This window comes from Janthinobacterium sp. BJB446 (assembly GCF_002735655.1).
Lineage (GTDB): Bacteria > Pseudomonadota > Gammaproteobacteria > Burkholderiales > Burkholderiaceae_D > Janthinobacterium > Janthinobacterium lividum.
Window position 1 is genome coordinate 335201 of the sequence record NZ_PDZK01000003.1, and the last position, 57671, is coordinate 392871.

A 57671-nucleotide genomic window follows, 5' to 3' on the forward strand; every position below is an offset into this window, starting at 1 on the left:
GCGGCATGACCTTCTGGCTGCCGCTGCTGTTCTTCGGCTTCCTCGTCGTGCTGACCCTGTTCCGCTCGCGCGGCGGGCCGACGCGGCTGCAGCGCGGCAGCAACTGGTCCAGCGGCGCCACCGGCGTCGTGCTGGGCAGCATTTTGAGCCAAGCCCTGAACAACCGCAGCGGCGGCGGAGGCTTCGGCGGCGGTGGTGGTTTTGGCGGTGGCGGTGGCGGCGGTGGTTTCGGTGGCGGCGGCGGCGGTTTTGACGGCGGCGGCGCCTCGGGAGATTGGTAATGACGAAACAACTGACATTCGGACAGCGCTGCGGACGGGCCTTGAAACATTTGCGGGGCACGCCGGCGACGGCACGCCATGCCTTTCCGGAACGCACCCTGAAAGCCATCGAGACAGCGATTGCCGACGGTGAAGCGATGCACCAGGCGGAAGTGCGCCTGATCGTCGAAGCGGCCCTGACGCCGGGCATGGCTTACCAGGGCGTGAGCAACCGCGAACGGGCGCGCGAACTGTTTGCCCAGTATGGCGTGTGGGATACGGAAGACAACGTCGGCGTACTGATCTATATCAACCTGGCCGAGCACCAGGTCGATATCGTCGCCGACCGCAACGTGGGCCGGCGCGTCACGCCGGAACAATGGCAAGCCGTGTGCCGCACCATGACCAAAGGCTTCAAGGACGGCAATTACCACGACAGCACGCTGGATGCCTTGCAGCAGTTGAATACCTTGTTGCAAAGCCACTTCCCTGCCGATGGCACGCGCGGCAACCAGTTGCCAAACGAACCCATCCTCCTCTGATTCCCGCCCAGGGATTAAAATCTGCCCATTGCCGCGCGGGCCGGTGGCCCGGGCAGCGGCCCCTATTACCGCCGAGGAGCACACATGAGACTGATCAATAAAACCGCCATCGTCACGGGCGCCACGCAAGGCATCGGCCTGGCTTGCGCCACCCGCCTGATCGCCGAAGGGGCGCAGGTGATGCTGGTCGACATCAAGGAAGAAGGCGCGCAGGCGGCCGCCGCCCTCGGCCCGCAGGCGCGTTTCTTTTGCGCCGACGTCAGCCAGAAGGCGGACGTCGATGCCTTGCTGAAGGAAACCCTGGCCCAGTTCGGCCACATCGATATCCTCGTCAACAATGCGGGCGTCACGCACGCGGCCGATTTCCTCGACGTGTGCGAAGACGATTTCGACCGGGTCATGCGCATCAACCTGAAATCGATGTTCCTGTGCGGCCAGGCCGTGGCGCGCGAAATGGTCAAGCGCAATACTGGCTGCATCATCAACATGTCCAGCGTGAATGCGGAACTGGCGATCCCGAACCAGGTACCGTACGTGGTGTCGAAGGGCGCCATCAACCAGTTGACCAAGGTCATGGCCTTGAACCTGGCCTCGCATGGCGTGCGCGTGAACGGCATCGGGCCGGGCACCATCCTGACGGAACTGGCCAAGCAGGCAGTGCTGTCGAGCCCGGGGGCACGCCACACGATCCTGTCGCGCACGCCGCTGGGCCGCTGCGGCGAACCGGAAGAAGTGGCTGGCATCGCCGCCTTCCTGGCCAGCGACGACGCCACCTACATGACGGGCCAGACCATCTATGTCGATGGCGGGCGCATGGCGCTCAACTACACCGTGGCCGTGAAGGAATGAAGGCAGCGACAGGCAGAACTACAGGCAGTTATATCAAAAAACGATAATGGTTATCTGAAAAGACCATTAGACACATATCGTGCGACGCAGCATAATGCACCTGTCTCCACTATTCTCCTCCAAGAAAATAGTTTTAAGCCCGCTTTCACCAGCGGGCTTTTTTTTGCTATCACTGCTGAAACATGGCCATTCTTGCCATGACAGACGTTCTTCACTGTCCTTCTGCTCGCCGCAAAAAAATGTTGCGGCGTGTCATCAGCCCGTCATCTTCGCCCCCTATACTTGCTTCATCTGCTGTACAGGCAACCGATATGCCTGACTACAGACAGGTGTGCCGCGATGGCACACCACTCCCCTTTCATGACCGTGGCGGGCGCCGGCAAGGCGCGCGACATGGTGAGTACCGAGCAACTCTCAACTCTTGACCCATTTCATTTGGGTTTTTGGCCCGCCTCCCCGCGGGCCTTTTTTTGCCTGCACGACAAGCTCTTGCGCAAAAACACGGCGGCCCGCCTTGCCCATGATATTGTGACGACCTTTCCACCTGTCCTGACGCATCATGCCTGCACCACTGCTCGAACTCTGTTTTGCCGACCGCCACGAACGCCTGCGCTACCGCACCGCGCTGCTGCTGTATGTGCTGGTGATCCTGATCGGCGACATTCCTGGCGTGCGCGCAGATGTGGGCCAGTATGCGTCAGGCGGCGTGCTGCATTCCGTCGGCTATGGCGTGCTGGCCCTGATCCTGTTCAGCGGCACGGGCGGCGGCATGGCGCGCCGGGCGCTGCTGTCGGTGCTGATGGTGGCGGCCATGGGTGCGCTGGACGAATTCATCCAGAGTTTCCTGCCCTACCGCCGTGGCGCCGTCAGCGACTGGGTGGTCGATATCACGGCCGCCGTGGCGGTCTGCCTGCCGCTGTATTTCCTCTGGCCGAAAATGGTCGCCGCTGCCCTTGGCAAGGGCGTGCCGCGGCCCGAAGCCTGAACGGGGGGGGACTCGCGCCCGTCAGGCGCGGTCCGCTTCGCTATCTTGCAATTCCAGCCGCAACTGTCCCTGGCCGCGCGCGCTGCGCGTGCCCAGGCGGCGCATCAGGGCGCGCGCCTCGCGCCGGCTGCTGGCCCCCATGGCGCGTGCCGCATCGCGCTGCATGTCCAGCAACTGTTCCGAGCGCGCCAGCCGCACCAGGCCATGCAAGGCCTGGGCCAGGACATGGCGCGCGCGGGCATCGCGCGCGGTGCCGCCGACGGCCAGCACCAACTCATCGATCAGTTTTGCGGTAGGGCCAGATGACATTTTTTCTCCCGATTCAACAGTGAGGAAGCGTGCAGGCGCACGAAGTGGTAATTGCCAGCATCTTTTATACCAAGCACGGCAATTGGACTCTTGATCTAGCTCAATCGACAATGACGGGCGCCGAACATCCCTGCTCCGCCATGCTCTTACATGCAGCAATCGCGGCTATCCGCAATCACCGCGGGTGCCGATCCTGAGTGTGCGACCATGAGGAGACCAAGATGAGATCGAAAACAACCCTGCTGCTGACCGGCCTGACATGCGCCTTGCTGGCGGCCTGCCAGTCCACGGACAAAACCAGCCTGGCACGCAGCAATAGCGGCGAAACCTATGCCGCACCGGCCGGCACGACGCCGCCAAGCAGTACGGCCAGCACCACCAGCAGCACGGCCACCGATACCGGCAACGCCATGAGCAGCGACATGCGCAATGACGCGAACCAGTCCACCCTGAACATCAGCTCGGCCACGGTGCAGTCGATAGAAACCGTGCCGCGCAGCATGGACCAAGGCAGTGCCGACATGCAGGCGGGCACGTCGGGCACGGCCGGCAGCACCTCGGGGGCGGCGGGCAATATGCTGTATCGCGTCACCTTGCGCCTGGACGACGGCACGACGCGCACCTTTGTGCAAAATACCCAGCCCGCCTTCCAGATCGGCGAGCGGGTCAGCGTGCAAAAAGGCGTGATGCAGCGCTATTGATATGTACCGGCACTGGCCGATGCTGGTCGCAACTGACCGCATCAAGCCAGCGCCAGGGTCAACGGCCGGCTGCGCCCCTGCACCACGGCCGAAGGCCAGGCCGGATCGTGCGTCAGATTGTGCAAATGGCTGCCGTCGAGCAAAAACGTGTCTTCCACCGTGCTGCCGGGCAGGCTGGGGTGAAAGGCCAGCGCCATGCCCCGCTTGAGGATGATTTCCGTGTGCGCGCCGGCCGCCACTTCGGGCGCCAGGTAGCCATGGATACCGCCCTGCCGGCTGGTGCGCACCGTGTCGGGCTGGCCGGCATAGGCGTAGGCACTGTCGAGCGCGTGATACACCATGCTCAGCGCATGGCCCGTTTCGCAAGCGTCGAGCGCCACCGCTTCCAGCGCCAGCATGGCCGCATCGGCATCGTCCATGACCACCGCCGCGCCGTCGGCCCGATGCAGCGCCGGGCCGAATCGCCGTTGACGGCTGAGACTGGCACACAGGCCGAAACGCCGCGCGCACAAGGCCAGCACGGCTTGCTTGCCCAGCACCGCCTGAGCTGGCGGCGCGCGCCGATAACGGTGCTGGCGCTCCCCACCGCTGGCCAGCACGTACACGGCTTGCAAGCCGCGCAGCCACAGCGCGCGCGCACACGCGGCAGCCAGTTCCAGCTCGCTCCAGTCGGGGCGGGCCTGGCGCAGCGCATCCGCGGCCGCGCCAGCTGCCAGCAGCCCCACCTGCCGGTAGCGTAACTGCTCCGATTCCAGCAGCACCAGCCGCTCTTCGCGCAGGGCCACAGGCAGGCTGCGTTCGTGCAAGCCGGGCCGGTCGGACAGGACAGGCGCGCCGCCGGCCGCATGCTGCACGAAATGCTCGCGCAATTCATACAGCTGCGGCTGCATCCAGGGCGACACCTGCCACGTCCATGGCCCTCGCACTTCTTCCTCGCGCATGCGCATGGCTTCGGCTTCGTCCGTCAGGATGTAGGCGGCATCGCGCGTCACCAGCACTTCCGCGCAGCCGCACTCGGTCGTATGGCAATGGCTGTTCGATGCGCCCGCCGTGGCCCACGCAAACCAGTCCACGCCGCGCAGGCGCACGGCACCGGCACGCTGGTCTTCCAGCCAGCCCCGCATCTGCGCCAGCTTGTGCGCCACTTCCAGCTCCAGCGGCCAGTTCATGACCGCCCCTCGTGCGGGATGCGGCGCGGCGCCACCCCGCCTGGCACCAGCCGGGAATCCTGTTGTGCATGCATAGCTGCTCCCTTCCTACATGGAAACTTAAGACCGGCGCGCGCATAAAAAGTTCAGTGCCTGGCCTCGTCTCAGGCTTGCAGTCTATGACTTCCCGCTATTTTTGCAAGCGGCTATTTCGCCAGTTCAATCAACACGGCCGTGTACATCTGCAAGTTCAACAGCAACTGCTTTTCTGTGATGAACTCATGTTCGGAATGCCCCGTGTAGACCGTGTGCGGCATGGCCGGGCCAAAGCTCACGGCATTCGGGAACAGGCGCGAATTGGTGCCGCCGCCGATGGCCACCGGTTGCGGATTGGCGATGCCCGTGTAGTGTTCGAAGACGGACAACAAGGTGGGAATCTGCGGCGCCGCCGTCTGCAGCCACGGTTCACCGATCTGCACCTGCAGGGTAGCCGGCACGTGGCGCCGCGCCTTCCAGCCGTCGAACGCGGCCGTCACCTGCTGTTGCAGCACGGCCGTCGTCTTGCCTTGCGGACGGCGCAAATTGATAGTCAGCTCCAGCGCGCCACCGTTCTGCTTGAGCACGGTCGGCGCAACCGTCATCGGCCCCATGAAGCCGTCGCGGTAAGCGATCTGCCCAAAGCGTTCGCCGTAGATGCCCGTGCCCACCAGTTCATTCAGGAACGACAGCATGTCGGCCGCCTGCGTGCCCTGCCACGGCTGCACGGCCAGCGCGTCGGCCAGCATGCTGATGGCGTTGATGCCGTCTTCCGGTTTCGACGAATGGGCCGACACGCCCAGCGCCGTCACCGTCAAGGTGCCGCCATCGCGTGCATAGCTGTAGCGCACGCCCTGTTGCTGCTGCGCGCGGGCGCGGATGGCCGCTTCCAGCGCGGCTGGCGCGTGGTCGATCACGGCTTGTGCATCTTCCGGGATCTGACTGCCGAAAAAGCCGCCTGTCAGCTGCTTCAGCACAGGGCCCTTCCCCGCCGGCATGGCCGTGCGCGGCGGCAAGGTCAGCTTGATGGAACCGTAGCCCTTCTCGGCCGTCACCACCGGGTATTCCGCATCGATGGTGATGTTCACTTGCGGCGGCGTGTGGGTTTTCAGGAACTGTTTCAACGGTTCCCAGTCCGATTCCTCGGCCATGTAGACGTACAGCTCGATGCGCTTGCTCAGCGGCACCTGCTGGTCCTGGATAGCCTTCATCGCGTACAGGGCCGTGGCGATCGGGCCCTTGTCGTCTTCCGTGCCCCGTCCCAGCAGCTTGCCAGGTTCGCTGGTACGGTCCAGCTCGAACGGCGAGCGGGCCCACTTGGCGGGATTCACGGGCTGCACGTCGCCGTGCGTGATCACGCCCACGCGCTCGCTGCCGCTGCCCATGCCGATGATCACCACGTGGCCGTGATCCTGGAAATCGAATCCCAGGCGCTGCGCCTCGGCCGCCAGGTAGCGCTTGAAGCCCGTGTGCTGGGGATTCGCGGCAAACGGCACGGCCGGGTCTGCCACCGTGTTGAAACTGACCATCTTCGCCAGGCTGGCGATCAGCGGTTCGGGGTAAGTGGCCGCGTAGCGCGCCGTTTCCTGCGCCTGCAGGCTGATGGGCGCGGCGTGAACGGAGGGCTGCAGCAGCAGGCCAATCAGGGTCAGCAGGATGGGTTTCTTGAACATGGCGGGGCGCATAAAGTGGGGAGGCCCACTCTAGCATCGCCCGCACCGATTTCCAATCGATACGAGTTTTTTACCGATCAGTACGCAAATTCCCGATTCGCATTATCATGTGCACAGCCTGTCATCCCTGCCGCTTCCAAGGCCGACCCTATTGTCGTCAGGGGATAGACAAATCGTCCATTGTGATTTTCCACCACGTCCCGATATCGCTACCATGATTCCATTTTCCATACTCGACCTGGCCCCCATCGCCGAAGGCAGCGACGCCAGCCAGTCGTTCAAGAACACGCTCGACCTGGCGCAGCACGGCGAACGCTGGGGCTACAACCGCTACTGGCTGGCCGAACATCACGGCATGCCCGGCATCGCCAGCGCCGCCACGGCCGTCGTCATCGCCCATGTGGCGGCTGGCACGACAACCATCCGCGTGGGTGCCGGCGGCGTCATGCTGCCCAACCATTCTCCGCTGGTCATCGCGGAACAGTTCGGTACCCTGGAAGCGCTGCACCCGGGCCGCATCGACCTGGGCCTGGGCCGTGCGCCCGGCTCCGACCAGACGACGGCGCGCGCCCTGCGCCGCGACCTGCAGTCCGACGCGGAACAGTTTCCGCAAGACGTGCTGGAATTGATCGACTATATGTCCGACGAGCCGCGCCAGCGCGTGCTGGCCGTACCCGGCAAGGGCGCGAAAGTGCCCGTGTGGATACTCGGCTCGAGCCTGTTCGGCGCCCAGCTGGCCGCCCACCTGGGCTTGCCGTATGCATTCGCCTCGCACTTCGCGCCGCAGATGATGATGCAAGCCGTGGCGTATTACCGCGAACACTTCAAGCCGTCAAAACAATTGGCGAAACCATACGTGATGCTGGGCTTCAATGTGTTTGCCGCCGACACGGATGCCGAGGCGCACTTGCGCGCCACGTCGATGCAGCAAGCCTTCGTCAACCTGCGCACGGGCCGCCCGTCGCGCCTGCAGCCGCCCGTGCCCGGCTATCTGGAACAATTGGGCCCGCAGGAACGCGCCATGCTCGATTCCGTCCTGTCCTGCACGGCCATCGGCGCGCCGGACACCGTCAAGGCGAAGATGGCCGCCTTCATCGCTGAAACGGGCGCCGACGAGCTGATGATCACTTCGCAGATCTTCGAGCACCAGCACCGGCTGCGTTCGTATGAAATCACGGCGCAGGTGCATGCGGAGCTAGCGCGCGCACAGTAAGTTTTAAGTCTCCCCTGGTATATCCCCCTATACCCTTTTCCCGGCCATCGGCAACGATCGCCGGGATTTTTTTGCCTGCTGCGTTGCCTGCCGCCCCACCGCAAAATCGGCCGCGCCCGGCAAGAAATGCGCAGCCCCGCTATCATGCTCATCCAAAAGCATCACTCCAAGAAAGTTGTCTCGCATGAAATCTGCACCATCCACCGTCGACGCCAGCGCCCTGCTGACGTCGACCCGCATCCTGTTGTTCGCCCTGTCCGCCGGCGTGCTCGTCGCCAGCCTCTACTATGTGCAGCCGCTCACTTCCATGCTGGCCGCCTCGTTTGGCGTCAGCGTGCCGCAGGCGGGCTACCTGGTCACGGCCACGCAAATCGGCTATGTGCTGGGCATCGTGTTCCTGGTCCCCCTCAGCGACGTGCTGAACCGCCGCCAGTTGCTGACATGGATGCTGATCGCCAAGATCGGCGCCCTGCTGCTGGCCGCCACCAGCCAGAACATTATTATCTTTGCCATCGCCAGCGTCTTGATGGGGATCACGTCCAGCGCCTTGATGGTGGTCACGGCCATGGTGGCGTCGTATGCGCCCGACCACAGCCGGGGCCGCATGGTGGGCACCGTCATGACGGGCTTGTTGCTGGGGATTCTGCTGGCGCGTACCGTGTCCGGCACCGTGTCGCAGATCAGCGGCGGCTGGCGCACCGTCTACGTGCTGGCCGCCATCGTCGTGGCCGCCCTGCTCGTCATGCTGCGCCGCATCCTGCCGAACGAGGCGCCACGCGGCACGCTGCAATATGGCAAGCTGATGGCCTCGCTGGCCGACATCATCCGTGAGGAACCGTTGCTGCGCCAGCGCGCCCTGTTCTCGGGCCTGGGCCTGGGCACCTTCAGCGTGTTCTGGACGGGCCTGACCTTTTTGCTCAGCGGCGCGCCGTACCACTACTCGGAAATGCAGATCGGCCTGTTCGGCCTGGCCGGTGCCACGGGCGCCTTTGCCGCCAACACGGCGGGCCGCATGGCCGACCGCGGCTATGCGCGCCAGGCCACCTGGCTGCTGGCCGTGGCTTCGATTGCGGGCTGGGCATTGATCGGCTTTGGCGCCCATTCGCTGGTGCTGCTGCTGATCGGTATCGTCCTGCTGGACATGGGCGTGATGGGCTTGCAAGTGACGCACCAGTCCATCATCTATAAACTGGCGCCGCATGCGCGGGCGCGGGTCACCACCGTGTTCATCGCGGGCGGCTTCATCGGCGCGTCGGCAGGCTCGGCCCTGGCCAGCGCCAGCTTTGCCGCCGGCGGCTGGCCCGCCCTGTGCATGGTGGGCGGCGCCATGCCGCTGCTGATGCTAATTGTGTGGAGCAAGTACCGCCATACGCAGCGCCGGCTGGAACGGGCCGCCCAGGCATCTATCACGTAGCTCGAATTAACGGCGGCACGCCGCTTAATCCGACACTGATGCGCCAACTGTCGGATTACGCTCTTCGAGCTAATCCGACCTACGATCCTGAAAAAAACCGCTCGGCCGAGCGGTTTTTTTTCGTGCTTACTTCGCTGGCTCACGCGCCTTGCCAAACGCATCGCCCGCCTTCCACGCCGGCATCCTGGCCGCATTCGCCACGGCTTGCCCCAGGTTCAGGGTAAATTGCGCCTGCTGCGTCATGCCGGACAAATCCCAGCTTGCATCGTACTCATCGGTAACCTGATGGTAGCGGGGACCATACGCGGCCGCCTTGGCCTTCGACGCTGCCACGTCCTTGATGTACTCGCGTCCGCCATTGATGGAAAACGCGGGCACGCCCGCCTTGGCAAAGCTGAAATGGTCGCTGCGGAAATAGCCGCCGGCCAGGTCGGGACGGGCTGGCGCGATGTGCATGCCCATGTCTTTCGCCACCGTGGCGGCGATCTCGCCCAGCTCCGTGCGCTCGCTGCCCTGCGCGCCGATGTCATGCGTGGCACCGACAAAGTTCAGGCTGTCCAGGTTCAGCGCGGCGGCCGTCTTGTTCAAGGGCCACAAGGGGTCGGCCGCGTAGGCGGCGCTACCCAGCAAGCCCTGCTCTTCAGCCGCCACCCACAGGAATATCTGCGTGCGCTTCGCAGGCTTTTTCACGGCTTCCTGTGCCATGGCCAGCAAACCGGCCGTGCCGGAAGCGTTGTCGACGGCGCCGTTGTAGATGGTGTCGCCAGTATCCCCTTGCTTGCCCAGGTGGTCCCAGTGGCCACTGTAGATGACGGCTTCATCCTTCAATGCCGGGTCGGTGCCCGGCACCATGCCGGCGATATTGAATTGTTCCACCTTGCGCACGGCGGACTTCATTTCGCCGCTCAGCTTGGCATTCAAGGCGACGGCCTTGAAATCCTTGCTTTCCGCTTGCGCGCGCAAGGCGTCCAGGTCCTGTCCGCCAGCCGCGAACAGGCGGCGCGCCGCGTCTTCCGCGATCCAGCCCTGCAGCGGCGTGCCGGCCGTGCGGTCGGCCAACTGGAAACGCTCGCTGCCGCTCCAGCTGTTCTGCACCACGCTCCAGTCGTACGATGCGGACGGTTTTGTGTGGATCAGCAATACGCCAGCCGCGCCCTGGCGCTTGGCTTCCTCGAATTTGTAGGTCCAGCGGCCGTAATAGGTCAGCGCCTTGCCGGCAAAGCGGTTCGGCTCGGCACTAGTCGGTTGCGGGTCGTTGACCATCATGACGACGATCTTGTCTTTGACATCGGCGCCCTTGAAATCGTTCCAGCCCTCTTCCGGCGCCGTGATGCCATAGCCGACGAACACGAGCGGCGCATCGAAGGTGTGGGCGGCAACGGAGTCGCCCGTGGCCCAGACCCAGTCCGGGCCGAAAGCCAGCGGCACGGGGTTGCCGCCCGCCACGGCTTGCAGGCTGCTTTCCTGTGGCAAGGATTTCACGCCGGCGATCTGCACGCTTTGGCGGTAGCTGTTGCCGCGCACGGGTTGCAGTCCGGCCATCTGCGCCTGGGTTTCCAGGTAGGCCACCGTCAGGTCGGCGCCGCGCTGGCCCGTGCCCCGGCCTTCCAGCAAATCGTTGGACAGGAAGGCCAGGTGGGCGCGCAGCGGGGCTTCCTGCACCACGGGCAAGCCGTGCGCGGCAGGCGCGGCGGCGTGCGCGGAAAATGCCAGCGCCAGGCTGGAAGCGAGCGCCGTGACGGCCAGGGAAGAAAACAGCTTCTGCATAAGATCCTTTGGGTAAGAGGAGACATTCAGTCCGGCGGATGGCCGAGCCGGCGATTGTATGCCATAGGGAAAGATGCATCAAAATGCGGACGAAAAAAATCCCCGCGGCAAGGGCGGGGATTTTGCAGGGGAAACGTTCAGACCAGCAAGGCGGCCGCCAGGGATTCGATCTCTTCCGCCGATTCCTCGAGGATGGTGTGCAAGGTGCTGCCGCCGATGCCGAAGTCGATCTTCGCTGCAGCCTGGCGCCGCGCGGCGCTTTCCGGCGGGTGCAGGGGCGAGCCGACGGGCGACAGATCGTTGGCCAGCACCAGGGTCGCGCCCAGGGTGCGGGGCGGGAACGTGCTGCCGCCGTGCCACATGCCTTCCACGGCCTGCAAGACCATGTCCGGCACCTGCAACTGGCGCAGCACGCCGCGGCCGATCAGTTTTTCGCCGTATTCGATCCAGTCCTCCGTATTGTCGTCCAGCAAACCCGGATATTCCTCGGCGCGCGACAGCAGATAAAAGCCGCCCACTTCGTGCACGATGGCGGCGAACATGGCCGTTTCCACATCCACATGCGTGACTTTCTTGGCGATTACCTGGCTCAGCGCGGCCACGTGGGCCGTGTGTTCCCACAGCTTGGCCGCCTTGGCGCGCAATTGCGGGTCGGTAATCTGGCTGCCCAGCTGGCGCACGATGACGGATGCCACCATCGATTTCAGGGTGGCAAAGCCCAGGCGCGAGACGGCCGCGCGCACATTGGCGATTTCATTGCCGGAACGGTTGTAGGCGGCCGAGTTGGCCAATGCCACGACCCGCGCCGACAGCAACGGCTCGGCCATGACCATGCGGGCGGCCGCCTCGATATGGCAATCGGGGTCGTCCAGCGCTTCCTGCAGCTTCAAGGTGGCCTTGACGTTGGCGGGGAACGTCAGCTCGCCCTTGCTCGCTTGCAGCGCGATAATCTTGAATACTTCCAGTCTGTCCATGGGTCAATCTCCGGTACGGGCCTGTTCAGGCTCTGCTGTGTGGGTGGGCCAGGAATGCGCTCCCGGCCCGGCTCCCGTTTCCGGCAATATTACAGCAAGTTCAAACTCAAACCTATTACTTTCCGGAAACTTTTCCTGCCACGCCTTCGACAAAATAATCCATCTTAGTCAGCGCCGCATCGTCCAGCACGCCTTTGTCCAGGCGCACCTTGCCATCGTTATCCTTGATCGGCGCGCTGAAAGGATTGAGCTTGCCAGCTACCAAGTCTTTCTCGCGTGCCAATACAAACTGTTTCACGTCGGCCGGCACTGTGGCGTTGATGCCTTCCAGCTTGACCATGCCATCCTTGATGCCGCCCCAGGTGCTGCTGGACTTCCACGTGCCGTCCAGCACGGCTTGCGCCTGCTTCGTATAGTAGTCGCCCCAATGGTGGGTGACGGCAGCCAGCTGCGCCTTCGGCCCGTACTTTTTCATGTCCGAATGGTAGGCGATCGCGTACTTGCCCTTCTCTTCCGCCGCCTGCACCACGGCGGTCGAATCCGTGTGGTGGGTAACCACGTCGGCGCCCTGGCCGATCAGGGTGATGGCCGCGTCGCGTTCCTTGCCCGGATCGAACCAGCTATTCACCCACACCACTTTCACTTCCGCCTTCGGGTCGACGCTGCGCATGCCGCGCGTAAAAGCGTTAACCCCCTGCAACACTTCCGGGATCGGGAATGCCGCCACGTAGCCGGCCACATGGGTCTTGCTCATCTTGCCCGCCAGCACGCCGGCCAGGTAGCGGCCCTCGTAAAAACGGGCGTTGGTATTGGCCACGTTGACGGCCGTCTTGTAGCCCGTCAAATGAATGAACTTCACATTAGGAAATTGCTTCGCCACTTTCAAGGTGGGATTCATGTAGCCGAACGAGGTTGTGATGACGAGTTTGCTACCCGTTTGCGCCAGGTCGCGGATCACCCGTTCCGCATCGGCGCTCTCCGGCACGTTTTCCACGTACTTGGTGGTGATCTTGCCGCCCAGCGCCTTTTCCATTTCCTTGCGGGCCAGGTCATGCTGGGTGGTCCAGCCCGCGTCGCCGATGGGGCTGATATACACGAAGCCGACATTCAGCGGCGCGGTGGCGGGAGCGGCAGCCATGACGGGCATCAAAACGGCACTGCAAAGGGCGGCGCACAATAGTTTCTTGGACATGGTTTTCCTTGTGGTGAGTGATTAATTTCCGGGATTGAAATTTTTCCCCAGCGAAGCGGGCATGTTGAGCTTGATGTAATTGGCATTACTGGAGATCAAAACCAGCACGACGATGGCCGCCAGATACGGCAGCATCGACAGCAGTTGCGATGCAATCGGCACGCCCAGCGCCTGCGCGTGGAACGTCAGAATCGTGATGCCGCCAAACAGGTAGGCGCCGCCCACCACGCGCGCAGGGCGCCAGGTGGCAAACGTGGTCAGCGCCAGCGCGATCCAGCCCCGTCCCGCCACCATGCCCTCGACCCACAGCGGCGTGTAGACGAGCGACAAAAAGGCGCCGGCCAGGCCGCAGCAGGCGCCGCCGAACAGCACGGCCGCCAGGCGGATGCGGCGCACGGGGTAGCCGAGCGCATGCGCGGACGCGGGCGACTCGCCCACGGCGCGTAGCACCAGGCCCGCCCGCGTGCGGTACAGAAACCAGGCGATGGCCAGGCACAGCAGCAACGACAGATAGACCATCGGATGCTGGCGGAACAGGGCCGGGCCCAGCACGGGAATGTCTTCCAGGAAGGGGATGCCGAAGCGGCCATTCTGCAAGCTGTTGCCCACGTACTTCAAGCCGATGTACGTCGAGGCGCCCGCGCCGAACAGCGACAAGGCCAGGCCCGTCGCGTACTGGTTCGTGCCCAGCCATACGGTCAGCCAGGCAAAGAAGCCGGACAGCAGCATGCTGGCCCCCGCCCCCGCCAGAAAGCCCAGGGTCGGGCTGCCCGTGTTGACGGCCACGGCAAAACCCGTGATGGCCGAGACCAGCATCATGCCTTCCGCGCCCAGGTTGACCACGCCCGCCTTTTCATTCACCAATAAACCGAGCGCGGCCAGCATCAGCGGCGTGCCCGCATTGATGCTGGCCGCGACCAGCGGCGCGATGGTCAGCAGCAGGTTATCCATGTTTCCTCCAACGCAATTTGTATTGGATCAGCACATCGCAAGCGAGCAAGGCGAACAGCAAGATACCCTGAAACACACCCGTGATCGCACTGGGCAAGCCCAGGCGCGACTGCGCCAGTTCGCCGCCGATATAGAACAGGGCCATGACGAAGCTGGAGAAAATCACGCCTACCGGATGCAGGCGCCCGACAAAGGCGACGATGATGGCGGCAAAGCCGTAGCCGGGCGAGACCGTGGGCGTCAATTGCCCCATCGGCCCCAGCACTTCGCACGCACCCGCCAGGCCCGACAGGGCGCCGCAGATCAGCAGGGACGACCACAAGGTCTTGCGCGAGGAAAAGCCCGCATAGCGGGCGGCGGCAGGCGCCATGCCGCCCACGCGCAGGCGGAAACCCGCAATGCTTCTGGATAAGTACAGCCAGCCGCCCAGCGAGGCCAGCAAGGCAAACACGATGCCCACGTGCAAGCGCGTGTCGCTGATCACCATCGGCAACAGCAAGCCGTCCGACAGCAGTTTCGATTGGGGAAAGTTGAATCCTTCCGGGTCGCGCAGCACGCCATACACGAGATAGCTGAGCAGCAATTGGGCAATGTAGACCAGCATCAGCGAGACGAGGATTTCGCTGGCGTTGTAGCGGTCGCGCAGCCAGGCCACCAGCCCCGCCCACGCCATGCCGCCCGCCATGCCGGCCAGCAAGGAAACGCCGATGATGGCGGTACTGCCCACGCCATCGTCCAGATACAGGGCGGCCGCGCCGCCGCAGATGGCGCCCAGGGTCAGCTGTCCTTCCGCGCCGATGTTATAGATGTTGGCGCGAAAGCAGATGGCCAGGCCCACGGCGATCAGGAGCAAAGGCGCCACCTTGATGCCCAGCTCGGACCAGCCGTGCGCGTCGCGCAAGGGTTCCACAAAGAAGACGGCCAGTCCCGCCAGCGGATCGTGTCCCAGCGCAAGAAACAGCAGCGCGCCGCACAGCACGGTAAGCAGCACGGCCAGCACGGGCGACAGCCACGACATCAGCCGCGACGGAGAAGGACGGGCTTCCAGGCGCAAGGCGAACTTAGCCATGGATGGCCTCCTGCGGCCACAGCCCGCTCATCCATTGCCCCACGAGGCTCACGCTGGCCTCAGCCACGGCCAGGGACGGCGAAATCTTTCCTTTCGCCATCACCAGCAAGCGGTCGCTGATGTCGAACAATTCATCGAGCTCCTCCGACACGACCAGCAGCGCGCAGCCCGCGTCGCGCAAGGCCAGCAATTCGGCGCGGATTTGCGCGGCCGCGCCCACGTCCACGCCCCAGGTCGGCTGCGCCACCACCAGCACGGTGGGTTCGCGCATGACTTCGCGTCCGACTATGTATTTCTGCAAGTTGCCGCCCGACAGGCTGCGCGCCAGCGCCTGCGGCCCGCCCGCCTTCACCTGGAAGCGCGCGATGATGGCGGCCGCCCGCTGCGCAATGACCTTATGGCGCACGAAGCCGTGGCGGATGGTGGCGGGTGTCTGCAAACTCAGCAGCACGTTGTCGGCCAGCCCCATGTCGGGCACGGCGCCGCGCCCCAGCCTTTCCTCCGGCACGAAGCCGAAACCCAGGGCGCGCCGGCGTCCCGGCGGCAAGCGGCCCGCCGGCGTGCCGTTCAGGACGATGCTCCCGGCGGCTGCGCGCATGTCCTCGCCCGACAGGGCGGCGAGCAATTCCTGCTGGCCATTGCCGGACACGCCCGCGATGCCGACGATCTCTCCCGCGCGCACGTCGAAATTGATATCGATCAATTGCGTGGCGAACGGATGGCTCTTCGGCAAGTTCAAATTCTTGACGCTCAGCATGACGCTACCGGGCGTGCGCGCCACGCGCGTGACGGCGGGCGGCTCGGCGCCGATCATCATGCGCGACAGGCTGGCCGCCGACTCTTGCGAGGGGTCGCACATGCCCGCATTCTTGCCGGCGCGCACCACCGTGCACGTGTGGCACAGGGCGCGGATCTCGTCGAGCTTGTGGCTGATGTACAGGATGCTGCAGCCTTCGGCGGCCAGCTGGCGCAAGGTGGTAAACAGCTTTTCCACGGCGCCCGGCGTCAGCACGGAAGTCGGTTCGTCGAGGATCAGCAGTTGCGGCTTGGCCAGCAGTGCGCGCACGATTTCCACGCGCTGGCATTCGCCAACGGAAAGCGTGTGCACGTGGCGCTGCGGCTCCAGGTCCAGGCCGTACTGGCGCGCCGTCGCTTCGATGCGCTGCGCCAGCTCCGCCATGTTGGTGCCCGCGGGCAAACCGAGGGCGATGTTTTCCGTCACCGTCAAGGTGTCGAACAGGGAAAAATGCTGGAATACCATGGCGATGCCCAGCGCCCGCGCGGCCGACGGGTTGGCGATGTCCACTTCGCGGCCATTCCACAGGATGCGGCCGCCATCGGGCTGCACGGCGCCATAGATGATTTTCATCAAGGTTGATTTGCCGGCCCCGTTTTCGCCAAGCACGGCATGGATCTGTCCGGGCACGACGGTGAGACAGATGCCGTCATTGGCCACCACGGCCGGATAGCGCTTGCTGATATCGATGAGTTCCAGGCGTGCCGTCATTGTTTTTTTCGTGCCTCGCTGCGTGGTATGCGGGATGCCGATCGGTGGAAAAAATCAACACTCGGTCTCTATCGTATCGGCATCCGCGGCGCTTGGGGGGCGGGCGCGGCGGCGTGCATTTCTATTTCCACAAAAAAACAACACCTGTATACAATTTTGAAAAAAATTATCAGCTTTGCAGCGTCCGCCTTGCCCCGCAAGGACGAGAAGGTGCGATGATTATATTCAGGAACTGATAGTAAGTATGCGCACAAGACATATCGCCCGGCGCGGCGATGCTCGCATCATGGATTGAACGGCGCGCGTTATCCCATTGCAGCGCTACATGCAGACTACGCGTCCAGCCATCCCCAGTTCCCGTTTTCCCACACCGCCATCAGGAGCCGAAAGTGCCAAAAACCATACCGTGTCTGTTGCTCTGCCTCACTACCACCCTCGGCGTGGGCGCGACCGCCCAGGCTGCCGAATGGAGCGATACCGCGCTGAGCTGGCGCGCCGGCAATGATTACCGCGAGCCGTTCAATCCGGACGACATCAAGAAAAACATCTTTGCCATCACGCACGCCAGCGGCTACAAATACGGCAGCAATTTCGTCAACCTCGATTTCCTCATGTCCGACAGCAAGGACCCCGGCGCACTGGGTAAAACGTCGGGCGCACAGGAGGCGTACCTGGTCTACCGCAACACCATCGACATCGGCAAGGTGCGCGGCAGCGACATCAAGTTCGGCCCCGTGCGCGGCGTCGGCGTCACCCTGGGCTTCGACGTCAACACGAAAAATGACGTCGGCTACAACTCGCGCAAGCGCATGCTGGTGGCCGGCCCCACCCTGATGTGGGACGTGCCCGGCTTCTTCAATACCAGCCTGCTGTTGCTGCGCGAAAGCAACGCCCCCAGCGGCGCCTTCCCGCCCATCTCGCAGGTGACGGGCCGCTACACGTATAAAACGCACGCCATGCTGACGGGCGCCTGGGCCATCCCCCTGTCGCCGCTGTTCTCGTTCGAAGGTTTCTTCAACCTCATCGACTCGAAAGGCAAGGATGAAGTGGGGCGCGACACGGCGGTGGAAACGAATATCGACATGCAAGTAATGTACGACGTGGGCGCGGCCTTGGGCAGCGCCAAGAACACCTTCCGCGTGGGCATCGAATACCAGTACTGGAAGAACAAGTTCGGCAATTCGCCCGCCACCACGGGCAATGTGGGCCAGACGGCAAAGACGCCGATGATACGCGCGGAGTACCATTTCTAAAATTCATTGTTACGCATCAACACCCACGATCGCGCCTGATGCCAGCATGAAGCTTTCCCACTGGCGGAGAGCGCGACCGTGGAACAACTACTGCCATATTACGAGCGCGAGCTGGGCCTGTTCCGCCAGTACACGCGCGAGTTTTCCAGCCGCTACCCGAAGGCAGCCGGGCGACTGCTGATCGCCGGAGAAACCTGCGAAGACCCGCACATCGAGCGCCTGATCCAGTCCGTCGCCCTGCTCACGGCCAGGGTCGCCAAGCGCCTCGACGACGCCTATCCGCAATTTACCCATTCCCTGCTCGACACCTTGTACCCGCACTACCTGCGGCCGTTTCCCTCGTGCTCCATCGTGCGCATCGCCGCCGACGAAGCGCCGGGCGGCGGCCAGCTGGACCAGGTGGCGCATGTGGCGCGCGGCACGGTGCTGCGCTCGCAGCTGGTGCAGGGCGTGGCTTGCAAATTTACGAGCGCCTATGACGTGACCCTGGCGCCGCTGGTCATTTCTCGCCTGCATTTCTCACCTGTCATCGACGCGCCGCCCGGCCTGCGCCTGCCCGCCGGCGCCAGCGCCTTGCTCTGCATTCAGTTCACCAGCAGCAGCGACAACTATCATCTGGATCAGCCGGATTTTGCCAGGCTGCGCCTGTTTGCCGATGGCGAACCATCCGTGCGCGCGGCCTTGCTCGACGCCCTGTTCCTGCGCGGCGCGGGCGCGTACGTGGCGCTGGACGAACACAGCCCGTGGCAAGCCGTCGATGGCACGCCGCTAGCGCCAGCCGGCTATGCGGAAGACGATGCGCTGATCCCCATTTCCGCCCGTTCCCACCCGGCCCTGCGCCTGCTGACCGAGTACTTTGCGTTTCCGGAAAAATTTCACTTCATCGATATCGGATGGTCCCTGCTGGCTGCCCTGCTGCCGAAACAGTGCCGCCAGTTCACCTTGCACCTGCCCCTCAAGGGTGTGCGCAGCGACAGCCACGAAGCGCGGCTCTTGTCCGGCGTCAGCCGCGACAACCTCTTGCTGGGCTGCACGCCCGTCGTCAACCTGTTTGCCAAATCCGGCGTGCCGATCCGCCTCACGCATACCGAGCCCGACTATGCGCTGGTGGCCGATGCCACGCATGCGTTTGCCTATGACATCCACAGCATCGAAGCCGTCACCGTAGTGCGCAAGGACGAGACCGGCGAGCGCCTGAGCAGGTTCCTGCCGTTGTATGCCTCGCTGCAAGGCGCCCAGGCCGACTATGGCCAGGAGCGTGGTCAGGAGCATGGACAGTACTGGCTGGCGCGCCGCGACGAAACCGTGGCCGCCATCAGTCCCGGTCACGAAATGCGCCTGAGCCTGATCGACCCGCAGTTTTCACCAAGCAGCGCGGCCTGCGCCACCGTCTCGACGCAACTGCTGTGCAGCAACCGCGACTTGCCCGTGCAGTTGCACTACGGCTTGCCCGGCGGCGATCTGCTGGCCGAGGACGTGCCCGACGGCATCCCCGCGCGCTTCCTGCGCAAACCGTCACCCAGCATGCGTTTCCTGGCGGACACGCACTGGCGCCTGATCGCGCACCTGTCGCTCAATTACTCGAGCCTGACGCAGGCGGGCCTGGGTGAATTCCAGAAAATGCTGAGTCTGTACGACCTGCCCCGCTCGCCCGCCACGCAAGGCCTGATCCAGGGCATCGTCACGCTCGAGCACGGCAGCACGCGCGCGTGGATGCCAACGGTCCCGTTTCCCACCCTGATGCCCGGCATCGCCATCCGCCTGGGCATCGACGAGCAAGCCTTCGTCGGCAGCAGCATCTATATTTTTGCCCAGGTGCTGCAACGCTATTTCGCCCTGAACAGCCAGCTCAATTGCTTTAGCCAGCTGACGCTGCTGTCTCATCGCAGCGGCGAGGAACTCCTACGATGCCCAGAACGCAGCGCCGACGCCACGCCAGCGTGATCCAGCAATTGCTCGATGCGCCGCAGCGCTTCGAGTGCTTCCAGGCGCTGCGCCTGCTGCTGGCGTGGCTGGCCGAGCACGGCATCAATGAGCACACGGCGCTGGCAAAGCACATACGCTTCGACAACAGCCTCTCGCTGCGTTTTCCCGCCAGCCAGGTCGAAACGCTCACGGCAAACAGCATCGGCGATGCGGATGCCCTGCTGCAAGCGCTGCTGTCCGGTCACGGCCAGCACATCCACCTCACGCCCACCTTCATGGGCCTCCTGGGCTGCCAAGGCAGCTTGCCCAGCCACTATTCGGAGCGCATTGCCGCGCACCAGCATAGCGAACGCGAGAATAGCCCGCGCGCTTTCCTCGACCTGTTTTCCAGCCGCACCATGGCCCTGTTTTACCAGGCCTGGCGAAAATACCGCATCGAGCAGGCCGGCCACAGCGGGGACTTCCTGTCGCGCCTGCTGGCCCTGGCCGCATGCCAACCGGGCCAGGACCAGGGCCAGGACGAGGCAGCGGCCGGCTTGTACAGCGGCTTGCTACAGCAGCACAACATCTCGTCCATCGTCATGGCGCGCATCCTCGGCGACCACTTCGGCGTGCCTTGCCATATCGACGAAGCGACGGGCGCCATGGACGTGCTGGCACCGCGCGAACAAACGGCGCTGGGCATGGAAAATGCCATACTGGGCCAGCGCGCCCTCGTCGGCGAACGCTGCCGCCGTCCCGACCTGGCCGTACGCCTGCGCCTCGGTCCGCTCACGGCGCAGCAGCACGCCAGCTTCCTGCCGCACGCTCCTGGTAGCCACGCGTTGCGCCACATGCTGATGCTGTTCGGCCAGCCGCTCGTGCGCTACGACATCGTGCTGGTGCTGCGCGCCAGCGATGTGCGGGGGACGGCATTGACAACCGCGCCACAAGGCGGCCTGGGCTGCAACAGTTTCCTTGGCAGTGCGGCAACGCCGCGCCACCGCGATGACAAACATTACGAGATGCAATTGATGCCCTCATTCAACGATTGATCCTTGCGGCCGCGCAAAACGCTTGTGTTTGCTATTGCTACAGTCGGCCAACGATCCCTAACGTGAAGCGATGCGCGATGAGCCTGTTCCCCGATACGACGGCGGCATGGACGGCATTAACGGGCGACATGCAGGGCCGGCGCCTGCTGCGCCTGCAGTTTCCGCATGGCGACGGGCCTGCCGGCATCCAGCTACTTGCCAACAGCCTCGACGCGAGCGAAAGCCTGTCGCGCGACTTTTCCTATGTGGTGGAAGTACTCTCCGACGACGCACTCATCGCCCTCGACAAGGTGATGGGCAAGATGGTGAGCATCGAACTGGTACGCGAAGACGGCACCTTGCGCTACTTCAATGGCTATGTGTTCGAATTCCGCTTCCTGCGCACGGACGGCGGCTTCGCCTTTTATGAAATGGTGCTGGAACCGTGGCTGTCGCACCTGCACTTGCGGCAAAACAATGTCGCCTTCCACGGCTTGACGGTGGCGGCGCTGACGGACAAGGTCTTCGATGACTACCTGATGCGCGACTACAAGCTGGCCGCCAGCGGCCTCGACCCTGCCATCACCTACACGTGCCAGCACAACGAGAGCGACCACAACCTCCTGCACCGCCATTGGGAGCAACTGGGCTGGCACTACCGCTACGAACACCGCCTTGACGGTCACACCTTGTGGCTGTCCGACGACAGCACCACAGGCAAGCCCATCGATGGCGATCTGAGCGAAATCCCCTTCCAGCACCAGGCCGGATCCCTGGAAGACGATGGCGTGCATCAATGGAGCACGGTGCGGCGCATGGCGCCAAGCCAGATGACGGTAGCCAGCTTCAATTTCAAGAACCCGCGCAGCGCCCGCGCCAGCCGCGACTCGCTGAACAGGCAGGGTGCCGTGCCATCGCTGGAAGTGTATGAAAACACGGGCAGCTACGGTTTTAAAAACATCGACGATGGCGAGGCGCTGGCGCGGCGCCGCATGGAAGAGGTTGACGCGCAGGGACAGCTGTTCGAAGCACAAGGCAATGACCGCACGGCGCAACCGGGACGCTGGTTCACGCTGGGCGGGCATTTCGACAGTGCAGTCAGCGAATATCTGATCCTGTCCGTGCACCACCACGCCTGCAACAACTACCAGCAAGGGCACGGCGCCACCTCGCAATACAGCAACACATTTACCTGCATCCCCCGCGCCATCCCTTGGCGCCCGGGACGCAACTTCCACAGCCGCGAACCGAAGATCTACGGCGTGCAAACGGCCACCGTCGTCGGGCCGCCCGGCGAGGAAATCCATACGGATGGTTACGGACGGGTAAAGCTGCAATTTCACTGGGACCGCCTGGGCACCTTCGATGACAAAAGTTCGCCATGGATACGGGTGATATCGAACTGGGCCGGCCCGAATTTTGGCCACATCAGCCTGCCCCGGGTAGGCATGGAAGTAGCCGTGCAATTTCTTGACGGTAATGTCTCCATGCCCCTCATCATCGGCTGCGTCTACAACGCACGCAACATGCCGCCGTGGGATTTGCCAGCGAACAAGACGCAAAGCGGCATGCTGAGCCGTTCCTCAAAAAAGGGTTCCGCCGCGCACGCCAACGCCCTGCGTTTCGAAGACCGCAAGGATGCGGAAGAACTGTGGCTGCATGCGGAAAAAGACCAGCGCATCGAGGTCGAACATGATGAGTCGCACTGGGTGGGAAATGACCGCAGGAAAACCGTGGATCGCGATGAAACCGTGCACATCAAGCGCGACCGCACGGAAACCGTGGACCACGATGAAGACATCACCGTGCATAACAACCGCAGGGAGCGCGTCGACCATGACGAACACATCGACATCGGCGACAACCGCCGCGAACACGTGGGCGGCAACGAGCAGGTGCAGATCGACGGCCACCGTTCGGAACGGGTGACCCTGGCCAAGGAAGAGAGCATCGGCCTGGCCAAGGTGCTGACCATCGGCGCCGCTTACCAGACCACCGTCATCGGCGCCATGAACACCACCGTGGTGCTGGCGCAGGCGGAGCAGATCGGCCTGGCGAAAAGCGTCATCGTCGGCGCCGACAGTACGCTCACGGCCACCGATTCGCACACGATGACGGTCGGCACGTCCAGCATCACCATGACGCCCGGCCGCATCGAACTGGTTGCCGATGAAATCATCATCCGCGGCAGATCGAAGGTGCAGATCCATGGCGACGACATCGACAACAATCCGGGCTGACGATGAACGACGCCGGCACAGCCCATTTCAACATTCCCAACCTGCTTTTCGACAACCGCACGCCGCATGCGGCCAGCCAGTTCGACATGATTGACCAGTTTGGCGCAGCCTTCCACGTGGTGGTGGTGCGCATGGGCTACACGCTTGGTCCCTGCGGCGCGGACGGCCTGGCCAGCCTGCTGCCCATGGCACGGCCATCGCCGCTGGCCACGGAAGACCGGCCCCTGGATGGCGACACGCAGGCGGGCACCGTGCAGGAGAGCGACTTCGCGCCCTACAAGCCGCGTTGCGACGTGATCGTCAATGGCGTGGCGCACGCACCGCGCGGGCAAGCGATGCCGCAATTTCTCGTCAACCTGAAAGTGCAGTCGGAAAAGAAAACCCTGATCGACAAGACTCTGCAAGTGAGTGGCGAACGCGCTTTCCGCAAGAAAGCCGTCCTCACGCGCCTGGCGCAAAGCTGCGCCCGCATCGCCACGGCGGGCTTGCTGCGGCCCAACCCTTGGCAACTATCCGCGCCTGAACCGTTCCTGCAATTGCCGCTGCACTATGCCTACGCGTATGGCGGCCAATGCCGCATCGAGGCCGATGACTGCAACGCGGCGGCGCACGATTCCTGCCAGGCCAACCCGCTGGGACGGGGCTTTGCGCGCCACTGGTACCTGGATGCGAAACACATCAATGAGGTGCCCGCACCGCGCATCATGCATCCGTCGCTACCGTGCACGGCCGCCCAGTTCTGGCAAGGCGCGGACGGCAAGGAGCTGCCCGCGCCGACAGGGCTGGCCGTTATCGGCCGTGGCTGGCTGCCGCGCCGCGCGCTGGCCGGACACATCGTGGAAAAAGAAAAATGGGGTGCCGATGAAGTCCCCGCCCTGCCGGATGACTTCAACTTTGCCTACTGGAACAGCACGCCGCCCGACCAGCAATGCCCGTACCTGGCGGGATGGGAACAATTTACGCTGACCAATCTGTGCCGCCACGACCATCCCTCGGCCTGCATCGACCAGCGCGGCAACACCGTGCTGCGCTTCACCCTGCCGCAACAAGTACTGTGCTTGTTACTGGCGGACAGGAACGACCAGTTGCTCGTCTGGCGCCTGGCCATCGATACGGTGCTGATCGACCCTCAGGCGGCCAGCGTTGAACTGGTCTGGCGCGCCATCGTGCCGGCAGACGCGGGCCAGGTCGCGTCGCGCCTGCTGCACGTGATGGAGCCGGCGCAGATCGCGCGCATCGAACTGCTGGAGCAGGCGCAGGAAGCGCTAGGCGAAGCCACCGGGCAAGGCAAGAAACCATGACGAATGAAACCGTCACCAAGGCCTCGCGCTTCTATTGCGTCAGCCTCAGCCCCGACATTTGCAAGACGCCCGTGGGCTCCAGCACGCCCCCCATTCCCTACAGCATCACCGGCGAATTTGCGGATACGCAGAACGCCTCGCCCAACGTCAAGTCGCACAGCGAGCCCGTCATCCTGCACCAGCGCAGCATCATTCCCACCGTCAAGGGCGACGCGGCCGGCAAGGCGGGCGGCGTCAAGAGCGGCACCGTCGGCAAGCAGGTCGACACCAAGGTCGCCAGCAGCATCCACCGCGCCAACGGCGCCTACCTGGTGCAGATGGGGCGCGAAGTATGGATGAATTCGCGCAATACCGTGGGCAAGATTTATGAGCGGGGTGGGGAAGCGGCCAAACCCGTGCTCCAGGAACTGAAGGCGGCGATACGGGAAGCGGCACAGGATTACAAGGATCACGGCTCCAGGAAAATGCATGGCGCCGCGGAAGATCTGGTGGACGTGGGCGGCACCGTCCTGACAGGCAGCGCCGTGCTGGGCGTTGCCGGAGTGGGCGTGGCGGCAACGGGAGTCGGCGCCCCCGCTGCCGCCGCGATGGAAGCGGGCGCGGCAGCGGGCGCTGTGGCCGGCACGGCGACCGTTGCGACAGGCACGGCCATTGACGCATCGGCCACGGTGCTCGACCAGGCAGCCGACTACATATTGACAGGCAAGACACCCGATTTACTCAATACGGCCGCAGACATCGTCACGAATGCCGCAGGCACAGTACTGCAAACGGCGGTGTTCAGCAAGGTTCCGGGCGGGAAAATACTGAGCAAGTTCCTCGGCAAAAAAGCGGCGCCGACCATCGACAAGGTCAAGGAAAAGCTGGTCGGAAAAAAGCCGGACAAGCCACCGCCAAAACTCGACAAACCGCCCCCGAAAAACGGCGGCGACGACGGCAAGAGCCGCGGCAGGAAGGAGCCGAAATCGGAGCCGCCGTCCGACTGCTGCCCCAAGGATAGCGGCCCCGCGAAAAAACCCGTCAAGGGCCGCAAGCCCGTGCATTTCGGCACTGGCCAGGAAATCCTGTACCAGACGGATTTCGCGCTCGAACGCAGCCTCCCCATTGCCTGGACCCGCTGTTACCGCTCCGGTGCCGAATGCGAAGACTGGGGCTTGCTGGGCGCGCGCTGGTCCACGCCCTACACCACCAGCCTGTCGCTATGCGATGCCGGCATCGTCTACCACGACGACAGCGGTCGCGCCCTGCGCCTGCCTGGCCTGGAACCGGGTCGGCAACACGACAGCCGCAGGGAAGGTTTTACGCTCACGCGCGACGGCACCGACGCTTTTACCATGCTGTGGCGCGATGGCAGCGTCGACCGCTTTGCGCGCGCGGAAAGCGGCTGGCTGCCGCACGGCTACGACGGCGTCAACGCCATGCTGGTCCCGTCCGCTCCCGTCGCCACGCAACGCTTTGCACTCGCGCGTAGCGAGGGACGCGATGGGCGCGGCATCAGCATCGACCGCTTGATCGATGCCAAGCCGGGCGACGTGCTGCTGCGCCTGCGCAGCGACGATGGCGGCGTGCTCGAAGCCATGCGCGGGGAAGCGGAGCAGGCCATCCACATCGGCAGCATCGACGAGATATTGCCCGACGGCGGCCGCCTCTGCCACGTACGCTACGAATACGCAGCCGAAACAAACGAGACGCAGCCGCCCTTCCCGCCCCGCCACAACCTGGTCAGCCAGTCGAATGCGCTGGGCGACACGCGCCGCTACAGCTATCGCCACCACCTGCTCACGTCGTGCGGCAGCTACACGGGTTTTACGTACGAGCTGGAATGGATCAGCCTGGACGCGCTGCGCGCCCGCTGGAGCGGATCGCCGCTGATCGAGCAGGAGCTGTCGCAGCACCATCCCGTGACCCTGGCCAACAGCTACCAGGCGCGCACCATCGCCACGCGGGCGTGCGATGGCAGCGAGCACACGCGCATCGATTACGTGGACAACGACACCAGCCGCGTCACGGAAAACGGCGGTGTCCTCGAGTACACCTTCGACGCCAACTGGCTGGTCACCGAAGTGCGCCGCGTGCTCGACGGCAAGGCTGCTTCGCTGGGCCGGCGCGAGTGGGACCGCGATGGCATGCTGCTGGCCGATATCGACGCCAACGGCGCCGCCACGCGCTACGCCTACGATGCAGCCGGCAACCTGACCCGCAGCACCGATGCCAAGGGACACAGCAGCAGCATCGACTACGACAGCCAGCACCAGCCCGTCGCCTTCACGGATCCGCTGGGCAACACCACACGCCGCGACTACGATGATGCAGGCCGCCCCGTCAGCATCACGGACGCCTTGGGCCACGTCACGCGCTACCGCTACGACCCGCGCGGCCAGCTGGTGGAACAGATCGACGCCAGGGGCGGCAGCAAACATTTCCAGTACAACCGTCAGGGTTGGCTCACCAGCTACACGGATTGCTCCGGCCACACCAGCGAATTCGCCTACGATGCGCTGGGCCGGCTGGAAGCGGCCCGCGATGCGCTCGGCCATGCCACCCGCTACGAATATGACGCACTGGGCCGCCTGATCCGCCTCACGGCGCCCGATCAGACCCGGGAGCAATATGCCTACGATGGGGACGGCAATCTGGTCTTGCACGTCGATGCGGCCGGTCAGCAGACACGCTACCGCTACAACGGCCAGGGCTTGCCCATGGAGCGCACGGACGCCATCGGCCAGACCTTGCAGTATCGCTACGACGCTGCGCTGCAACTGACAGAATTGATCAACGCCAAGGGCGAAAGCTACCAACTCGCATATCACGCGGAAGGCTGGCTGTCGTCGGAAACGGGCTTCGACGGCAAGCGCACGCACTACAGCTATGATCCTGCCGGCAACCTCACTGCCACCGAGTGCGGCAGCCAGCGCACGCAGTTGCTGCGCGACGCGCTCGGTTTGTTGCAAGTCAAGACCACGGCGGACGGGGCGGTTCGCTACGCCTACGATGCGCTGGGCCGCCTGATGGCCGTCTCCGCGCCACAGGCCGAACAGCGTTTCTTCCTTGATGCGCTGGGCCAACTGATCGAAGAACGCAGCGCCTGCTTTTTGCAAACGCTGCCCGAAGCGGCCAGGCTGCCGAATACCCCGCGCGCGCCGGACGCCAGCTTTGTCATGACGCACTCTTATGACGAACTGGGCAACCGTATCCAGACCGTCCTGCCGAATGGACGCCGCGTCGACACCCTGCGCTACGGCTCCGGCCACTGGCACGGCGTGCTGTGGCATGGCAAGACCGTGGTCGATGTCGAACGCGACAAACTGCACCGCGAAAAGCAGCGGCAGCTGGGCACCAGCGGCTTGCTCTCCACGCGCCAGTACGACCCGCAATCGCGCCTCACCCGGCTGACCCTGGCACGCGGCGCCGACGCGCCCGTCCCCGTGCGCGAGCGATGCTTCGACTACGATGCGCAGGGCAACTTGCGCACCATCTCGCAGACAGGCACTACGGCCGCCGGCCCGCTCGGCAAACTGCGCTACGCCTATGACCCCATCGGCCAATTGCTGTCCGCCGTGCAAGCGGGCCTGGCCGAACACTTCGCCTTCGACCCGGCAGGCAATCTGGTCGACACGGCTCCCGCCTCCGGCAACGTACTGAAACGCTACGGCAATACCGAATACGACTACGACGAACAAGGCAATGCCACCGCCAAGCGCTTCCATCCGCCGGGCAGGGAGTCGAGCTGGAGCGACCTGGAGCTTGAATACGACGCCGAAAACCGCCTCAGCCACGCCATCAAGACGGAGCGCCAGTCACGCCACAGCGCCCGCTACTTTTATGACGCCTTCAGCCGCCGCATCGCCAAACGCGTCGAGGAAGCACGCTGGAGCAAGCAGCAGAACATCACCAACGACCAGCCCACCTGCACGAACGCCACCACCACCTTCTTCGTCTGGGATGGCGACACGCTGGCGCAGGAACTTGGGCGCGACGAGACTGTCACATACTTGTACGAACCCGACAGCTTCGTGCCGCTGGCCAGGATCGGTTCGCCAGCCTGCCGCCAGGCAAGCGCCGTCCACCTGCCGCGCGTCGCGCAATGGGATTTACCCGCCACCCGGCACGACGCCGAACTCCAGGCAGCCATTACGCAAGAACAGGCGGACACCGAAGCGCAGCATGTATCGGCATGGCAGCGTACCCAGGCGGCAGCCGATGACGCGGCAGCACACGACCGCATCACCCACTACCACTGTGATCACCTGGGCACGCCACGCGAGTTGACGGATGCGCAGGGGAGCGTGGTCTGGAGCGGGCGCTACAAGGCCTGGGGACGCTTGCTTTATGTGGAAGGGGAAATCGAGCAGCCGCTGCGGTTTCAGGGGCAGTATGAGGATCAAGAGACTGGACTGTTTTACAACCGGTATCGCTATTACGAACCTGAAACTTCAAGATATCTCAGTCAGGATCCAGTGGGACTCTCTGGCGGGGTTAATTTGTATACCTACGCCCCTAATCCCACGATGTGGATTGATCCACTCGGACTACAAAAAAAATGTAATACCTGTTGTATCGGTGGCCGGTTCTCCAGTGCTGACGGAGCTGCCCGAGCAGCGTTAACTCGCTACAATTCAAAGTCAATTCGAGACAATCTTGAGTATGGTGGGCTAATTTACAAAGGTAAAAATGGAAAATACGATTTCACAAAAGCGACGCGAGGCGATCTTGATGGAGTAGATCCCTGGAGTGGGAAAAAAATTTCCAAGAATTGTGAAGAAACAGGATATTGGCATACGCACGGAAATTATTCAAAAAGAGATGGAACACCAACAACAAAAGAAAATGATTACTTCAACAGCAACGATTTTTCCCCAGCAGATAAAAATGCAGCAAAATTGAGCGGCCAAGGAAAAACAGAGTATCGAGGATACGTAGGCACTCCAAGTGGCGTATTCAAAGGATATAATTCGAAGAGTGGAATCACCTATACGCTATGAGAAAAATCATATCTTGTTTTTTTGCACTTAACCTAGAATTTATCAGCCATCAAAGTATTTCAAAAAATTTTCCCGATCAAAATACGAATGTGAAAAAATATATGTCCAACACAGAAAACTCAGAAGAAAAAATTTCCGGAAAAAAATTTGAAATATTACTTATAGCTTTTGATGAATTCAAAAAAATGCAAAAAAATATTTCCGATTTCGAAATCTACATCCAAGACAACAACGAAGATATTGAAATAACCTTCGTGCCAAATTTCTCACCAGGAGAAAAAATACTAGGTGGAAAAACATCTTTAGGAAGATCCATCACCTATACCATTTCAAAAAAAACAAAAGAAATTATCAAGTCAAATTATCATAGATGACATCAATAAGATTCTTAACTGTTTGACTTGGTTTTCAAGCTGAACCATACTTCGCATTGACTGCCTTAAGACAGGCCATTCAGCGACACAATCAGCACATCAGATCCAAATACGACATCCACGCATGCCCTCTCCCACCTCCCCCTACATCGGCCGCTTCGCCCCCTCCCCCTCCGGCCCTCTGCACATGGGATCGCTCGTTGCCGCCATGGCCAGTTATCTCGATGCGAAGGTGCATCATGGAACGTGGCTGTTGCGCATCGAGGACCTGGACTATGACCGCAATGTCGAGGGCGCCGATCTCGGCATCCTGGCCAGCCTGCAGCGCTGCGGCATGTACTGGGATGGCGAGGCGACGTGGCAGAGCAAGCGCTTGCCGCTGTACGAGGCGGCGCTGAAGCAGTTGCAAGATGATGGCCTCGTGTATGCGTGCGGCTGTTCGCGCAAGGAGATCCAGGATTCAGTGCTGCAGGCGGGCGGACCCAAGGGTGGGGCCGCCGTGTATCCGGGCACTTGCCGTCATGGACTGGCGCCGGGCAAGGCAGCGCGGGCCTTGCGGCTGCGGGTACCGCAGGGGGCCGATGCGGTGTACGCGTTTGCCGACCGCTGGGCAGGTCCGCAGCGGCAGGATCTGGCCAGTGAAGTAGGCGACTTCATCGTACTGCGCGGCGATGGCTACTGGGCGTACCAGCTGGCCGTGGTGGTCGACGATGGCGCGCAGGGCATCACGCAGGTGGTGCGCGGCGCGGACTTGCTCGATTCCACGCCACGCCAACTGTATCTGCAGGACGTGCTGGGCTTGCCGCATCCCGGCTTCCTGCACGTGCCCGTCGTCACGAACGACAGCGGCGAAAAACTGTCCAAGCAGACGGGCGCCCTCGCCTTCGATACGGCAAGCAATGCTGCCGACCTTCTGGCGTCGGCGCTGCAGCCTGCGGCCCGCTTCCTGGGACTCGACGTGCGCGCCGACAAGGTGGAAGATTTCTGGCGGCAAGCCATTCCCGCCTGGGCACAGCGGCTGGCACAACTTCCCGAGCGGGCATAAAAAAACCCGCCGCGGCGAACCGGGCGGGTAGCAATGCAGGCGCCAGCACATGGCCGGCACCTGAAGTCTGGCAATTAGAAGTTGCCTTTGAATTGCACCCCAAACTGACGTGGCTCATTGATGAAGCCCGTGCGGTTGTTGAAGTCGATGGCGCCCGTGATACGCTGGGTGTCGGTGATGTTGCGGCCAAAAGCGGCCACTTCATACTTGCCGGCATCCCAGGTGTAGCCTACGCGCAAGCCGCCTTCGACCATCGGCTTGCCGGTGAACTCGGTTGCTTCATACAGGAAGAAGTTGATCTTGCTGCGGTATGCCCAGTCCGTGAAGACGAAGAATTCGCCGTTTTCCATCGGGATCGAATAACGGCCCGTGGCGGTGATCGTCCACTTCGGCGCTTGCGGCAATGGATTGCCGTCGATGATGGCACGGTTGCCGGTGGTCAGCGAATCGGTCACGGTGCAACGCGTTTGAGCGCAGGTGGCGATCGACAGGCTCGGGTCCTTGATTTCCGTGAAGTTGTAGCTGCCGCCCAGGGACATCTTCAGGCTAGGCGTGACAAAACCTTCCAGTTCCAGCTCGGCGCCACGGCCATTCGTCTTGGCTGCATTGATCAGGCGCGTCACGTTCGAGGTGCCGCCAACGACCGTCAATTGCTGGTTCTTCACCTGGTAGTTATACAGGCTGAAGGCAACGCGGGCGCGGCGCTCGAACAGGTCGGCCTTGATGCCCGCTTCGAACGAGGTGATCGTTTCAGCATCGGCCACGGTGACAGGCACGCTGGTGCTGGCCGGGGCGATACTTGGCGCGCGGAAACCGGTAGCGACACGGCCGTAGAAGTTCACGTCCTTGTTGTATTTATAGGTACCGCTCAAGTCCCAGTTGACCTTGGCTTTGCTGACATCGGCGCTGGTCGGGTTGACCTGCACGATGTTGGTCGCTTCCACCGTGTTGAAATCCTTCTTGTCCTTGGTGTAGCGCAAGCCGGCGCGCAGCATGAAGTCATCGCTGACGGCGTAGTTGACGGAACCAAACGTTGCCCAGGCCGAGTTCTTCTGGCGGCTGGCCAGGTGCGTGGTCAGCACATGCGTGTCGGTATTGAAGTTGTCGGTGAAACCGTTGGCATCTTCGTTGAAGTAGTACACGCCTGCCTGCCAGTTGAGGGGACCAGCATTCTTCGATTCGGCGCGGAATTCTTGCGAGTATTGTTTCACGCTGGTGATGCCGCCAGCCGTTTCAACCTGGAAAGGAATGAAGCCTGGGCCCGTCGGCGTGCCGCCGTCGATATCGCCATGCGACACGTAATTGCCGACCTGTTCAAAGCCCGTGATCGAGTACAGTTTAATACCGTCCAGGTCCCAGCTCAGGCGGGCGCTGGCGCCGTTGGTGCGCAGGCGCTGGAAGTTCGGCGCATTCGTGAACGACTTGTTCGGGTCGAAACCGTCGACGATATCGTTCGTGCCCTGCTTGATCATGTTGGCGTAGAAGACGCGCGCGCTGCCCGTGGTGTTGCGCTGGTGCACATTGAACAGGGCATTGAAGGTGGTATTCGGTGCGTACATCAGTTGCACGCGCTCGGCGTGTTCGTTGTAGCCGTCCAGCGCGTTTTTCTGGCCCGTAAAGGTGTTGTCGACGTAATCGTCGCGGTGCTGGCGCAGGGTCGAGAAGCGCAGCGCCCATTCTTTGCTCAGCGGCACGTTGACGGCGCCGTCGAAGTTGGTCGTGTTATGCGTGGCGGCGGAAACGTTGTAATAGCCTTCAACCTTGTCCAGGTTCGGCTTGACGGATTCGAACTTGACCACGCCGGCGGGCGTATTGCGGCCGAACAAGGTGCCTTGCGGGCCGCGCAACACTTCCACGCCAGCCACGTCGAAAATCGGATAGCCCTTGAGGATCGGATTTTCTTGCACGACATCGTCGTAAATCAGGGAAACAGGTTGCGATGCAAAAATGTTGAAGTCGGTATTGCCGTAGCCACGGATGTAGAAGCGGGGGAAGGTGCGGCCATTCGACGATTCCACGTTCAGGCTCGGTACTTTGCCGGCCAGCACGCGAATGTCTTGTCCGCTGGACACCAGCACGTCGAGCTTCTCGTCGCGCAGCAGCGACACGGAGACGGGCACGTCGCGGATATTTTCCTTGCGGCGCTGCGCCGTCACGGTCACGGTTTCCAGCTGGCTGGCGGCAGGGGTCGTATCAGCAGCGACTTCATCAGCATAAGCCGAGCCGATAGGCAAGGCAGCGGACAGTGCCAGCATAGCAGCGCTTTTGGCGCACAAACGCTTGTGCATCTTGGACATCTTGATCATGTTGTTTCCCAGAAGTTTAAAAAAGAATTGCGAAACCTGTCTCCGGGTTATGTACGGCGCTGGATGATCGTCTGCACCATCACGGTGCAGCAGCGCGAGCGGATGTTTCTCCGCCCATGGCGTCACTGGCTCTGCCCTGGCTGTCGTCCACGCCGACAGCGGTCTGGCCGCATCTCTGGGATGTCTGATGAACACCAACTTTTGAGTAAGGCGCCAATTTAATTCAAGCGCCTTATACGCTGCAAGAATATTGTTATGTAAAATATTCATTCATCAACATAATGCGCTGACTAGTGGTTATTCAGCCACAATAGTGCCCTTGTCTTGCTATTTCCTTGCTATTTCCCCCGATCACTTGCCACTTGGCGAGATTTTTTCGCCAACCCTGAGAAAGTGGAAACGGCGTCCTGCAAGACAGCCCAGAGCGTATAAATAGTTGTAATATCGCCAGAATTGAGTTGCCAGGCCGCCCCATTCCGGTGCGGCGAGTTCCCTGCACCATCGTCCATAACCTCCATGCCAGAACCCAGCCAGCCCAGCAACGCCGCCCCGTCCTCCACCGTCGCCGCCCAGGCGGCGCATTTACTGCTGAGCGCCCATTGCGACATCGTCTGGAGCACGAAAACCTTCGGCCAGTTCGATGCCGACCAGCCATCCTGGCGCGCCTTCACGGGCCAGAGCGAGGCTGAACTGCTGGGCCGCGGCTGGGTCAATGCCCTGCATCCGGACGACCGCAACTTGCCTTACGTCATGCCATCGCACCTGACCAGCGTGTTCGAAGCGGAATACCGGCTGCGCCACGTCAGCGGCACTTACCGCAACATGCTCGTGCGCATGCTGCCTGTGCTGGCGCCTGACGGCAGCATCGTTGAATGGCTGGGCTCGCATTGCGACGTGACGCAGCAACGGCAGACGGAGCAGCGGCTGCGCCTGGCCATGCAGGGCGGCCGCATGGGCACGTGGGAGATCGACCTGGGCAGCGGCAGCATGACCGGCTCCGATGCCTTCAAGGCCAATCTGGGCTTGCCGCCGGACAGCCACATCGATTACGCGCAACTGACGGGCGCCATGCTCGACGGCGACCTGCAGCACTGGCAGACGGTGGTGCATGCCGCCATCGCCAGCGCCAGCGATTTCGAAATCGACATCCGCGTGCGCTGGCCCGATGGCGCGCTGCACTGGGCGCACATGCGCGGCACCTGCGCCAGCGATGGCGCCGGCAACGTGATCGCCCTGTCCGGCATCTCGCTCGACCTGACGACCAGCAAGCAAAACGAGGAAACCCTGCGCCTGACCCTGGCGGCCGGCGAAGTGGCCACCTGGAACTGGGATATCGTTGCCGACCGGGTCACGGCCGACAGCAATATGGCGCGCTTGTTCCCCGTCAATGCCGATGCTGCCACGGCGGCGCCGCTGGCGCGCTACCTGGACCTCATCCATCCCGATGACCGCGAGCAAGTCAGCGCGCAGATTACCCAGGCATTGCACGCACACACGCCGTTCGAGGCCAGTTACCGCGTCGGCGACGGCGACGGCCAATACCGCTCGGTCATCGCGCGGGGCCGTGCCGAATACGCGCCCGATGGCACACCTCTGCAATTGCCAGGCGTCCTGCTCGACATTACGCGCCAGAAACAAGTGGAAGATGCGCTGCGCCGCAGCGAGGAACGCTACCGCACCCTGATCGAGCTGATGGACCAGGCCTTTTGCGTCATCGAAATGCTGTACGACGAGCAAGGCCGCCCTGTCGATTTCCGCTATCTGGAAGGCAACCCCGCCTTCGTCAAGCAATCGGGACTGGACAATGCCATCGGCAAGACCATCCGCAGCTTCGTGCCCGACCACGACCAGCACTGGTTCGACATGTACGACCAGGTCGTCAAGACCGGCGAACCCGTGCGCTACGAAAACGAAGCCGTAGCCATGGAGCGCTGGTTCGAAGTCTTCGCCGCGCGCCTGGGCGGCCCCGGCAGCCGCCTGCTGACGGTATTGTTCAGCGACATCAGCGAGCGCAAGCGTTCTGAGCAGCAATTGCGCCAGCTGGCCGACAACCTGTCCGAAATGGACCGGCGCAAGACGGAATTCCTCGCCACCCTGGCGCACGAACTGCGCAACCCGCTGGCCCCCATCCGCAACGGCTTGCAAATCATGCGCCTGGCCGCCGACAAGCCCGCCACCGTGGCGCGCGTGCGCGACGTGATGGAGCGGCAAGTCAATCAGATGGTGCATCTGGTCAATGATTTGCTGGATGTGGCCCGCATCACGCGGGGCCAGATCGAACTCAAGCTGGAACGCGCGGACTTGAAAAGCATCATCGCGGGCGCCGTGGAAACGAGCATGCCGCTGATCGAAGCGGGCCGCCACCAGTTGCAGGTGCAACTCGCTGAAGAGGCGCTGCCGCTTGAGGCCGACCCCACGCGCCTGGCGCAAGTGCTGGGCAATTTGCTCAACAATGCCGCCAAGTACACACCCGCCGGCGGCCACATCAGCTTGCGCGCCTTACGCGATGGCAACGAGGCATTGATTGAAGTCAAAGACAGCGGCGTGGGCATTCCCGCCGAATCGCTGGCTACCGTCTTCGACATGTTTACGCAGGTGGGGCAGAACATGGGCAGGGCTCAGGGCGGCCTGGGCATCGGCCTGTCGCTGGTGCGGCGCCTGGCCGAGCTGCATGGCGGCAGCGCCACGGCGGCCAGTCCAGGCGCCGGCCTGGGCAGCACCTTCAGCGTGCGCCTGCCACTGCAGGAGGAGGAAGCGAAGGCGCCTGCCGTACTGGCTGCGCCTGCCAACACCACCAGCGGCCCGCACTTCCGCGTGCTGGTGGTCGACGACAATGTCGATGCGGCCGATACCCTCGCCGCCGTGCTCGACATGATGGGCCATGCCGCGCAAGTGGCCCACGATGGCGCGCAAGCCCTGGCCTTGGTGCCGCAATTCCTGCCAGACGTTATATTCCTCGATATCGGCCTGCCCGGCATGAGCGGCTATGAAGTGGCGCGCGCGCTGCGCCGGATACCGGCCGGCGCCAACGTCGTGCTCGTGGCATTGACGGGCTGGGGCGCCGAAAACGACCGCAGTCAATCGAGCGCGGCCGGCTTCGACCACCATTTGACCAAACCGGCCAACCTGCTCGCCATCGGCGAACTGCTGGCCGCCCTTTCCACTCCCAACACTCCTACAAACCATGACTGAATCCCTGAACCACGTCCGCCGCAACCTCCTGCTGGCCGGCGGCGCCGCCCTGCTGTGCCCGGCACCGCTGCTGTTTGCCGCGCCCGCCACCAGCATCGCCGCAGCACAGGCACAACTGGCCGCGCTGGAACAAGCCGCAGGCGGACGCCTCGGCGTTGCCGCCTGGCGCCAGGGCAGCGACCTGCGCGTTGCCTATCGCGCCGACGAACGATTTCCCCTGGCCAGCACCTTCAAGGCGATGCTGGCGGCCGCCGTGCTGGCCCGCAGCGTCAGCCAGCCGGGCTTGCTGGACCAGCACGTACGTTACGAGAAAAAAGACCTGGTCACCTATTCGCCCATCACGGAGAAGCATCTGGCCGACGGCATGACCGTGGCCGATCTGTGCGCCGCCACCTTGCAGTACAGCGACAATAGCGCGGCCAATTTCTTGATGACATTATTAGGCGGGCCGCAAGCCGTGACGGCCTATGCGCGCAGCATCGGCAATACGGTGTTCCAGCTGGAACGCTGGGAAACGGAATTGAATAGCGCCATCCCCGGCGAAGTGCGCGACACGGCCAGCCCCGCGTCGATGGCGCACAGCTTGCAGCAATTGTTATTGGGAAATAGCTTGCCGGCGCCGCAGCGCCAGCAACTGGACGCCTGGATGCGCGGCAACACGACAGGCGACAAACGCATCCGCGCCGGCGTGCCTGCCGGCTGGCAGGTGGCGGATAAAACGGGTTCGGGCGCGTATGGCAGCGTCAATGACATCGGCGTGGCCTACCCGGCCAGCGGCGCGCCGCTGATCATCGCCGTGTACTACACGCGCGAACAGAAAAAAGCGGACACGAACCAGGACATCATCACGGCCGCCACGCGCATCGTGACGGCCGCGTTGGTCTGATTACGTCGGCAACGCAGCCATGAAGCCCGCATACGTGGACCAGGCGGGGTCAGCCGCGCTGCGGATTTCAATCGGGAACTTTGGACGCGGCGCCAGCGCCGTGTTCAGGCGATTGAAGAATTCTTCGCCCGACTGCGTGTAGTAAATCCATTCGCGCAGGTTTTCACCCGTCGATACGAGGGCCAGGGTGGCGAAGCCGTCCTCTTCCACCACGGGTGCCAGCGCCGCTTCCAGCTCTTCCATGTGCTCGCGCTCGTTCGGTGCGGGCATGCCCGTCTCGTCCTCGTAGCGCCAGGCGATGATGATGCGGTCCGGCTGCGACGACAGGTCCCAGTCGTCATGGAAGGCGTCGACATAGCGGTAGATGATGGCCATCTCGTCGCTATGCGTGACGATGGTGCCCCAACTGCGGGCGGAAGTGGAGTTTTCGTTCATGGTTGCAACAGTCAAAAAGTGAAATCGGGCAAAGGGCGAGCAGTCTACAGTACTGGCGGGCAAGTCACATTCCACGCGTCATACTGAGCACCGCTCTTGCGCAGCCAGACGCGGGCGTAGCTGTCGCGGTCGCTCTTGAATACCAGCGCATAGCGCTCTTCGGCACGCGGTGCGGCGGCGCCCACGTCGACGGCCGCCAGCGTAAACTTCAGCGCCCGCAACGGGGCACAGGCCGTGTTACCCGCCATCAATAATCGCGCCCGCTCCAGCAGCGGCTTCTGATACAGCAACACGCCTTCCAGCTCGACATCGGGAACGCGCTGCAACAGGCGCACGGGTTCGGCCACCGCGCGGCAGGTGCCACGGTCGAGCCAGGCGTAATACTCCATGCCCGCCTCTTGCCAGCGTTCCTGCTTGCCCTCGCCGTGCAGCACGAACTTGGTGCGCTGCGTACGGCACAGCGCGCCATGTCCACGGTAAGGCGACGTTTCCACGCTGCCCACCACTTCGCTGCCACGGCCGCCGACCACGGGCACGCTCTCGAACACGGTGCGTGCAGCCGGCTCGCCCGGATATTGCTGCGCATAAAATTCCAGCAAGGACGCGCGCTGCTGCGCATCCGCCGCCACCGCCTCGGCGGCACTGGCAGGGAGGCACATGGCCGACACTACACACAGCGCCAAGGGGCGCACGAAATAACCTGGCATGGCATTCCTTCAATCTGAGTCCAGGGCGGGTATCGCCCAAGCGCAGATTATATAGTTACCGGGAAATGGCAGGCGGACGCGGCGTCAGGAGGTGCGCAAGGTGGCGCCGCAAGCGAGCAACTTGGCGCCACAGGTGGTGGTATCGCCGTCGAAGGCGATGGCAATGCCGTTGATGCTGTGCCGGGACGAGCCGCCGGCAATCTTGCAGCCCTGATGTCCCTTGATGGGGCAGCTGCACAAATCCCCGACGCAGGCGACAGGAATCCCGTTGACCGTAAAATGCGTGGCGGCACAACTGAGCACCTTGCCGCCATGCGACGTGGCGTCGCCCAAACGGATGACTTTGCGCATACAGCCTCCCGAATTATTGTCCCGCCTGGCTTTCCAGGATGGCTTCCACCGATGGCGCCGCGTAATTGGCCGGATCGACGGCAGGTGTGACGCGGCTGCGGAAGATATCGCCATTGGCATCCTGCTGCCGGCGTTTGGCTTCCGATGGCGGCGTGATGAAGATGATGCTCGCTTCATTATTGTCGCGCAGATTGATCGCCGCACTGGCGCCGCCGTCGCGATAGCTGCCCATCACGCCAATGGCCATCTGCATGAACCAGGTCGCCGCACCGGTATTGCCCAGGCGATGATCGGTATTGATGAACTGCGCGCTTTTGCTGCTGTCGATTTCCGGTCCACCCTGTGACGCGTAGTCGTGCAGCATGCTTTCCAACATCAGCAACTGCTCGGGCTGGTTTCCCGTCCCTGCCACGATGCGCGCCGCCCCCTTGCCGCGCTCCGCTTCCGGCAAGGTCTGCAGCGCCTGCTGCCAGCCCGCATTGAACATCTTCTGGCGCTGGTCACGCCGCGTGACGGGCTTGCCCTCTTCATCCGCAAATTGTATAAACACGGGCCGATGCACAAAACCGAACGAGGGCAAACGGTCAAAGGTTTCCATCTGTTCCCGGTTCCACGGAATGGGAAACCACGGCGTCGGTTTCCAGTCACGCGGGGGACGATTTTCCCAGGGGTTGAGTTTGTCGAAAGTATGCAAGCCCACGCCGCGTATATCGGGCCGCTGGGCGAAGGCGGCGGCAGCCGTGAGCCATTCGGCGACGGTGGGTTGACGTTCGCTAAAGGCTTCGGGTCGCAGCTGTTTCGCGCGTGAAGGCAGCGACTGCATGACGTCGTAATACATGCCACGCAGTTTATCCTGGACGAACTTATTCTCCGGGTCATCCCATACAAATGGGCGCAACGGTTCTATTCGTTCGCGGCGTGCCAGGATGAATACCGCCGTGGCATCAGGCATATCTGGGATGAAATATCCATTTACCAATTTCCTTGCAGTGCCTGGCTTACGATTACCATCCCGCGTGCCAACGCTGTCCTCGGAGTGTAAGGCGACGTAGGGTACGTCAGGATGCTTGTCGAAAAAATCAAATACGTCAATAAGCAATTGGTCAGGATGTTCATCCAGCTTCCATGAAGCCAAGGAAAATAGGTGCAAGGGCATTCCCCCCGTGCCAGCGCCAGCCACGAGTCCCGCCATCGGCTCAATCAAACTCGGTTGTGCATTCGGGTCAAGAATAGGGGTTCCTGCATAAAACGAAGGCAGGTTCCAATACATCGGAGTGAAATTGATGCCATTTTCCAGCGCATCGTAGGCTCTGCTACCACTGTCGCCATCCTTGTCATCACCCGTCCAGGGATATTTCTTGGGATCTTGTTCGCGTATGCTCGTGTAAGGACTTCCTTTTTGCAAGGCTCCCCACAATTTACCCTGCCGGTATTTGTCCAGCGTCACACCCAATCCGATCACTTCCAGCACGTACTCCTGCCGTGGCTCCACCGGTTTCTTTGGCTGTTTTTCCTGAACCTGTAATGCAATTTCACGCGCCTGACTTTTCGATAAAGCACCTAACCATAACAAGCCAAAAAATAAAATTACAACAACTATTGATATTCCCAACCAACGAAGCGTCATCATGGTTATCACCTTTTTGCCTGCAGTTTCGGAAAAATAATCGGTCCAAGCGAGTTGCTACCGACGAGACTTCGACACTTCATTTATTTTGCTTTTTTCGCTCACTATTTTTATATTTTTTGTTTGTGATGCTACAATTTTCCACAATGGTCCTGATAGCAAGGGCAGTCCTGCCGGCAAAATCCCAGTGTTGTAATAGTCAATGCTGCCATTGATCACGGCACTTCTCCAGGCCGGTTCTACGGATAAATATGGGGCGAACTCCAATACGAATTTTTCTTTTATCCGTATTCCTTTACGCCCTTTATCGTGGCTCTTCAGGTCCTTCACTCGCCAATCCGCCACCGCACACAGATATGCATAAAACTGCGGATCTGACGACGCCTTGCCACTTCCTATGGCCACGTCATATGCCGTCACCTGGCTGTGATTCTTCGCGCTGCCGATGATGGAACTGTGGAAAGATCTTGGACTCACTTCACGTTGCCAGCGCAAGCGTGACTCATTCGGGCTTTCCTGAATCTGTGCCACGACCTTGCTGTCTGGGTAGCGTTTCGCGGAAACAACTTCGCGTTGATCCCGCTTGTCTTTCACGTGCAGTCCTTTTTCCTTGTTGTAGCTTGCCGTCATCAATGCCAACTCTCGTTGACTAAGATATTCTTCCCTTTCAGGAAACTTTTGATAACCTCCCGGGTCAGGACGATATTCGCTGCGTATCTGCATGCCGCTTCCGCTGGTCGGTGCTACCGACGCATCGCAGGGATCGACTTCTTCCACAGGTCCCTGATCTTCAGGTTTACGGTTTCGCATCATGGACGTTGTGGGAATATTGGCGGGATCAATTTGCGAGGTGCCACGCAAGTCGGCCGGTACCGGTTGTTTCAACGCTTCGCCAGTGATGGTGCGTACGCCATTGCGCTGTTCCACCTTGCTCAACCTGGTATTGACAGGCCACGCCACCGCCTTGTGTAGCGCACGATGACTACGCAAGGAAACCTCCACATGGGACTGTTCGCTTTCTGTCGCGAGCCTTAGTGGAAAATCAAAAGGCGGAGGTTTTCCAACCAACGACACCGTGGTCTTTCCCGTAGCCGGATCCAGTCTGGTCTTGTTGCTGAATACCCGCTGATAAAACCTGTTGCCCAGTTCCGCCAGCGCGCCGCGTACCTGCTTGTGCTCCACCATCTTGGTATGTCCGGAGGAGATACTGTACCCATCAAGACTGGATGTCTCCTCTTCTTCTATGAGTTCACTTCCCGAGGCATAATCGGGCACGCCATCCCATCCTATGCCCTGGATATTATCCAGGGCCACCGTCATATCTTCAGGGCAAAAATACAGATAGACCTTGCGGCGATTGTCGCGGTCCTCTGCACTCTGCCAGCGGCCGCCGACCATGCCGCGATGTTCGTCTTTCTTCAGGTCGGCAAACGGCGGCATGCAGGGCTGACCGTTACCTTTCGCCACCCCGGCAACTATATTCACCAAGGTCTTCAGACGCGCACCCAGCGTCTGCGCACCACTGAGCAAATGGTAATAGGGCTTCATCGCCGCATCCTCACCGCCATCGAACCAGGCAGCGCCTCGCATCAACAGAGGCAGGCTGTCCACCAGGCTGTACGGCGGATGCGTGAGTATCAAATTATCGGCTGGCGCCAGCCCCTTCTCCATCAACATGGCTTGCGCCAGCAGCGACAGCAGGCAACCCTGGCTATGCGCAACGATGCTGACGGTATCATCCGCATCGTAATCGCGGATCATGGAAATGAGCGCGGCCAGCCGCTGGGCCGCCAGCACCATATACATGCGTCCGGGCGCCGTCCTCAGTGGCCGCAAGGCATCCCCCATGGGATCGGCTGGCGCATAGATTCCCGGACGCCACATATCGGGCAAATTACTGGTGGCATTGCCGAACGGCCCGCCTTCCTTGGACAGGTCCTTGTCGAGGCGGTTACCGTAACGGTCGACAAACTGGCCGTTGACGGAACTCGTCTTACCTTCGACTTCACGGTAGCCCCAGTAAAACGGAATCACTGGGCTATCGGTGTCCTTGTCTATCGTGCGCTTGAAGAATACGGCGTCGGGATCGTCTTCCAGCCTGTCCTTGTCCGCCGCCACGGGCATGCGGTAAGAAGCTGGCGTAAAGCCGCGCCCCAGCCTTTGCGTCAAGCCTTCGCACAAGCCATGTTCCACCGCCTTGTAGCTGACGCCCACATCGTTGACGCCATGGATGACGATGATATTGCCCGGCAGGTTGCGGCGTATCTTGACCTTTTTGCACACGCTGCGTTCGCAATGCAGGATCGCCACGTCCTCACCCACGACGTACTGTAGTTTCGGATAGCTGCCCATCGCACTCTCCTGACCTCGTCAATCCTTGTTGTTGAATACTTCGATGGCGGCCAGGTGCATTGCCGCGCGCTCCAGCACGTCCGTCTTGCCGCTCCCATCGCTGCGCCCATCGGCCGCCGAACCATCGCCCAGCTTCACGGCAAAGTGTGCCTGCGGCGCCAGCTGCGGTGCTGGCGGTACGCCATCGACGGCACTGTCGTCGCCCGCGTACTGAAAAATGAATTGCTGATCGGCCTTGCCTTCGGCAAAGCTTGGCAATTGCACTGCCATGCTTTGCGGGTCGTTGAAGACAAAGTTGGGCGCATTGAACTGCAGCGGCGACTTGCTGCCAAAGGTGATGCCGTCGGCGATGCGGATGAAAGCGCCGTGCTTGGAAATCAACACGATTTCATCGGCCATGCCAATCACCTTGCCTTCGCTGGCCGTCAGCTTCAGGTTTTTCGCCGCATTGATTTCCATGTCGTCATGCTGGCTTTGCAGCAGGAACTTGCCATGGTGGGCGATGGCGCGGATGCCGTCCGCGTGGGAAAACAGCGAGATACCCTTGCCCGCATTCACACTGTAGCGATGGCCAGCCACCGCCTGCAGGTGCTGCTGCGCCACGGTATCGATGCTGCCGGCGGCGTAGCTGACGATAGCCTTCGAACTGGCAAAGCTGATGCCGGCGGGCGCCGTGACGGCTATCGCCGCCGCCCCACCCAGCTCGGCACGGGGCGCCGTATTGCTGCCGCCTTCCCAGCCTTTCAAGCTGTGCTGCAACTCCTGCTGCGCGTGATCTTCCTGTTCCAGTGCCTGATGCGTCGCCGCATAGCTGCCCAGCGAGCGAAACAATTCCAGGCAGTTTTCCATCAAGCCCAGATATTCGCTGCGCGCCATGTGGCCGCCATCGCCGTTCAGGCGCTTCCAGGCGGAAATCAGCATGCCCTTGCCCGCCCGCATCGCCAACTGCTCGTCGGTACGCAATTCAGCGCCCTCGCCCCGCGCATCGCCCTGACCATTGCGCCGGTCCTGCGTCAGCCAGCCCAGGTTGAGCTGGGTGGAACCATGATCGCTGGCAAGCTGGGTGTTGATTTGTCCGTGGGCATCATCAAAGCGCAGCTGATTGCCACGCGTGCCCTTGATTTCGCGGCTCTTCATGCCGGACAAATAACGGTTGCCGGGCAAGTCGCCTGCCTTGCTCAAGGCAGCTGGCTGCGCGTTGTGGTTGTACAACTGGCCCACGATAATGGGCCGGTCCGGATCGCCACCGAGAAAGGCCAGCAAGACTTCGCTGCCCACGCGGGGCAAGCCCAAATAGCCGCATTGCAGCATGCTGCCGGGACCGTTACCCGCCCAGCTCGACGCGACGCGCACCCAGGCCGAATCGGCATCCGTATCGGAGGCGCCCGTGCCGCCTGCATGCTCGTGATCCAGCGTGCGCGTGGCGGGAAAGCGCACCTTGACCCGGCCCATCGCGTCGCAATGGACCTCCTCATTTGCCGGCCCCACCACCACGGCGCTTTGCATGGGAACTGGCGGCAGGTCGATGCGTGCATCGTAGGCTGGAACGATGGGCACGCCGCGCCGCACGGCAGCCAGTTCAATATGCATGCGCAAGGGGCCATCGTCCACCGCCGCCGCCAGTTCGCGCTGCACCAGCGATCCGTCATCGGCCAGCCAACGGTTGCGCGCAAACAAACGCGCCACCCTGGCGGCCAGCTCCCTGGGTAAATTATTCTGCGCCGCCACCTGCAGCGACGTGACGACAAAATCGCGCTCGACCGCTGGCAAGGCGTCGATATCGGGATGCTCGGCCAGGCTGAAGTACTCGCCTGGGCACAGGTCGCGCACGCTGCCTTCGGCGTGAAAGCAGTGGCTCTCGTAATCGTGCTGCTGCATGGCCAGCATGCCCAGCTGACACAATGCCTCATGATCCGCGCCCGCGCGCGGCGGCAGCACGCGGTAATCATCGAGGGTGGCGGCAATGGCATTGCCATGCATGCCTTGCTGCCCCCGCCCCAAGGCATCGGCGGTCATGAACGGCCGCGCACGCGGGTGTTCCTCATTCCAGCTATGGCGCGTCACCTTGCCCGCCTGCAGCTTGCGCACTTCGCTCCACGACGTCAGGGTATCGCGCTGCTCCGTCGCGCGGTCCGCGTGATAGCGCACGGTGTCCGCCATGTTTTTCCGCAAGCCGTCGGCATGGTTGAACAGCACCAGGGTATGCGCCGGCTCGGCATGTGCATCCGTATTGTCCGCGGCACGAAAAAACCAGGCGACCCCACTGCGCTTGAGCAGGCGCCGCACAAATGCCGCATCGGACTCATTGTGCTGCATGACAAATTCGCGCTACGGGTATGCCTGCGCTTCGAAGAAATCGGCAAACGCATACTGGAAGGCGTGCGCCAGCACGGTATTGCTGCGTATCCATTCGTCGAGCAGGGTCTTGACGATCTCGATATCCGTCAGGCGCCGGAAGACGCGCGTATTGCAGCGCTTTTCCATGATGGCGAAGGCGTCCGCCAGCACCAGCTGGTAGCTGGCCAGCGCGCCATCGCTGTCACCGGCACTCGCTTGCGCGACGATGCCGCAAATACTGCGCAGCTGCCCCTGGTCGGTGACGATGTCGAGTGCGGCGGGCAAGGCAATCAAACTACTCAGCGGCAAGTCCGCATGCGTCGAGACACACAGCACGCGGTACTCGATGCCGCCACAGATGGCTTCCCTGCCGGCAATACGCTGCGGTATCAGTACACCGGCAGGTATCTTGGGCGATACCCCCAGGCGCAGGCGCAAGGGACGCTGGGCACCCGATATCGACTCGTCACCGTCCATGGCGTTCTCCTCATGCGCACTGCATTTAGAGCCTATCCCAGTAGATGAATACATCTCCCTACTGGGATAGGCTCTTAATCAAGCTGGAGAACCGACAATGCCATGGGATGGCGGGGAAATACTTGATATTTAGTAAGAATCCGCCAAGGTTCCCAATACTTCCCTCAACTTTTCCCGCTTGGCCAGCAAGGCGGGATCAAACGCCGTCCACCGCTCCAGCCGCAGCGCATACGCCGGCGTCATCATCCAGCCGAACACTTCCGCCTTGTCTTCCTCGGGGCCGTAGGCCGCGTACAGGCTGACGAGGCCTGGCTGCGGGTGGCCCAGGTTCTGGAAGCCCTTGCCGTAGGCCGTGGCGCCGCCCTGACCGTAGGCTGTGCCGGGCGGGTTCATGGCCAGCCAGGCAGGATCGCGGTAATAGAAATCGTTGAACAGACGGTATTCGATGAAGTGGTAATACTCGTGGTGCACGCGCAACTCCATGCCGGATGGACACAGGGCGGCCAGCAGGTTGTCGGCATAGACGACGCTGTCGATTTCCGGCGCCGGCATGGCCAGGCGGCGCTGGCCATCCACGCTCAAATCCTTGACCAGCACGACGTGGCGCAAGCCCGTGCGCGCGAAGACGCCGGCCGGGTAGCGTTCCATGGCCGGCAAGACGATACTGAGCAACAATTGCAGTCCGGCGCGGTCTTCTTCCGACGCCGTAAAGGCGTGCGCCTCGCTGCCGGGCATGGACAAGGTCCAGGCGGGCGCCAGTTGCAGGGCCGCCAGGCGCGCCGTGGCGATGGCCTGCAGTTGCGCCACGCTGGCGTCCTTTGCTGCGACGGGCGCATAGTGCACGTTCCAGTCGCATTCGCTGCGCATGCTGTCTTGCTGGGCGGCACGCTCGAACGCTTGCGCATAGGCGGCCGATGGCGCGGGCGGGCCGACGCTGGCGCAAGCGGACAGCAACGCAAGGGCAAGGCAGGACAGCAGGCGGCAAGCAGGCATGGGATCTTTCACAGGCAACAAAATGGGGCGCAATCGCCGCGCCCCATTCTACAAGCTGCTCGTTCCTCACGCCATCAGCGCTGGTACTGCTTGAAGAAATTCCAGCTGATCACGGTGGCGTCAGGGCCCAGTTCATCGCTGAACGGCCAGCCGGGAGGGCCGCCGCTCCACGCGTGGTTCATGCCTTCCACCGTATACTTTTGCGCGATGACGGCGCCGTTGTGCAGATACGTGTCGATGGAATAGCTGCGGCCATACGGCACCGTCTGGCGCACGATGCTGTCGGCACGGTAGCGCACGCTGTCGTTGTCGAGGCCATCGTCGCCATAATCGCTGGTCTGCAGGAATTGCTCGATGGTTTGCTCGCCGTTGACGGGATTGACGACGATGTCCGAGGTGCCATGGAACACCATTGTCGGCATCAGGCGGCGCGGCGAACCGGAGCAGCGCCAGGCATCCTTGCCCCGTATTTTCGGGTCGAACGAGCTGCCGTTGAACAGCGAGTCGGCAGCCGTGAGCATGCCGATGGCGCCCTTGTACATGCCGCCCGAATGCACCATCACGGCGGCGAACACATCGGAATAACAGGCGGCCATGATGGAAGCCATGGCGCCGCCGGCCGAGATACCCGTCACATACACGCGGCTATCCTGCACCGCATATTTATTCTTGACCTTGTTCAAGATGCCCATCAGCACGGCCGGCTCGCCCGTACCCCGCTCCTGGTTCAGCGGCAACATGAAATTCCAGCAGCGCATGGGGTTGGCCGTGGCGTTCTGGCGCGGATAGACAACGATGAAGTTTTCGCTGTCGGCCAGCTGGTTGTAGCGGCTGACGGCGGCCATGCTGTTGGGCTCGGAACCGCAGCCGTGCAGCATCAACACGACGGGCAGCGGCGTGTTCGGATTGTAATTGCTCGGTAGCCAGACCTGATATTCACGTGTACCCCACAGGCTCGCGTACAGGCCGAAATCCCACTGCCCGGCAGCAGCCGGCAGCGCGGCCAGCAAGCCGCAGGCGGCGATCAGTGCAGATAATAAATGACGCAGTTGTTGATTCAGATGTGCCATGCCAGTCTCCTGATTATTATTCACGACGAAAACAGCGACAACCAACCGGCTTGACGCCCGTCAAGCCGGCACTTCTACAACTTCTTAAAATTTGTAGCCAGCCTTGGCGATGATCTGGCGTGGCGGACCATAGAAACCGTCGAGGATGAACACGGCGGGAATGTTGTAGCCATCTGTGCGGTAGCGTTTATTGCCCAGATTGCTGCCATGCAGGCTGAAGGTCCAGTTCTTCGGCGCTTCCCACACGACGCCAGCCGTCCAGATGCTGTAGCCGCCCTGCGCCAGGGTTTCGCTCAAGTCCGTGGTCGGATACACCTTGCTGCGGTAGCCGTAGCCGACCATGCTGCGCAGCGCGCCGCCGAACACGTCACGGTCCGTGCGCGTCAGGTTCAAGCCCACTTGCCGGGCCGGCGTATTGCTGAACTTTTGCGTATCCGCGATATTCTTGCCGCCGCTCATGAACTCGTCATAACCGGCGCTCAGCAGGGCGAGGAAGCCGTTGACTTCCCACTGGCGGTTGGGACGCCACGAGAATTCGAACTCGGCGCCTTTGACGGTGGCCTTGCCCGCATTCGTGAAGTCGCCATAGAAGCCCGGCACGCCGCCCGGCTGCACATAGCTGGTGAACACGGACAACTGGATATCCTTGTAGCGGTTGTAGAACAGGGCCACGTTGGCATCAAACGTGTCGTCCGGCGCCGCGTACTTCATGCCCACTTCCAGGGCGTCGAGTTTTTCATCCTTGTACGGCCGCGCCGAGTCTGGCACCACCAGGTTGTTGGCGCGCACGTTGTAGCCGCCCGACTTGAAACCGCGCGACAGGTTGCTGTAGAAATTCGTCGTCTTCGACGCTTCATAACGCACGGACAGTTTCGGCGAGGTATTGCTAACGGAGAGCGACTTGTCGAAGTCGGCCGCCGTCTGGATAGGCCGCGTAAAGCCCACGTCGGCGAAAGCACGGTTGAGCACGATGGCACGCTTTTCCTCGCGCGTGTGGCGCAAGCCCGCATTAATGCTCCACACCTTGCCCAGCGGCCAGGTCCAGTCCGTGTACAGCGCCGTGCTGTCCGTCTCCACCGTGCTGACGGCGGCCGTGAACTGGCGCCCCAGGAAATTGTTGTAGATGCCGCCGCCGGCCGTGCCTTCGAAGCGGTACAGGCCGATCACGCCGGCGCCATAGTCGCCGCTGTACGAGGCCTGCAATTCAAGGCTCTTCTGTTCGTCACGCGAGTCGCCGAACACGTCGGCGATGGGCAGCGGCAAGCCGTCGAAGTCGATGGTTTGCTCGGACGTGCTGCGCCGCTTGGCGCCGATCACTTTGACGGACCAGTCATTCGACAAGGTGTAGTTGGCCACCAGCGAGCCGCCCCGGTTGTGCGTGAAGTTGTTGCCCGGCATGCCGCTCTGGATGTCATAGGCATCCGTGCTGGCCGGCCGCTTGAGCGGATCGAAGGCGCTCACGCCCATGCGCTGGAAACCGCGCACGCCCGATTTGTCGTCCGTGGCGTCCAGGCTCAGCACGACGGTGAGCGGGATGTCCTGTGGAAAATAGCCGACGGACAGGCGCGCGGCCGTGCTGTCCTGGTCGCTGACCTGTTCGCCGTTGAAGGTGTTGCGGCCGAAACCGTCGCGGTCCAGCTTGGCGGCCGCCAGGCGCGCGCGCCAGGTGCCGTTCTCGTTGGCCAGGTTGAACGCGGCCTTGAAGTTGCGCTGGTTGTAATTGCCGATGCCCACTTCCGCCGAGGCGCCGTTTTCCTTCGCCAGCGGACGCGAAATATACTTGATGGCGCCGCCGATGGTGTTCTTGCCGTACAAGGTGCCTTGCGGGCCGCGCAGCACTTCGATGCGCTGCACGTCGAAGACGTCGAGCAAGGCGCCTTGCGGCCGGGCCATGTAGACATCGTCGAAATAAATGCCCACGCCCGGGTCCACGCCCCAGACGGGGTCGGCCTGGCCCACGCCGCGAATGAAAGCCGTCAGGGTGGTATTCGTGCCGCGCGAGGCGTACACGGTCAGGTTCGGCACGCGCTCCTGCAAATCGGCCAGGTTCTGGATATTCGCCCGTTCCAGGGCCTTGGCGGAAAACGCCGTGACGGCCAGCGGCACGTCCTGCAGGCGCTCTTCGCGGCGGCGGGCAGAGACCGTCACGGTTTCCATGCGTTCTTTCGCATCGCTGGCTTCCTGGGCACTGACGGCAGTCGCCGGGTTGGCTTCCTGCGCCTGGGCCTGGGTGGCAAACGCGCCGGCAACGGCAAGGGCGGCGGGCATCAATTTCAAAGCAAGTTTCATAGCGTCTCCAATGTCAGGCTTGCTTACCGCCAGGGAAGCCGGCCGGATTCCAGAATCGCAAGACGTAACGGTACCCGCGCGCGCAATGCGAGCACCTGCCCAGCGATGACTGTTTCCCGGCCCCCGGCCCGTGCGGCGAGTGGCCTGTTTATTTTGAATGTAGAGTAAGGAAGGACTGCAACAAGGTATTCACACGCTGCGCCTGGTCCAGGGGCGTGGCGTGGCGCGAGTTCGCGATGATCTCGATCTCGCACTGCTGAAACTGTGCGGCAAAGGCCCGCTTGCTGGCGACGGGCGTGTAATCCTGGTCCGCCGCCATGATGAAGACGGGCATGGCCAGGGCCTGGAAATGAATGTCGATATCCCAGTGGAAAATGGCGTCCAGCGCGGCCAGGTAGGCGCGCTTGTCCATGCCCTCCATCTGCGTGGCAAAGCGCTCGACGAGGGCTTGCTGGGCCGGATCGGGAAACAGTTTCTTGCCGATGATCTTGCCCATGGCTTTCAGGCCGAAGGTGGCGATCACCGTGCGGCGCAGCCAGTAGGCAAACAGCAGCGCCGCCGGCTTGCTGCCCTGGAATGGCTGGGAATTGATCAGGCACAAGCTGGCCACGCGGCCGGGGGCGCGGTTGGCCATTTCCAGGCCCACCATGCCGCCCAGGGAAAAGCCGACGATGTGCGCGCGCGGCACGTCTAGCTGGTCCATCAGGTTGAAGAGATCGTTGGCGAAGTCGCCGATCTGCCAGTCGCCGTTTGGCGCGGGACTGGTGCCATGGCCACGCAGGTCTGGCACGATGAGGCGGTAGCTGCTGCCGAGGGCGTCGATTTGCGGGCGCCAGTCTTCGGCGCAGGAGCCGAGGCCGTGCAACAAAAACACGGGATCGCCCTTCCCTGTCTCGGTGCCGGGATCGAGGTCGAGGTAATGCAATGGAACATCGGATGTCGTGTGACGCCGCATTCTGTCTCCTTGCTGTTGAACATGCTTTGTGTTCAGGTGCAGGAATATATTTTCCTGCTGTTGGAAAACATAATACGGAATCCGAATTCCGATTTCAAGTTAAATCGCTAAATATCTCAAGTCAGGTAATTTAAAGCAACACGCACCAGCTCATCCTCCAGCGCCGCGGCCGATAAAAAGGAGAGCGAGCCCGACAACACGTGCTGGTTCAGGATGCCCAGCAGCACGGGCGGCACCACCATCATCGCCTGCGTGGGATTCGGGTGGCGGATGCTGGCCGACTTGCTGGCCAGCACGGCCACCGTGCGCTGCGAAATCAGATGGTTGATCTGGTGCACCTTGTCGCGGAATTGCGCATCCTGCGAGCAACGGGTGATCAGGGCGCGCAACACGCCGCGCCGGCCCATGTTGACGGCCACGAACATGGCCACCATGGCGCGGATGAACTCTTCCAGGCTGCGCCCTTCCCACTGGCGCAGCTCCGTCAGGGTTTCGACCTTTTCCACCATATCGGAAAAAAAGCGCTGCAGCAGCAAGCGGCTCAGGGTGTCCTTGTCGCCCAATAAACGGTAAAACGTGCCCACCGAGGTTTCCGCCAGCTTGGCCAGGTCGGCCACGCCAATTTCATCGAAACGGTTTTCCGCCAGCAACTGTTCCCCTACCAGCAGCAAGCGCTCGAAGGCCAGCTTGCTGCGCGCCTGGGTGGGCTCGGGTGGAACGATCAACTGCGGGAAGGGCATCGGGAAGGAAGGCATGCGGCGTCGGCGTCTCGAAATAGTGGAACCTGGGTTCCGTTATGGGTGCGCGTATTGTAACGCGGGAGACGGCCGATGGGGAGCACCGCGTGGCGCCCTCGCGTGTGCTACCTGCCCTGCCACTCCATGTAGACGTCGGCGCGCTGGTAATGGGCGTCGCCGGCGGGCCGCGCCACGTGCGTAAAACCGCTGCTTTCATACAGGCGGATGGCGGGCGCCAGCTTACTGTTCGACTCCAGGAACAGCCGTTGCGCGCCGCTGGCCTCGAAGGCGTCGAAAGCCCGTTCGATCAGCCGGCGCGCGATGCCCAGGCCCTGGCATTCGGGCGTGACGGCCATCTTCGACAGCTCGATACTGCCATCGCCGGCGTGGATGAGGGCGCAAGTGCCAACGATCTTGCCGTCCAAACGCGCGAGAAAAATCTGTCCGCCGTCGTCGAGGATCGAGCGTTGCGGATCGGACAACACCTTGTCATCCAGCGCCTCGACATAGAAATAGCGTTCCAGCCATTCGATATTCAGGCGCTTGAAATCTGCTCCGTACTGCGCCGCATAATCGATGATCTCCACGGCAGCCCGTTCGCGCTGGCGCCGGCAGGCGGCGATCGTCTCGCCGAATCCCTGCGATTGCAGGCGCGCCTCGGCCCGGTCCAGGCTGGCCATCAGTTGCGGCGCGCCCTGCTCGAACACCACATCGACGGCCGCGCGCACGTCGTCCCACAGGGGCACCATGTTGCGCAGCAAGGCTTGCCCGGCGTCGGACAGCGCCAGCAGGCGGCGCCGTTCATCCTTGGCGTCCGGCATCTCCGCCACCACGCCCGCATCGAGCAGCTTGCGCCCCAGCTGCACCACCACAGGGTGCGTCTGTCCGATCTGCGCGGCCAGGACCGTGATCGCCGTCGGGCCATTGTCGCGCAGCAGCAATAACAAAGGGAAACAGCGCGACGTCAGCTCGACGCCGGCCGCCAGATAGCTGGTATCGACGCCGGCATACAGTTGATCGGAAAGACGGCGCAGGCGGCTGGCCAGCATCAGGGAGCCGTAGGTTTGCAGGGTGGAAGACATGTTGGGCGGGATATATGTAAGTAGTTACGTATACCCTAACGTAAACCAGTTTCCTTGGTCAAGAAGAAGTATTCGCCGCACAACAGGCACGCCGAAGTCAGAACACGCCAGCCTTGCCCGCCTCAAAGGCGTCTCTCCACAGATGGTAGCCCTCCAGTTCGCTTTCATGAACAGCTTCATGGCCTATCAATGACTGCCCTTCGGCAGCGCCCGGACTGCGATTCGGAGCGTGGCCTATCCTGACCGTCCAGTTGCCATCCAGCGCAGCGGCCTGCGCCTCCTCGGCCGAGTCGAACTCGTATTCGCCGTATGCACAGCCGATGATCAGCAGGTAATCGTCCTCCGTTGCCACGATGTCCTTGCCGCCCATGTAAATCGCCTCGCCGCGGCCGACCTCGACTGTATCTATCTTCAACACCTTGGAAACAGAAAACTTGCCGCCCTCGTCTTGGGAAAGCAGCAGGTCTCCTTGCTCGAAAGGAAAAGTTTTATAGTCGGGAGGGAAGAAATTTCCTGCAATCATGGTGACACCTTTCAGTTTATATTTACATCAATCTTCATCGGCCAGCGCCGCTTGCAGCCTGGCTCGGAACACCGCCCCGGCCACCTCGCCCAAGGTCGGCCACACCTGCGTCAGCCAGCGCTTGCCCTCCTCGCTCACCGCCACATATGGCGCGTCGCGCGTGGCGCAGGCCTGGCCAATCGCGATGACTTGCCCCGCATCTTCCAGGCCGCCCGCGATCATGGCGTCGATGGGCAAGGCGATCAGCTCGGCGGTCAGATGCGGGCGTAGCAGGCAGGCAGGCGCGATGATGGCGAACGACGCTTCCACATAATTCCAGCAATTGGTGGGCCAGTGGGCGTTTTTCACATTTTCCAGGAAGACAGCATCACTGAGCGTTTCCGGATGGGCTTGCGCCTGCGCATAAAAGGCGGCAAGGGCGACGAGTTGTGGCGGGGAAGTCCAGGTGGGCATCGGTCATTGATCCAGGCAAGCTGCGCCAGGCTGGCGGCAGTGGCGGACTGTAACATGTTCAATTAACACGCTGAAACACCAATGAGCGAGGCATAATAATGTCCGCCGCCACTCTCGCCAGTCACAGCCATGCCAACCGCCTTTGAACTCTGGAAAGCCGAACTTTTAATTATGGGTAACATCACCCAGGATGACGATACCTCCACGCCGCCCGATGAGGCCCATCGGCGCTTCCAGCGCTACTGCGCCATGCTCGATGCGCTGACGGGCGCGGAAGGCGCGCAATACGCACTGGCCATTTTTCAATCTGTGCAGGCCGAGCACGACTACGGCGCCTATCAGACGGCCAACCGCGCCGCCTGGCGCTTCGGTGAAACAGTGTATTGCACGGCACTACTACAGGAACTGCCGCGCCTGATCACCAGCCTGCCCGACTGGGCTGGAGAATTTCTCGTCGGTATCGCCAACGGCGCCGGCACGCCCAGCGCCTCGACCATCACCTGCTTCAACACCGTGCTGGCCACCACGCCACCAACGCATCAGGCGCTGATCGCCGCCTTTATTGCACAGGAAGAAGACGACGGCTGGTTCGACCATTGCCCTGGCGTACTGGGGCATCCGTCAAGGCCGGGCGCCTTTCCACTCCCTGTCAACATCACTACTTGAGGAATATGCATGTCGGTCTACGCCATTACCATCCCCTGCTTTGCACAGATGCTGCGCTCCCTGACGACGCTGTTAAATAAAGGCGAGGAACGCGCCCAGACGCTGGGTTTCGATCCCCAAAATCTGCTCGACGCGCGGCTGGCGCCCGACATGCATACCCTGGCGCGCCAGGTGGAATTCACGTGTACCCAGGCGCAGGAAGCCGTGTGCCGGCTGACACAGCAAGCGCTGCCCCTGCTCGCCACGCCCGCCAACATGCCGCAAGCCAAGGTGCTGATCGAGGACACCCTGGCGATGCTCGCTTCGGCGGACCGCGCAGCCATCGACGCTGGCGCGCAGCAGCCAGTGTCGATCGCCCTGGCCGGTGGCCTGACCTTCGACATGACGGGCCAGGAATACGCGCTCAACTGGGCCACGCCGCAGTTCTATTTTCACCTGGTGACGGCGTATAACATCCTGCGCCATAACGGCGTGCCGCTTGGCAAGGCCGAGTATGTACAACATATGTTTGCGTATGCGCGCCAGCCATAACCAGCTGGGCGCCATTGACGGCGAGCGCTACGCGGGCATCATGCCTGGCCACGCTGGCGGCGCCGGCTACCGGCTGTTCCTGCTGCCCGGCGAAGCCGATGCCCTGCCCTGGCAAGCCGCGCTCGACTGGGCCGCGGCACGCGATGCCTGCCTGCCGACGCGCAGCGAATTGGCCCTGCTGCACGCCAACTTGCGCCACGCCTTCCCGGATGCCTGGTACTGGTCGTCGGAAGCGGATGCCATCCTGCCCCGCATGGCCTGGAGCCACGATTTCGATAACGGCACCCAGTACAACTTTCGCAAGACCTACTCGGGCCGCGCCTGCGCCGTGCGCCGGGTGGCGCTGCCGCCATCGGCCGCCGCGCCCGTCCGTTTGCGGCAGGGTGAACGCTATGCCGGGCTGATCCTCGGCAAGGATGGCGCGCCCGATTACCATCTGCTGTTGCAGCCGGAAAAGTGCGAGCTGGAGTACCAGCCATGGCAAGCCGCATCAGACTGGGCTGCCAGCCTGGGTCACAGCTTGCCGGATCGACGCGAGCAGACCTTGCTGTATGCGACGCTGAAAGATGTATTCCGGCCAAACTGGCACTGGTCGAGCGAATTGGGCGACATCGAGGACGAAGCGTGGTGCAAGGATTTTGACACGGGCGTCGCCTATCAGAACGCGCGCGAGTTTGACGGCTATGCGCGCTGCGTGCGCCGGGTGCTTGTATAGTACGCGTTTGCTCAAGCGAGCGATGCCCCATCAAGGAAAACCATGCTGTTATCACTCGACGATCCCCTCTGGCCCACCCTGGAAGGCGGCTACCGCGTACCTTACGACGTGGCCGAGGCGGTCAAGGCCATGCAGGCGGGCGAAGACGTGTGGCATGAGCTATGGGAAGAGTTGCACCACCAGGGCGACGTGGGCGTCGCCTCGTATGCGGCCGTGCCCCAGCTCGTGCACATGTTGGGCGGCGCCGAGTCGCGCGAGGAAGATTTCTATGCGCTCATCGCCCTGATTGAAATCGAGCGCCACCGCCAGCACAATCCGCCTCTGCCGGACTGGCTGGCCAACAGCTACCACGATGCCTGGGCGCAACTGCCCGCCATCGCCGCGCGCGACCTGCAAGGCCAGCTCGACCCCGTCATGCTGGAATCCGTGTTCGCCGTGCTGGCCCTGGCCAAGGGCAAGCTGCGGCTGGGCGCCGCCCTGATGCACATGGATAGCTCGGAAGTGGACGAGTGGCTGGAAGAGCATCTCGGCTGGTCCGAGGTCTACGGCAAGGACGCGTAAAGACTGGAAATAAGCTAGAAACGCTCGTCGCGCAGCGCCGGCATCACCAGTTCGCGCACGAACGAGGCATTCGACAAGCTCAGCAAGGTGCGCACGACGGCGACGACATCATGCACAGGAATCAGCTCGCCTTCGCCCCGCGCGGCGGCGTCCGCCAGCGGCACGGACAAGCCATCATAGGTATTCAAGTAGCCCAGCTGCAGCGCCGTCACGGCCAGCCCCTGTTCGCGGAAACCTTCACGCAAGGCATCGGCGATGCCGTTCAGGGCGAATTTCGACGCGCTGAACGTCACTTCCGGGCGGCCGCTCTGGCGCAGGCCGGACGTCGACCCAGTGAGTATCAGCTGCGGCTTGCTGCTGGCCAGCAAGCGCGGCACGAGGCGCTTGAGCAGCAATATCGTTGCCGTAATATTCGTATTGACCATGTCGACGATGGCGTCGTCCGCATCGTCGAGAAAAGCATACTCGTCGCTAAACGCTTTTTCTTCCCACACGCCCAGGTTATAGATCACGGCGTCCAGCGTGGCGGGCGCTGCACGCGCGATACTTTCGACCGCTTCGGCGGGTGCGGCCAGGTCCGCCGCGATCCATTGCAGTTGCGTCCCCTGGCCTGCAGGCAAGTCGGCAGGTTGCTGGCGCGATACGCCGATGACGGCATGTCCGTCAGCCAGCAAACCGTCCACCAGCGCGCGTCCCAGGCCCCGGCTGGCGCCCACGATCATGATATGCATACTGTGTCCTTTCCAATGAAGTCAACGCCGATGATAGCGGCGTTGTATTAAGCACAGCTGAGGCGGCTCCCCCTACGCGCGCGCCTGCCACAGCATTTACTCACGCGGCGGAAATGCGTATGCTAGATCCGGCAATCTCCGATAACACACAAGAACGAGACACATGCCTACTTCCGACACCGCCGCAAGCAACGCCGCAACGCGTCCCCTCACCCAACAAGACTATAAAACCCTGTCGCTGGCCGCCCTCGGTGGCGCGCTGGAATTCTACGATTTCATCATCTTCGTCTTCTTTGCCAACGCCATCGGCCAGTTGTTCTTCCCGCCGGAAATGCCGGAATGGCTGCGCTTGCTGCAAACCTTCGGCATTTTCGCCGCCGGCTACGTCGTGCGTCCCCTGGGCGGCATCGTCATGGCCCACTTCGGCGACTTGCTGGGCCGCAAGCGCATGTTCACCCTGTCCATCCTGATGATGGCCGTGCCGACACTGCTGATCGGTCTGCTGCCCACCTACGCCACCATCGGCCTGGCCGCCCCGCTGCTGCTGCTCCTGATGCGCATCTTCCAGGGTGCGGCCGTGGGCGGCGAAGTGCCGGGCGCCTGGGTGTTTGTGTCCGAACACGTGCCCAGCCGTTTCACGGGTTTTGCCTGCGGCGTGCTGACGGCGGGCCTGACGGTGGGTATTCTGCTCGGCTCGCTCGTGGCGACGGGCTTGAATACCGTCTACACGCCGCAAGAAATCGCCGATGGCGCCTGGCGCTATCCGTTCCTGCTGGGCGGCATCTTCGGCTTTGGCGCCATGTATTTGCGCCGCTGGCTGCATGAAACGCCGGTGTTTGCGGAAATGCAGCAGCGCAAGGCGCTGGCGACGGAAATGCCCTTGAAATCCGTGCTGCGTAGCCACCGCGGCGCCGTCGTCGTGTCGATGCTGCTGACCTGGATGCTGTCGGCCGGCATCGTCGTCGTCATTT

Annotated in this window: 47 protein-coding genes and 1 pseudogene (2 of these 48 running past the window's edge); 22 read left to right on the forward strand and 26 right to left on the reverse strand. The window is 62.4% G+C overall.

Going from position 1 to position 57671, the window contains the following annotated elements; genetic code table 11:
• The 4 genes from CSQ92_RS20955 to CSQ92_RS20970 all read left to right on the forward strand — a co-directional run.
• Window positions 1-281, forward strand: partial view of a TPM domain-containing protein gene (locus tag CSQ92_RS20955; protein WP_099395265.1) — the final stretch only. It extends 556 nt beyond the left edge of the window; only the last 281 of its 837 coding nucleotides appear in the window; its start codon lies beyond the left edge, outside the window; the stop codon is at window positions 279-281.
• Window positions 281-802: a TPM domain-containing protein gene (locus CSQ92_RS20960; protein ID WP_099389490.1), complete on the forward strand. Its 522-nt coding sequence runs from the start codon at window positions 281-283 to the stop codon at window positions 800-802. The genes CSQ92_RS20955 and CSQ92_RS20960 overlap by 1 nt, the downstream gene beginning before the upstream one ends.
• A gap of 84 nt (window positions 803-886) precedes the next feature.
• A complete protein-coding gene (locus tag CSQ92_RS20965; RefSeq protein WP_099395266.1) occupies window positions 887-1651 on the forward strand; it encodes an SDR family NAD(P)-dependent oxidoreductase in 765 nt (254 codons plus the stop codon).
• 559 nt (window positions 1652-2210) lie between these two features.
• The gene (locus tag CSQ92_RS20970) at window positions 2211-2636 is read left to right on the forward strand and encodes a VanZ family protein (protein WP_257219309.1); all 426 of its coding nucleotides are present in this window, start codon (window positions 2211-2213) and stop codon (window positions 2634-2636) included.
• Between the two features lie 21 nt (window positions 2637-2657).
• Here the strand turns inward: CSQ92_RS20970 and CSQ92_RS20975 are convergent, their stop codons facing one another.
• On the reverse strand, window positions 2658-2945 hold the full coding sequence (locus CSQ92_RS20975; RefSeq protein WP_099395267.1) for a hypothetical protein: 288 nt from the start codon (window positions 2943-2945) through the stop codon (window positions 2658-2660).
• A 221-nt stretch (window positions 2946-3166) separates the two neighbouring features.
• On the opposite strand from CSQ92_RS20975, the gene CSQ92_RS20980 reads away from it, so the two are divergent.
• Window positions 3167-3646, forward strand: coding sequence for a hypothetical protein (locus CSQ92_RS20980; protein ID WP_070282452.1), 480 nt, complete (start codon window positions 3167-3169; stop codon window positions 3644-3646).
• A gap of 41 nt (window positions 3647-3687) precedes the next feature.
• Here the strand turns inward: CSQ92_RS20980 and CSQ92_RS20985 are convergent, their stop codons facing one another.
• Window positions 3688-4815 (reverse strand): M24 family metallopeptidase, encoded by a 1128-nt coding sequence (locus CSQ92_RS20985; protein ID WP_034784489.1) that lies wholly within the window; start codon window positions 4813-4815, stop codon window positions 3688-3690.
• Window positions 4816-5000: 185 nt separating this feature from the next.
• Complete coding sequence (locus tag CSQ92_RS20990; protein WP_099395268.1) at window positions 5001-6503, reverse strand: dipeptidase; 1503 nt, start codon at window positions 6501-6503, stop codon at window positions 5001-5003.
• A 214-nt stretch (window positions 6504-6717) separates the two neighbouring features.
• On the opposite strand from CSQ92_RS20990, the gene CSQ92_RS20995 reads away from it, so the two are divergent.
• Both CSQ92_RS20995 and CSQ92_RS21000 read left to right on the forward strand, forming a co-directional pair.
• On the forward strand, window positions 6718-7716 hold the full coding sequence (locus tag CSQ92_RS20995) for an LLM class flavin-dependent oxidoreductase (protein ID WP_034784490.1): 999 nt from the start codon (window positions 6718-6720) through the stop codon (window positions 7714-7716).
• Between the two features lie 184 nt (window positions 7717-7900).
• Window positions 7901-9130, forward strand: coding sequence for an MFS transporter (locus tag CSQ92_RS21000; protein ID WP_099395269.1), 1230 nt, complete (start codon window positions 7901-7903; stop codon window positions 9128-9130).
• A 126-nt stretch (window positions 9131-9256) separates the two neighbouring features.
• Here the strand turns inward: CSQ92_RS21000 and CSQ92_RS21005 are convergent, their stop codons facing one another.
• The 6 genes from CSQ92_RS21005 to CSQ92_RS21030 all read right to left on the reverse strand — a co-directional run bounded on the left by CSQ92_RS21005 (window position 9257) and on the right by CSQ92_RS21030 (window position 16590).
• Window positions 9257-10897, reverse strand: coding sequence for a M28 family peptidase (locus CSQ92_RS21005; protein ID WP_099395270.1), 1641 nt, complete (start codon window positions 10895-10897; stop codon window positions 9257-9259).
• A gap of 137 nt (window positions 10898-11034) precedes the next feature.
• Window positions 11035-11871: an HDOD domain-containing protein gene (locus CSQ92_RS21010; protein WP_034784492.1), complete on the reverse strand. Its 837-nt coding sequence runs from the start codon at window positions 11869-11871 to the stop codon at window positions 11035-11037.
• A gap of 115 nt (window positions 11872-11986) precedes the next feature.
• The gene (locus CSQ92_RS21015; RefSeq protein WP_099395271.1) at window positions 11987-13063 is read right to left on the reverse strand and encodes a BMP family ABC transporter substrate-binding protein; all 1077 of its coding nucleotides are present in this window, start codon (window positions 13061-13063) and stop codon (window positions 11987-11989) included.
• Between the two features lie 21 nt (window positions 13064-13084).
• Window positions 13085-14014, reverse strand: a complete 930-nt coding sequence (locus CSQ92_RS21020; RefSeq protein ID WP_099395272.1) for an ABC transporter permease — start codon at window positions 14012-14014, stop codon at window positions 13085-13087.
• Window positions 14007-15083 carry an ABC transporter permease gene (locus tag CSQ92_RS21025; protein WP_070282438.1) on the reverse strand — a complete coding sequence of 359 codons (1077 nt, stop codon included), beginning with the start codon at window positions 15081-15083 and terminating at the stop codon, window positions 14007-14009. The genes CSQ92_RS21020 and CSQ92_RS21025 overlap by 8 nt, the downstream gene beginning before the upstream one ends.
• Window positions 15076-16590, reverse strand: coding sequence for an ABC transporter ATP-binding protein (locus CSQ92_RS21030; protein WP_099395273.1), 1515 nt, complete (start codon window positions 16588-16590; stop codon window positions 15076-15078). Before CSQ92_RS21030 ends, CSQ92_RS21025 begins: the two co-directional genes overlap by 8 nt.
• A gap of 440 nt (window positions 16591-17030) precedes the next feature.
• Here CSQ92_RS21030 and CSQ92_RS21035 point away from each other — a divergent pair, with 440 nt between their 5' ends.
• From CSQ92_RS21035 to gluQRS, 8 genes are all read left to right on the forward strand, one after another.
• Window positions 17031-17843 (forward strand): outer envelope protein, encoded by an 813-nt coding sequence (locus CSQ92_RS21035; RefSeq protein ID WP_092612055.1) that lies wholly within the window; start codon window positions 17031-17033, stop codon window positions 17841-17843.
• 78 nt (window positions 17844-17921) lie between these two features.
• A complete protein-coding gene (gene tssF / locus CSQ92_RS21040) occupies window positions 17922-19787 on the forward strand; it encodes a type VI secretion system baseplate subunit TssF (protein ID WP_099395274.1) in 1866 nt (621 codons plus the stop codon).
• On the forward strand, window positions 19751-20803 hold the full coding sequence (gene tssG / locus CSQ92_RS21045; protein ID WP_099395275.1) for a type VI secretion system baseplate subunit TssG: 1053 nt from the start codon (window positions 19751-19753) through the stop codon (window positions 20801-20803). The genes tssF and tssG overlap by 37 nt, the downstream gene beginning before the upstream one ends.
• Before the next feature lie 77 nt (window positions 20804-20880).
• Window positions 20881-23022 carry a type VI secretion system Vgr family protein gene (locus tag CSQ92_RS21050; RefSeq protein WP_099395276.1) on the forward strand — a complete coding sequence of 714 codons (2142 nt, stop codon included), beginning with the start codon at window positions 20881-20883 and terminating at the stop codon, window positions 23020-23022.
• 2 nt (window positions 23023-23024) lie between these two features.
• Complete coding sequence (locus CSQ92_RS21055; protein ID WP_099395277.1) at window positions 23025-24323, forward strand: DUF2169 family type VI secretion system accessory protein; 1299 nt, start codon at window positions 23025-23027, stop codon at window positions 24321-24323.
• The gene (locus tag CSQ92_RS21060) at window positions 24320-29305 is read left to right on the forward strand and encodes an RHS repeat-associated core domain-containing protein (RefSeq protein ID WP_099395278.1); all 4986 of its coding nucleotides are present in this window, start codon (window positions 24320-24322) and stop codon (window positions 29303-29305) included. Before CSQ92_RS21055 ends, CSQ92_RS21060 begins: the two co-directional genes overlap by 4 nt.
• 101 nt (window positions 29306-29406) lie before the next feature.
• Window positions 29407-29679 (forward strand): hypothetical protein, encoded by a 273-nt coding sequence (locus CSQ92_RS28880; RefSeq protein WP_139144688.1) that lies wholly within the window; start codon window positions 29407-29409, stop codon window positions 29677-29679.
• Between the two features lie 124 nt (window positions 29680-29803).
• A complete protein-coding gene (gluQRS, locus tag CSQ92_RS21065; protein WP_099395279.1) occupies window positions 29804-30724 on the forward strand; it encodes a tRNA glutamyl-Q(34) synthetase GluQRS in 921 nt (306 codons plus the stop codon).
• A 74-nt stretch (window positions 30725-30798) separates the two neighbouring features.
• Here the strand turns inward: gluQRS and CSQ92_RS21070 are convergent, their stop codons facing one another.
• The gene (locus tag CSQ92_RS21070; protein ID WP_099395280.1) at window positions 30799-33030 is read right to left on the reverse strand and encodes a TonB-dependent receptor; all 2232 of its coding nucleotides are present in this window, start codon (window positions 33028-33030) and stop codon (window positions 30799-30801) included.
• Between the two features lie 516 nt (window positions 33031-33546).
• Here CSQ92_RS21070 and CSQ92_RS21075 point away from each other — a divergent pair.
• Both CSQ92_RS21075 and bla read left to right on the forward strand, forming a co-directional pair.
• On the forward strand, window positions 33547-36222 hold the full coding sequence (locus CSQ92_RS21075) for a hybrid sensor histidine kinase/response regulator (RefSeq protein ID WP_099395281.1): 2676 nt from the start codon (window positions 33547-33549) through the stop codon (window positions 36220-36222).
• Window positions 36215-37108 carry a class A beta-lactamase gene (gene bla / locus CSQ92_RS21080; protein WP_099395282.1) on the forward strand — a complete coding sequence of 298 codons (894 nt, stop codon included), beginning with the start codon at window positions 36215-36217 and terminating at the stop codon, window positions 37106-37108. The genes CSQ92_RS21075 and bla overlap by 8 nt, the downstream gene beginning before the upstream one ends.
• On the opposite strand, the gene CSQ92_RS21085 is transcribed toward bla, so the two are convergent.
• From CSQ92_RS21085 to CSQ92_RS21150, 15 genes and pseudogenes are all read right to left on the reverse strand, one after another.
• Window positions 37109-37543, reverse strand: coding sequence for a DUF695 domain-containing protein (locus CSQ92_RS21085; RefSeq protein WP_099389504.1), 435 nt, complete (start codon window positions 37541-37543; stop codon window positions 37109-37111).
• A gap of 44 nt (window positions 37544-37587) precedes the next feature.
• Window positions 37588-38250: a hypothetical protein gene (locus CSQ92_RS21090; RefSeq protein ID WP_099395283.1), complete on the reverse strand. Its 663-nt coding sequence runs from the start codon at window positions 38248-38250 to the stop codon at window positions 37588-37590.
• An 84-nt stretch (window positions 38251-38334) separates the two neighbouring features.
• Window positions 38335-38601 carry a PAAR domain-containing protein gene (locus tag CSQ92_RS21095; RefSeq protein WP_099395284.1) on the reverse strand — a complete coding sequence of 89 codons (267 nt, stop codon included), beginning with the start codon at window positions 38599-38601 and terminating at the stop codon, window positions 38335-38337.
• A 13-nt stretch (window positions 38602-38614) separates the two neighbouring features.
• A complete protein-coding gene (locus tag CSQ92_RS21100) occupies window positions 38615-40231 on the reverse strand; it encodes a type VI lipase adapter Tla3 domain-containing protein (protein WP_099395285.1) in 1617 nt (538 codons plus the stop codon).
• A 54-nt stretch (window positions 40232-40285) separates the two neighbouring features.
• Window positions 40286-42580, reverse strand: a complete 2295-nt coding sequence (locus CSQ92_RS21105) for a T6SS effector phospholipase Tle3 domain-containing protein (protein WP_099395286.1) — start codon at window positions 42578-42580, stop codon at window positions 40286-40288.
• A gap of 18 nt (window positions 42581-42598) precedes the next feature.
• Window positions 42599-43411 (reverse strand): DUF2345 domain-containing protein, encoded by an 813-nt coding sequence (locus tag CSQ92_RS29475; RefSeq protein ID WP_257219317.1) that lies wholly within the window; start codon window positions 43409-43411, stop codon window positions 42599-42601.
• A pseudogene (locus CSQ92_RS21110) lies at window positions 43397-45448 on the reverse strand (type VI secretion system Vgr family protein); the annotation flags it as partial. The gene CSQ92_RS29475 and the pseudogene CSQ92_RS21110, both read right to left, overlap by 15 nt.
• 75 nt (window positions 45449-45523) lie before the next feature.
• Window positions 45524-46387, reverse strand: a complete 864-nt coding sequence (locus CSQ92_RS21115) for a hypothetical protein (RefSeq protein ID WP_143450412.1) — start codon at window positions 46385-46387, stop codon at window positions 45524-45526.
• A 74-nt stretch (window positions 46388-46461) separates the two neighbouring features.
• The gene (locus tag CSQ92_RS21120; protein WP_099395288.1) at window positions 46462-47457 is read right to left on the reverse strand and encodes an extracellular catalytic domain type 1 short-chain-length polyhydroxyalkanoate depolymerase; all 996 of its coding nucleotides are present in this window, start codon (window positions 47455-47457) and stop codon (window positions 46462-46464) included.
• An 84-nt stretch (window positions 47458-47541) separates the two neighbouring features.
• Window positions 47542-49746: a TonB-dependent receptor gene (locus CSQ92_RS21125; protein ID WP_099395289.1), complete on the reverse strand. Its 2205-nt coding sequence runs from the start codon at window positions 49744-49746 to the stop codon at window positions 47542-47544.
• Window positions 49747-49894: 148 nt separating this feature from the next.
• Window positions 49895-50701: an alpha/beta fold hydrolase gene (locus CSQ92_RS21130; RefSeq protein ID WP_099395290.1), complete on the reverse strand. Its 807-nt coding sequence runs from the start codon at window positions 50699-50701 to the stop codon at window positions 49895-49897.
• A 116-nt stretch (window positions 50702-50817) separates the two neighbouring features.
• Complete coding sequence (locus CSQ92_RS21135; protein WP_034784500.1) at window positions 50818-51456, reverse strand: TetR/AcrR family transcriptional regulator; 639 nt, start codon at window positions 51454-51456, stop codon at window positions 50818-50820.
• Window positions 51457-51563: 107 nt separating this feature from the next.
• Entirely contained in the window at window positions 51564-52520 is a 957-nt protein-coding gene (locus tag CSQ92_RS21140; protein ID WP_099395292.1) for a bifunctional helix-turn-helix transcriptional regulator/GNAT family N-acetyltransferase, read from the reverse strand.
• Between the two features lie 97 nt (window positions 52521-52617).
• On the reverse strand, window positions 52618-53043 hold the full coding sequence (locus tag CSQ92_RS21145; RefSeq protein WP_099395293.1) for a hypothetical protein: 426 nt from the start codon (window positions 53041-53043) through the stop codon (window positions 52618-52620).
• A gap of 27 nt (window positions 53044-53070) precedes the next feature.
• Window positions 53071-53496 (reverse strand): hypothetical protein, encoded by a 426-nt coding sequence (locus CSQ92_RS21150; RefSeq protein ID WP_099395294.1) that lies wholly within the window; start codon window positions 53494-53496, stop codon window positions 53071-53073.
• A gap of 171 nt (window positions 53497-53667) precedes the next feature.
• On the opposite strand from CSQ92_RS21150, the gene CSQ92_RS21155 reads away from it, so the two are divergent.
• Genes CSQ92_RS21155 through CSQ92_RS21170 form a run of 4 tightly spaced genes read left to right on the forward strand, consistent with a single transcriptional unit; the run spans window position 53668 to window position 55969 of the window.
• A complete protein-coding gene (locus CSQ92_RS21155; RefSeq protein WP_099395295.1) occupies window positions 53668-54162 on the forward strand; it encodes a hypothetical protein in 495 nt (164 codons plus the stop codon).
• A gap of 9 nt (window positions 54163-54171) precedes the next feature.
• Window positions 54172-54693, forward strand: a complete 522-nt coding sequence (locus CSQ92_RS21160; RefSeq protein ID WP_099395296.1) for a DUF1993 domain-containing protein — start codon at window positions 54172-54174, stop codon at window positions 54691-54693.
• Complete coding sequence (locus CSQ92_RS21165) at window positions 54677-55408, forward strand: DUF1566 domain-containing protein (RefSeq protein WP_099395297.1); 732 nt, start codon at window positions 54677-54679, stop codon at window positions 55406-55408. The genes CSQ92_RS21160 and CSQ92_RS21165 overlap by 17 nt, the downstream gene beginning before the upstream one ends.
• A gap of 42 nt (window positions 55409-55450) precedes the next feature.
• On the forward strand, window positions 55451-55969 hold the full coding sequence (locus CSQ92_RS21170) for a hypothetical protein (RefSeq protein ID WP_099395298.1): 519 nt from the start codon (window positions 55451-55453) through the stop codon (window positions 55967-55969).
• Between the two features lie 14 nt (window positions 55970-55983).
• Here CSQ92_RS21170 and CSQ92_RS21175 read toward each other — a convergent pair whose 3' ends face one another.
• Window positions 55984-56700, reverse strand: coding sequence for an SDR family oxidoreductase (locus tag CSQ92_RS21175; RefSeq protein ID WP_099395299.1), 717 nt, complete (start codon window positions 56698-56700; stop codon window positions 55984-55986).
• A 163-nt stretch (window positions 56701-56863) separates the two neighbouring features.
• On the opposite strand from CSQ92_RS21175, the gene CSQ92_RS21180 reads away from it, so the two are divergent.
• Window positions 56864-57671: the 5' portion of an MFS transporter gene (locus tag CSQ92_RS21180; protein ID WP_099395300.1), read on the forward strand. Its footprint extends 497 nt past the window's final position; the window shows 808 of its 1305 coding nt (coding positions 1-808); it begins with the start codon at window positions 56864-56866; its stop codon lies off the right edge, out of view.

What these genes read in the sequence shown, in the direction of transcription:
- CSQ92_RS20965 (WP_099395266.1), top strand. Translation starts at nt 887, where the DNA reads ATGAGACTGATCAATAAAACCGCCATCGTCACGGGCGCCACGCAAGGC.
- CSQ92_RS20960 (WP_099389490.1), top strand. Translation starts at nt 281, where the DNA reads ATGACGAAACAACTGACATTCGGACAGCGCTGCGGACGGGCCTTGAAA.
- CSQ92_RS21155 (WP_099395295.1), top strand. Translation starts at nt 53,668, where the DNA reads ATGGGTAACATCACCCAGGATGACGATACCTCCACGCCGCCCGATGAG.
- CSQ92_RS21025 (WP_070282438.1), bottom strand. Translation starts at nt 15,083, where the DNA reads ATGGCTAAGTTCGCCTTGCGCCTGGAAGCCCGTCCTTCTCCGTCGCGG.
- CSQ92_RS20990 (WP_099395268.1), bottom strand. Translation starts at nt 6,503, where the DNA reads ATGTTCAAGAAACCCATCCTGCTGACCCTGATTGGCCTGCTGCTGCAG.
- CSQ92_RS21030 (WP_099395273.1), bottom strand. Translation starts at nt 16,590, where the DNA reads ATGACGGCACGCCTGGAACTCATCGATATCAGCAAGCGCTATCCGGCC.
- CSQ92_RS21020 (WP_099395272.1), bottom strand. Translation starts at nt 14,014, where the DNA reads ATGGATAACCTGCTGCTGACCATCGCGCCGCTGGTCGCGGCCAGCATC.
- CSQ92_RS20995 (WP_034784490.1), top strand. Translation starts at nt 6,718, where the DNA reads ATGATTCCATTTTCCATACTCGACCTGGCCCCCATCGCCGAAGGCAGC.
- CSQ92_RS21165 (WP_099395297.1), top strand. Translation starts at nt 54,677, where the DNA reads ATGCGCGCCAGCCATAACCAGCTGGGCGCCATTGACGGCGAGCGCTAC.
- CSQ92_RS21105 (WP_099395286.1), bottom strand. Translation starts at nt 42,580, where the DNA reads ATGGGCAGCTATCCGAAACTACAGTACGTCGTGGGTGAGGACGTGGCG.
- CSQ92_RS21100 (WP_099395285.1), bottom strand. Translation starts at nt 40,231, where the DNA reads ATGATGACGCTTCGTTGGTTGGGAATATCAATAGTTGTTGTAATTTTA.
- CSQ92_RS21150 (WP_099395294.1), bottom strand. Translation starts at nt 53,496, where the DNA reads ATGCCCACCTGGACTTCCCCGCCACAACTCGTCGCCCTTGCCGCCTTT.
- CSQ92_RS21055 (WP_099395277.1), top strand. Translation starts at nt 23,025, where the DNA reads ATGAACGACGCCGGCACAGCCCATTTCAACATTCCCAACCTGCTTTTC.
- CSQ92_RS21120 (WP_099395288.1), bottom strand. Translation starts at nt 47,457, where the DNA reads ATGGCACATCTGAATCAACAACTGCGTCATTTATTATCTGCACTGATC.
- tssG (WP_099395275.1), top strand. Translation starts at nt 19,751, where the DNA reads ATGCCCAGAACGCAGCGCCGACGCCACGCCAGCGTGATCCAGCAATTG.
- CSQ92_RS21115 (WP_143450412.1), bottom strand. Translation starts at nt 46,387, where the DNA reads ATGCCTGCTTGCCGCCTGCTGTCCTGCCTTGCCCTTGCGTTGCTGTCC.
- CSQ92_RS28880 (WP_139144688.1), top strand. Translation starts at nt 29,407, where the DNA reads ATGTCCAACACAGAAAACTCAGAAGAAAAAATTTCCGGAAAAAAATTT.
- CSQ92_RS21005 (WP_099395270.1), bottom strand. Translation starts at nt 10,897, where the DNA reads ATGCAGAAGCTGTTTTCTTCCCTGGCCGTCACGGCGCTCGCTTCCAGC.
- CSQ92_RS21130 (WP_099395290.1), bottom strand. Translation starts at nt 50,701, where the DNA reads ATGCGGCGTCACACGACATCCGATGTTCCATTGCATTACCTCGACCTC.
- CSQ92_RS21135 (WP_034784500.1), bottom strand. Translation starts at nt 51,456, where the DNA reads ATGCCTTCCTTCCCGATGCCCTTCCCGCAGTTGATCGTTCCACCCGAG.
- gluQRS (WP_099395279.1), top strand. Translation starts at nt 29,804, where the DNA reads ATGCCCTCTCCCACCTCCCCCTACATCGGCCGCTTCGCCCCCTCCCCC.
- CSQ92_RS20975 (WP_099395267.1), bottom strand. Translation starts at nt 2,945, where the DNA reads ATGTCATCTGGCCCTACCGCAAAACTGATCGATGAGTTGGTGCTGGCC.
- CSQ92_RS21015 (WP_099395271.1), bottom strand. Translation starts at nt 13,063, where the DNA reads ATGTCCAAGAAACTATTGTGCGCCGCCCTTTGCAGTGCCGTTTTGATG.
- CSQ92_RS21140 (WP_099395292.1), bottom strand. Translation starts at nt 52,520, where the DNA reads ATGTCTTCCACCCTGCAAACCTACGGCTCCCTGATGCTGGCCAGCCGC.
- CSQ92_RS20970 (WP_257219309.1), top strand. Translation starts at nt 2,211, where the DNA reads ATGCCTGCACCACTGCTCGAACTCTGTTTTGCCGACCGCCACGAACGC.
- CSQ92_RS21000 (WP_099395269.1), top strand. Translation starts at nt 7,901, where the DNA reads ATGAAATCTGCACCATCCACCGTCGACGCCAGCGCCCTGCTGACGTCG.
- bla (WP_099395282.1), top strand. Translation starts at nt 36,215, where the DNA reads ATGACTGAATCCCTGAACCACGTCCGCCGCAACCTCCTGCTGGCCGGC.
- CSQ92_RS21070 (WP_099395280.1), bottom strand. Translation starts at nt 33,030, where the DNA reads ATGATCAAGATGTCCAAGATGCACAAGCGTTTGTGCGCCAAAAGCGCT.
- CSQ92_RS21175 (WP_099395299.1), bottom strand. Translation starts at nt 56,700, where the DNA reads ATGCATATCATGATCGTGGGCGCCAGCCGGGGCCTGGGACGCGCGCTG.
- CSQ92_RS21010 (WP_034784492.1), bottom strand. Translation starts at nt 11,871, where the DNA reads ATGGACAGACTGGAAGTATTCAAGATTATCGCGCTGCAAGCGAGCAAG.
- CSQ92_RS21085 (WP_099389504.1), bottom strand. Translation starts at nt 37,543, where the DNA reads ATGAACGAAAACTCCACTTCCGCCCGCAGTTGGGGCACCATCGTCACG.
- CSQ92_RS21050 (WP_099395276.1), top strand. Translation starts at nt 20,881, where the DNA reads ATGAGCCTGTTCCCCGATACGACGGCGGCATGGACGGCATTAACGGGC.
- CSQ92_RS21060 (WP_099395278.1), top strand. Translation starts at nt 24,320, where the DNA reads ATGACGAATGAAACCGTCACCAAGGCCTCGCGCTTCTATTGCGTCAGC.
- CSQ92_RS21095 (WP_099395284.1), bottom strand. Translation starts at nt 38,601, where the DNA reads ATGCGCAAAGTCATCCGTTTGGGCGACGCCACGTCGCATGGCGGCAAG.
- CSQ92_RS21160 (WP_099395296.1), top strand. Translation starts at nt 54,172, where the DNA reads ATGTCGGTCTACGCCATTACCATCCCCTGCTTTGCACAGATGCTGCGC.
- CSQ92_RS21170 (WP_099395298.1), top strand. Translation starts at nt 55,451, where the DNA reads ATGCTGTTATCACTCGACGATCCCCTCTGGCCCACCCTGGAAGGCGGC.
- CSQ92_RS20980 (WP_070282452.1), top strand. Translation starts at nt 3,167, where the DNA reads ATGAGATCGAAAACAACCCTGCTGCTGACCGGCCTGACATGCGCCTTG.
- CSQ92_RS21145 (WP_099395293.1), bottom strand. Translation starts at nt 53,043, where the DNA reads ATGATTGCAGGAAATTTCTTCCCTCCCGACTATAAAACTTTTCCTTTC.
- CSQ92_RS21075 (WP_099395281.1), top strand. Translation starts at nt 33,547, where the DNA reads ATGCCAGAACCCAGCCAGCCCAGCAACGCCGCCCCGTCCTCCACCGTC.
- CSQ92_RS20985 (WP_034784489.1), bottom strand. Translation starts at nt 4,815, where the DNA reads ATGAACTGGCCGCTGGAGCTGGAAGTGGCGCACAAGCTGGCGCAGATG.
- CSQ92_RS21125 (WP_099395289.1), bottom strand. Translation starts at nt 49,746, where the DNA reads ATGAAACTTGCTTTGAAATTGATGCCCGCCGCCCTTGCCGTTGCCGGC.
- CSQ92_RS21090 (WP_099395283.1), bottom strand. Translation starts at nt 38,250, where the DNA reads ATGCCAGGTTATTTCGTGCGCCCCTTGGCGCTGTGTGTAGTGTCGGCC.